Here is a 54,994-nt window from a genome sequence, read left to right on the forward strand (position 1 = left end):
TGCTGAGACTGACGCGTTGGCTGGTCAGGGCGGCAGGAGTCGCATCCACGTTACGAATGGCTTCGTTGGTCGTGCCTCTATTAGCGATTCCCCGGCCGCCAAGTCGGTTCCGGTGGCAACACCCCCCCGGATCATGGGCGACTGGGGGCAAAAACCATGCCGGAACCGACCGGCCAACACACCCATATCCTGCATCAGGAACGGGCTACGAAAAAGGTAACGGGGAGCCCCTGGCTGGGAACAACGACCCACAAGCACCCGGCAACGTCCCAGCCGTCCACTTCTTGTTTCCCGCTGAGGCCAGTGCCGATATTGGCCGGGATGCCGACGAATGCCGGAAGCCATCTCAGCCCGGGTCGGAGAATCCATTATTCCTGACATGTGAAAGGCCGGCCTTCATCTTGGCAATACGTACTAGGCACCCGTGCTCACTAGTGGAAGCAGCAGCGCTGTGAAACCAGTAATTGATGCGATTCGCAGGGGAGGGAGCTGCCGATAGGGGTGTTGCGGTGAGCGATCAGCATCCGGCCATGATCGGTCAAACAGACATTACTGTGGGACATGAGAACCAGTCGTTCATCCGGAATATAGCTCGCGCAATAAGGCTACGGCTGCGCCCTGATGGGTGTGGGCGTTTTTGAGCGGCCATGCGGCGTGGATCTCGATGGGGGGTGCGTCCCGGATCAGCCGGTAAACGAGGCCGGTTCGTCTGTACTGGTGGAATGTGGCCTCCGAAGTCACGCCCCGCGCGTGGCCCTCCCCTACGATCGTCAACCAATCATCCACATCAACCGTCGGTATGGCAGCCGGAGGCCGCTTGCTTGCGGGCCATAACTCCATGGTAGTAATTCCCGTACGCGGATTCGTGACCACAGGTTTATCGGAAATCTGGGACAACGTGACCGAGCGACGAGCAGCTAACGCATCGTCGCTGGCCATCACACAGTAGCGTTTCTCGGAACCGATCCGAGCCCATTTGTAGGCGGCTGCATCGGGAAGCCGGCGTAGTACGGCAAGGTCAACTACTTCTTCGTCAAGGCCCGCATGCGGGACGTTCACGCGCACCAGCTGGAGGGTCGTGTCAGGATGTTCGGCGGCCCACCGCCTTTGAAACTCGATCGTATGGCGTCCGAGAGCGGACCATGCATACCCGACCCTGATTGTGGTAGATCCTGTGGCGGCGTACTCCTTGAGCTCCTCCAGTATGGCTAACACCTTCCATGCACTGCCGAGCGCGTGGACACCCGCTGGTGTCAGTGTCAGTGGCCGGCTCACCCGGTCGATAAGGCGGTGTCCCAAACTCTCTTCGAACCCAGCAATGGCCCGCGAAACAGAAGCCTGAGAGAGCCCGAGCTCGATCGCTGCATCAGTGAACGTACCGGTCTCCGCGACAGCCGCCAGACAGCGTAGATGGCGAAGTTGGATGTGCATGCGTTTAGCGTATATGGCTGTCACTCCATGCATTATGGAATACCGTCAACGCCACGCAAGCTCTACCCATGGAACCAGCGAATACCTCAATTTCCCGCCGGGCGGGCATCCTCGGCTTGCTTACCAGTGCTTTGTCGAATCAGTCCGGAGCGGCCATCGGGTCGCTGGCTTTTCCCGTCATCGGCCCCTTGGGAGTCGTCGCCGTTCGCCAGTTCGTGACCGCAGCGATTCTCTTACCTGTCATCCGGCCCCGCATTAGGACGTTCAGCTGGGCCCAGTGGTGGCCGGTACTTCTTCTTAGTCTGGTTCTGGTTACGATCAACTCCTCTCTGTACTTGGCCATTGACCGGATCGGTTTGGGACTGGCGGTTACTTTGGAGTTCCTTGGCCCCTTGATTCTGGCGCTGGCCGGGACCCGCTCCTGGTCCACTTTCCTGACAGCTCTTACAGCAGGAGCAGGTATTCTCGCGGTCACGCAACCGCAACCAACCACCGACTTCCTCGGGGTAGGACTCGCACTCGTTGCCGCGGCATGCTGGGCAGCGTACATCCTGCTCAACCGAACTGTCGGACGCCAACTTTCAGGGGCACAGGGGACAGCAACAGCCACCGGTTTGGCCGCGATCATATCCCTGCCGATCGGACTAGTGATCCTGGCCAACTCACCCCCCACCAGCTACGCCTTAGTACATGCGTTGGCAGCAGGTGTCCTGGCGTCCACCATCCCGTACGTGCTAGATCTCGCGGTCCTGCGGAAAGTCCCCCCGCACCTCTACGGTGTTTTGGTCAGCGTGAACCCCGTCTTTGCTGCGCTCATCGGTGTTATGGCATTGAACGAAAACCTCAACACCCTCGCCTGGGCCGGGATCGTTCTCATCGTTGCCGCGAACATCTGCGCCGTCCTTGTCGCACCAACGCCACCCGACCAACTGCCGATCACCAAGCACCCAGAGAAGGAACGGGGGTTGCCGTGATATCCCTGCCGTGGATCTCGACACCGGCGACGTTCAATGGAATGGGTCCGCCGCAACCGACCAAACCCTGCCGTCATACCTCACGGCCAAAGGTATGCCCGCAGCGGTAAATCTGACCTCCCCTCGGCATTCACTGCGATTGGCTCGGTAACCACATCCATCAGCTGTGCACCCTTCAAATCACTGACCTGTTTGCCAACCCACCCTACTCGAACATACGTTCGGATATAGGCCGCGGTCAGTTCTATTGCAGTGTTGCACCCAATGGGGACAGCTTTGAGCTGCGCGGAGGGCTCCACCTGCCCGCCAGTGGGCACAACGCCGGATGTCCTGGTTTCCGCTGGCGCTTCAACCAGGAAACGGGCGTCCGCTCCGCGGCCGGCTCTTTGGCCCGGGCCGCACCGTCGCAGAGCTCCGGACCCCCCGAACCTGATGTGTCTACGACGTTTTTTGCTGCTGTCCTTCGGATCATACGTGCCCGCTCCAGCCCGTCTAGCCCCTCCTTCGTCGGGGCCTGCGGCCCGCAAATTTTCCTCCGGCGCTCCTGCGTCGCTTCTATCCTCCGGAAATTTTCCGACCCTTGCCCTGCGGGTAGACAGGCTTCCGTCGGGCACAGCTCCGCAAGCTTCGCCAGCAGGCAAAGAACAACGGGGGAGGGGCCAACTGCTGGACCACCACAGGCCCCGAACCACCCGCAACCACAGGAGCAAAAGACCATGACTGTTCTGGAACAGATCGACCCGGCCCAGCTGACCATCGACACCAACGTCCGCGCTGACGTTCAGCTCGACAAGACTTTCCTTGCCTCGATCAAAGAACACGGCGTGATCCAGCCCGTCGTCGCCCACCGCACCGAGGACGGCACCCTGCACATCGTCTACGGCCAGCGGCTGCTGTCTCCTCGTGGCTGCACTGACGATAGGTTAGCGCCGCAGGTGCACCTTTAGTTTTCAGCAGCACCGAAATGGGATCTGGTGACACCTACGAAGGTCCGGACCGGTTTCACGAGAGGAAGGGGTGCCCATTTGGTCGCGACGGGCGGAACCCCGGAGAGGCATCGCTTTTCGAAAGGATGCCTAGGAACGGCGAGGCACGTGACACACCGGGGGATTGACCGGATGCCACGCGCCTGGCGGAACCGGAGGAGTTCCTAACTGGCGAGTGCCGTTTTGAGGGCGGTGACGGCTTGGGCTATGGCGGCCCGGGCTGCGTTGGTCTCGTGCAGGCTGTTGACCATGACGAAGTCATGGATGATGCCCAAATAGCGGGTTGCGGTGACGTCCACGCCGGCGGCACGCAGCTTCCCGGCATAAGCCTCGCCTTCATCACGCAGGACGTCGGCTTCGGCGGTGATGATCAGCGCCGGCGGCAGGCCCTGGAGCTGTCCGGTGGTGGCACGCAGGGGAGAGGCAGTGATCCGGGCGCGGTCGACGTCGTCGGTGGTGTACTGATCCCAGAACCATTTCATGCCTTCGCGGGCAAGGAAGTAGCCTTCGGCGAACTGGTGGTAGCTGTTGGTGTCGAAGGACGCGTCGGTTACCGGGTAGAACAGGACCTGGGATTGAAAGGAAACGTCGCCGCGCTCCTTGGCCATGAGGGTCAGCGCGGCAGCCATGTTTCCGCCCACGGAGTCTCCGGCCACTGAGATCCGGGTACCATCCAGGCCCTTGGCGGTGCCGTCAGCGGTCACCCACCGGGCCACGGCGTAGGCCTGTTCAATGGCGTGAGGGTAGCGCACCTCCGGAGAGCGGTCGTATTCGGGGAAGACCACTGCCGCGCCGGTACCCGTGGCCAGGTCGCGGATCAGACGGTCGTGGGTATGTGCGTTGCCGAAAACCCATCCGGCACCGTGGAGGTAGAGGATGACCGGCAGAATCCCCGTTGCGCCGGCGGGCTTCACGATACGGATCTTCACGTTTCCGGTGGGGCCGCCGACGATCTCAGTCCATTCCTCGTCGATTCCGGGCTTGAAAATCGGTTCGTCCTGCACCCCGTCCACTGCGGCACGTCCCTCGGCCGGGGCCAGCTGATACAAGAACGGCGGCTGTGAGGTAGCTTCGACGAAGGCCTGTGCAGCCGGCTCCAGGGGGATGTTGTGCGGGTTGCCACTCATGGCCATCAATTCCTTTTCCTCAATGTGAGAACGGTCGTTCTCGCTTCTGGAAAAACTCTAGAGAACGATCGTTCTCATGTCAAGTACACTGGGAACATGAGTTCACGTGACATGGCAACGGCACAGGTGCAGGACCGGATCCTGTCGGCGGCGGAGGATCTGTATTACCGCAAGGGCTTCGCGGTCGTGGGGATGGATGAGCTGCGGACCGCCGCGGGGGTCTCGCTGCGGCGCCTGTATTCCCTGTTTCCCTCCAAGGACGGGATCATCTTGGCGGTCCTGGCCCGCAAGCACGCGGAGTGGGAGAGGGGGGTTGCGGGACAGGTGGCTGCTGCGGGCAGTGACCGGCGGCAGCGTTTGCTGGCGGTGTATGACTTTTTGCAGGATTGGTTCAGTACGGAGGATTTCCGCGGGTGCGCATTCATTAACGCGTTTGGTGAGCTCGGCGGCACGAATCCGGAAGTGGCGCGGGCGGTCCGTGAACATAAGCAGTCTTTTCAGGCCCAGATGCTTACCCTGGCACGGGAGCTGGGGGCCACGGAGCTGCTCGGTGCCCAGCTGGCGATCCTGGCTGAAGGGGCGCAGAGTACTGCCGCGATTACGCCGGATTCCGCTGCGGCTGCTACGGCGCGCGCCGCCGCAGAGATTCTCATCGATGCTGCCCTTCGGAAGCAGCCGGCAACCTGCTAACAGCAATCCGCGACGTCATGGACCGCTAAGCCGGCCGCCCGGGATCACCCCACATCTCTAAACGACCCCGCCTGGTGTTTCCCTGCGGCCGGAACCGGACGGAACGGAAACGCAGAAGCACAGGAACGCAGAAACACGGAGCCACGGAAAACCGTTTTTCCGGGGGGAAGGACCGCCGTCTTTCCGGCGCCCGGGGGAAGGACACTCTGATACTGACTCGCTCGCATCAGAGAAGCGGCCCTGCGCTGCGCTGCGGCCTGTAACCGGCAGTCTCAAGCGAGGGCTGCCCCGACCTTATGCGGCTACGAGGGGCCATAGTGTGGCAATCACGCGCTCGGCGAAGCCGGCGGGGACTTCATGCCCGTACCGGTTGAAGTCGGCGAAGTAGCTGCCGAAGGCCAGGCTCACGATCATGTCGAGATCGACATCTTCTCGGACCGCGCCCCTGCGTTGGAGCTCGGTGAGCACGGCGGCGAACTCCTCGCACCGCGGCCGGTTCCCCTGCTCCCTCATCTGCTCGTGCAGGGTCGGCTCGCGCTCCGCTTCGGCCATGAAGTTTCCGTGGAGGGTCATCGCCCGGCGGTTGTGGTACCGCGGATCCAACCGCCGTACTGCCTCTACCATTGCTTCCCGCGGGGTGAGGTCGTCGAGATTCAAGGGCGGGTAGGCCTCACGCTGCCTGCGCAACCCCTGCTGCAGGGCTTCGACAACCAGCTCATATTTACTCGGCCAGCGCCGGTACAGGGTTGGGCGGGTTACGCCGGCAGTGGTGACGATGTCCCCGATCGTCATCGATGAGTAGCCCTTGGTGGCGAGTAGCAGGCGCGTTGCATCGATGATTGCCTCTTCGATGGCCGGATCACGTGGGCGGCCGCCAGTACCGGCCTGGGCCGCTGTGTGCGTGCTTTCGTCAGACATTGCGCTCCTTTTACAATCCCGTTTCCGTTTCTTTACATGTATTGACTGTAACGCATAGGTGTGGTTATTCTTCATTCCAGCTTGTTTCGTTACCAACAGTGTCTGTAAAGAATGCGGGAACGTTATTGGTTCTTGGCCGGCACTTTTCGACCGCTGCATCTCACCTCCGACAAAAGGATTCGCGCATGACAGCTACAACCGATGGCTACGTGACCCTCCTCTGGGACGCGAAGGCCAAACCCGGCCGGGAAGGCGACCTCAAAGCGTTCCTCCCTGCCGCCGTCACGCCATCGCGCAGCGACCCCGGAAATATCGACTATGAGGCCCACGAGGTGGAAGGCCAGGTTGGCGTGTTCGTGATCTACCAACGCTGGCAGAACCGTGCTTTCCTGGACGCCCACCTCCGCGCCCCGCGGACGCGGCTCTTGTGCTGGAGATACTCGAACTGATCGAGGGCTCTGTCAAAGACGGAATCAGCCTCCTGCGTCCCTTCCGGCCGACGGCCTGAATGAAAACCCCCAAGAACCCGGAAGGGAAGAACAATGACAACAACTCTCATCACCGGAGGCAACCGCGGACTCGGCTACGAGGTCGCCCGTCGTCTCATCGGTGCGGGCCAGGCCGTCTGGATCGGCGCCCGCGACACGGCCGGCGGACAGGAAGCCGCCGCCCGCCTCGGCGCCCGGTTCGTACCGCTGGACGTGACCGACGATGCGTCCGTCAAGGCCGCCGTCGCAACCCTGGAAGAACAGGTCGGACACCTGGATGTCCTTATCAACAATGCCGGTATTCTCGGCGAGGTGGCCGCGCCGGAGGACATGACCGCCGACCAGCTGCGTCACGTCTATGACACCAACGTGTTCGGACTCGTCCGGGTCACGCGTGCCTTCCTGCCGCTGCTGCGGAAGGGCACTGACGCTTCGGTCATCAACATCACCAGTGGCATGGGCTCCTTCGCGATGACCCAGGACCCTGCGCGGGTGGAGTCGCAGTACACACTCGCCGCGTACGGTTCATCCAAAAGCGCCGTCACGATGCTCACGACGCAGTACGCCAAGACGATCCCGGACATTCGCTTCAATGCCGTCGACCCCGGCCAGACGGCGACGGAGTTCACCGGACACGTGGGTCAGAGCGTTGCAGAAGGGGCCGAGGGGGCGGTGCGCCTGGCCACGCTCGGCCCGGCGACACCTACCGGAACCTTGACCGACCGGGCCGGCGTTCTGCCGTGGTGACCGGACGGCTCCGGCGTCGAGGAGATGCCGAGACCCAGCGCGCCGCGACGCTGGAGCTGTTCTATGACCTGGTATTTGTTTTCTCGATCACCCAGGTCTCGCATCTGCTCCTGGAACACCTGACCTGGGCGGAAGCCGGCCAGGCAGCGATGATCCTGCTCGCGGTGTGGTGGTCGTGGAACTACACGACTTGGGCCACAAACGAGCTCAATCCGGAGACGAATCCCGTCCGTCTTTTGCTGATCGCCCTGATGCTCGGAAGCCTGCTAATGGCGATCGCCATACCGCACGCCTTCGGTGACCGGGGCCTGCTCTTCGCGGCCGCCTACCTTGCAATCCAGGTGGGCCGCCACGCCTTCCTCACCCTCGTCACGACCGAGCGTCACACCGTTGAGCGGGAGCAGGCAGGCCGTATTCTGGCCTGGTTCCTCATCGCCGGAATGTTCTGGGTTGCCGGAGGTCTGGCCGACGGCAATTCGAGAGTGTGGCTGTGGCTGGTTGCGCTGGCCATCGACTACGTTGCGCCGCTCCTGCTCTTCCCCCTGCCCGGCCGCCCGCGGCTCGCGGCGAACTCCTGGCGACTCGCCACCGGACATTTCGTTGAGCGGTTCGGACTCTTTGTGATCGCTGCCCTGGGCGAGACGATCATTCTGACCGGGGCCACCACCGCCAACCAGGAATTCGACGCAGGCACCGTGGTTGCGTTCGTCAGTGCCTTTGCGGGAACCGCGGCGCTCTGGTGGCTGTACTTCACCTCCACCCGGGAACTTGGCGAACGTTCCCTCGCCGGCGAAGCGAGCCGCACCGGCCGTGCGCGGGACATCTACACGTATGGGCATGTTCTCATCGTTGCCGGAATCATCTTGACGGCGGTGGGAGATGAACTCGTCATCGCCCACCCATTCGACCCATTAGGGGATCCGGAGCGGACCGTCGTCGTCGCAGGACCGGCCCTTTTCCTTCTGGCCCAACTCGCTCTGCAGCTGAGGGCGACGCGCCGCGCGGGTTACAGCAGGCTGGCTGCGATCCTCACGTGTGCGGCACTCGGCCTGTTCGGCGCCTCGCTCCCTGCCCTGCTGGTCGGAGCACTGCTTGTCGCCGTGCTCATTGCCGTGGCGCTACTGGACGAGATTGGCCTAGACGGAAAGGCGGGGCGGCGCAGGAGCCTTGGCAGAGCCTCGTAGGGGGAACCTATAACAGGGGAGCGGCGCGTTTCGTGTCCCACGCGGCCGCTCAGGACGCGGCCGGCGGCCCGGCCGGTCTCTACCCATCGCTTCGATCGCTGGCAGCTCGGCGGCAAGCGCCCCCACACGTCGCCACCAATGGCACGCGCATGGCATACACGAGTTCAACCGGTGGGACACAACAAGCAGCACGGAAACACGGAAATCCGTGCCGGCATTGGTGCGGGGCGGGGGAGGAACCCTGATACTCGCCAGCTCGCATCAGGAAGCGGATCTGCGTGGAATTTGATCGAAAGTTGGATCAGTTAACTGGTGAAAGTTGGCCCCGTGCGGTGCTTCCAGCATCTGAGGTCCCCAAGGCTTTCCGGCGAAGCTCTGGAAGTGGAGCAGGCTAGTAGCTTCGTCTACGCCAGATGCCGAAGTTGTTCCGAAGGAAGGTTGTCTCGCATCCTATGGGATGTGAGACGCCCACACGAGACAAGTGAGGCGACGCAACGTTCCCTCCCTCAGTGGTATTGCCACTATGTATTGCAAGTTCCTTTCAGGCTTCGTGACATGAACACGGGTTGCAAGACAGTTTTGGCGAGTCGTGGCAAAACAGATCGGGCATGCTCAGTTTTCCATCAAGGCGCACATGGCTGCTGACTCGGCGTTGCTGGAAGCCAACTGGCGCAGCAGATGGCCGCCACTTTACCCAAGTTCGATATCGCGGGGATCATGCCCAGGTTGGCCCCAGCGCACCCGGACGGCAACGGGTTGACGAGCTTGGCCAGAGCAAATAATTCGTCTTCCTGCCATAACCTGTCCGCTTTCATCCTCACCCTCCAGAGCCTGGTTCCAGCCCGCCGGCGCTTCGTCCGCGACATAGATCCACCCCGGTGCGCCGGGTCGCTGTCCCGCCTGAGCTGGACCATGCCATCACTCAGCGGGCCGCTCGCAACCAGGTGCGCGACACGATGTTTCAGCCCCAGCACTTCCCAGACCATGTAGGCGGCCGCCTCGCAATGCGCCAGACAAGCGTCGAGGAAGTCCCATAGCGCTTCTTGCCCGCGATCGGCTTGTGGACGAGGGCAGAGTCGCGGATGCGACCGAGCAGGTCCTCAACCCAGCAGTTCCGTTACGGCCTTATCGATGAAAGCGGTGTCAGCGGCATTCTCGCCGCCACCGGCGAAGTGCCCCCAGATGCCCGGAATGACACGCACTTCGCTGTTCGGAAGGTGCTTGGAGGCCCACACCTCGTCCTCCGGCGGGAAGTAGAGGTCCTTCTCGGCGGGCATCTGAATGGTCCGCGCCTGGATGGAGGCCAACGCCGCCGTGGTGTCGCCGCCGAAACCCGGTGTCCTGCCCACGTCCCCGTGCTGCCAGGTCCAGAGCATGGTCAGCAGGTTGTTGGCATCCCGGTTATCGAGGAAAAATCCTTCCCAGAACCCGACCAGGAAGTCCTCGAGTGAGGTGAAGCCCAGCGTCCGCCATTCCTCGTGCCAGTAGAAGGCCTGCGAAAACCCCCATCCGGCGTAGACCCTTGCCGCCGCGCGCAGTCCCGTTTTCGGCTGATCCGTGTACCAACCCTGACGCCACGCGGAGTCGGCGGTAATGGCGGCACGGACGGATTCGAGGAAAACGACATTGTGCGGCGCCGTGCGGGGAGAACCGCAGAAGGGAAGCAGCACGTCCATCATCTGCGGATAGCTGACGCCCCACTGGTAGGTCTGGCCTGCGCCCATGGACCAGCCCAGGACAAGGCGCAGGTGCTCAATGCCCAGGTGTTCAGTGACGAGCCGGTGCTGCGCAGCGACATTGTCAAACACGGTGATGTTCGGAAAGCGCGGACCATCAAAGGGTTCGGGGGAGTTGCTGGGCGAGGAGGACAGACCGTTGCCGAACATGTTCGGGACGATGATGAAGTACTTCGACGGGTCCAGTCCCATTCCCTCACCGATCAGCCACTCGTTGTCCCAATGGCGTCCCGAATACCAAGTTGGGTAGAGGATCGCGTTGCTGCGGTCAGCATTCAACGTTCCATAAGTTTTATAGGCGAGGCGTGCATTCCGCAGCGTCATTCCCGACTGCAGGGAAATGCTGCCCAAGTCATAAACTTCGTAATCGCTGTCCATGATGTCCATTTCTCAGGGGAGGGTTGCCCTGCAGTCCAGCCTGTGCCGGTGGGAGTGTCAAGAGTGGGGAGGGCGACGTCAGGCTGGGTCCATCCGCGGATCCCACGTCGGGTCCGGGTGCGACGTCGACTGCCTCCCCATTCACATGCGTCAATGTTTCCGCGGCGCCACCCAGCGAGCCGCCTCTGCCTCGGAACCGTACCGGGCGACGGCGCCCTGTAGCAGCGGTCCTGATACTCCCGAGAGCGCCGCGCGGACCGCGTCGAGCAGCACCGGATCGGGATTGGCCACTGCCGGATGGTCGTCATCGAGGCCAGGGTAGGCTGTGCGAAGTCGTACGGTCCGAAGCGCTGTACGGGTCGATGGACTTTTGTCCCGGGCTTAAGGAAGGCTCCGCTCATGCATTTGTCCCTTGTTCCGCCGCGTCACGTCGTGATCGGTGATGCGGCGTCGTTCGTCGGCACCACCCCGGAGACGATCCGCAGGTACCACGATATTGGCCTGCTCCTCGAGCCTGAACGGGGCAGCGACGGCCAGGGCCGGTACGGCTACGAATCCATGATCCGGCTGCTGTGGGTCCAAAAGATGGTCGACGGCGGGATTGCTTTGGACGACATGTGCGACGTTTTTGCCGACCCGGCTCCTGCTGGTGTGGACAGCGGCCGCGATGCCGCCGTCGTGCAGCGCCTGCGCACCGTGGGGGGCAGGATGGGTCTGCTCTCCGACTTCGTCACCGGCCGGCTCGAGGGTCTGCCCGAGGGTTTCCTGCGCCAGACGGACCTGGATGCCCTGCTGGTCATGGAGCGGATCTTCGGCTCGCTCGGTGCGGCCATAGGCGCGGGCCGTTACCTTGCGCTGGCCGCTCACCCGGGTTTGCGGGAGGAATCCGACCGTGTTGATGCCGCCGAGGAAGCGCTCGATGACACGGTGCCTGTCGACGACCCCCGCGTGGCACAGGCGGCTGCCGAACGGCACGCCTTCGAACGGAGGCTGGGCGCCGCCATCGAGGATTCCGGCCAGACGCAGAGTGACGATGCACTTTTCGACTCCTGGGATGCTCTGCACCCCGCTGTCGCCGGAACTGAGGGCGAAGCCTGTCAGGTCACCGGTGGAGGGGACAATCGCGTGACCCTCAGCGAGGCCATTGGAATGACGCCCTACGACTATTCCCCGGCCCGCCTGCGGTGCCTGGAATTGACCATTGAACTCGACGCCAAGGAGTTGTCCGCTTCCTAGACAGGGCGTAATGTCCCGGTTCGAAGGCCGGCCACACTTCTGGGGGCCACCCCGTCTCGTTCGCGGATACCTCGTGCCAGAACGCTATGGAGAAGTCCGAACCTCAAGTGCAAAGAAACGTTTGCAAATAAACCTTTGCGATGGCATGCTGGGTCCATGACCGCAGCATCATTCCCCGAGCCGACTCCAGCCCAGGACGGCGACCGCATTCTCGAAGGCCCCGTCCTCAAGGCCCTCGCCCATCCCCTCCGTGTGCAGCTGCTCCAGGTCCTCTCCCAGTACGGGCCACAAACAGCCAGCAGTATCGGCAAGCGGGTAGGGGAGTCGAGCGGTGCTACGAGCTACCATCTCCGGCAACTGGCCCGCCACGGCCTGGTCCGTGAAATCACGGACCGAGGTTCGGGGCGTGAGAGGTGGTGGGAACGCACGCGCGGCGCGCTGACCATCAACGCACCCACGCAACAGGACCCCGCCGTCCGGGAAGCGGTCCGGCAGGTCAGCCGGACCTTTGAGCGCGGACGCGCAGAACTGCTGGCCGCGTTCATGGCAAGCGACCTTTCCGCAATGCCGCCGGAGTGGGCCGAGGCCCCGGTGATCAGCACCTTCAACGCCCACTTCACCGCAGATCAGCTGGAGGCGTTCACCCGGGACATGGAAACGGTGCTGCGCGAGAAGCTCGAGACCTATCGCAGCGATCCAAAGACACCCGGGGCCCGCCCCGTTCAGCTGCATTTCAACGCATTTCCACTCATCGATACACAGGAGCCGACATGAGTTCTGCCGTCCTCGGGTATTACCAGCCCGCCCCCAGCAGCGCCCACGCAGGTTTCACCTCCCGCGCCCTGATCCGTCTGGGCACGGCTTTCATCACAGCCGGTTCTCGGCTCGCAGATCAGGAGGGCCCCGAAGCCGTGCTCCTCAAACAGCATGCTGAGCGCCGGACCGATGCATCCGCCATCGCACACAGCGGACTCCACCTGCTGCTGTAAAACACTAAAGTGGCGATATGAAAGCGCGTCCCTACAGTGCAGTTGATGTTTTCTCCGCCGACCCGTATCGAGGCAATCCACTGGCGGTGGTGCACGACGCCGACGGATTGACTGCGGAGGAAATGCAGCGGTTCGCGACCTGGACCAACCTCTCGGAGACAACGTTCCTCCTGGCCCCCAGCAGTCCGGAGGCCGACTACCGGGTAAGGATCTTCTCCGCCAAGGAGGAACTGCCCTTCGCCGGCCATCCCACGCTGGGGTCGGCCAAAGCGTGGCTCGACGCCGGCGGATCCCCCAAATCCGGTGGGACCCTCCTCCAGGAATGCGCGGCCGGGCTCATCCCGGTCCGGGTCGAGGAGGAATTGCTGGCCTTCGAGGCGCCGCCACTAACACGATACGAGTCCGTGGAGGAACCGCTCACCCGCAGGATCGCGGCGGTCCTGGGGGTTCCGAGAGAGGCCGTCCTCGCTGCATCGTGGCTGGTCAACGGCCCGCAGTGGATTGGTGTCCGGCTTTCCTCGGCGCAGCAAGTCCTGAGCCTGGAACCTGATCCGGCAAAGGCCGGCGACCTGGAAATCGGCGTGGTGGGCCCGCACGACACCACAGCCGAAACCCAGTTCGAGGTGCGTGCCTTCGTCGGAGGAGACCCCGTCTGGGAAGATGCCGTGACCGGCAGCCTGAACGCGGGCCTGGCACGGTGGCTGATCGACACAGAGTTGGCGACGGCGCCCTACACTGCGTCGCAGGGAACAGTACTCGGCCGGCAGGGCCGGGTGCACGTCAGTCTCCGCGACGGAAAGATCTGGGTTGGCGGCCACGTCACGAGCTGCATCGAGGGATCGGTCCGTCTTTAGCGACCGCCCGCCGCACGGTTCCGCAGCCGAGCAGTTCCTTCAGGGCCGGCGGCCGTCGCCCGTGTAGGCTCTGCCCCGCTCACGGTGCGTCAGGCCGGCGTGGGCTCGAGCCGATTGATGAGGGCGATCAGCTGGCCGCGGAGAAGCTGGTCCGACAATCCGGCTGATTCCACCGGCGACCCACGCAGTAGATTGATACTCTCGACTACCGCTTGGCCTCGAACGGTGATGCGGGTGCGTATTGATCGCGTGTCCAGCGTGTCGCGAACCCTGGAGACCAGCCCCTTAACCTCAAGCTTTTCGAGGACTCTTCCCATGGTCTGAGCCTGGATATGCACCAGATCGGCAAGGCGCGTCTGGCTGATCGGGCCGCTGTGGGCAAGTGCCTCCAGCGTGGTTGCGCCGGCATGGGCGACGTCCAGGCCCGTCAAACGCTGGCTCTGGTAGTGGTCGTTCAGACGTGCGGCCGTACTCAACAAGCGACTGCTCGCCCAATGTGCTGTACTCACGTACGTACTCTCTTTCTTTGACCACCATCCTCTGTTCCGAACCAGGAAGACCTGCGACCGGAACAGTAGCGGCAACCGGACAGGACCTGCCGCGAGGCCGGTGTCTGTCGGTGTACAAGCCAGCCTAGCGGCCTACAATCTCACGGATCACCACGTCGAACGTCCCTGTCACTTCTTGTGCCTGTCCCGGAAAGGGTCGGATCACGCGCATAGCAGGATTAACCAGGCGCCCGTCCCCGGCGGTCCGGCCCGCCGAACGGGCTGATTTTCGCCCCGATAACTTGCCGGGGATAGGGTCGGAGGTGTGAACCACATCCTTCGTTCTGCGACCGCAGCCGATCTTCCCCAAGCGGCCCGGACACTTGCTCTCGCCTTCGATCGCTACCCCTGGACCCGGTGGTCCATTCCGGCGGATCGTTACGAGGCGCGTCTTGAGGAACTCCAGACCCTCTATTTGAAGCACGCCCTATGCCACGGACTCGTCTTAATCGACGAGGAGGTGCGAGGGGTGGGGGCTTTCCTTCCGCCTGATACTCCTGAGCCCGGAGGCGATACACAAGCACGCATTGCGGAACTGCTGGGCAACCGACTAGAGATCCTCATGGGACTGCAGCTTCCGAGTCTCCCCTCTGACGCCTGGAACCTGGCAACTCTCGGCGTGCATCCTGGCAGTGCAGGAAAAGGCCTTGGATCCGCGATCATCTCTGAAGGGCTTCGACAGATCGACGGTATTGGTCCGGTGGGGTTGGAGACCTCCGACGAGCGAAACGTACAACTATATGAACGCCACGGATTCACCATCACTGCGACGACGCATATTCCGGGTGGCCCCTCCGTCTATTCCATGCGCCGCGATCTCACCACAAAGGACGGAAGATAGGGCACTAGATACGGGCCAAACGGGTCGCCCTTAGCGTCGACCTCTGTATCGCCCTAGATGTACTGAGACACCACGTTAATTACACGGCGATATAGGTGAAGACCTCTTAGGTTGGTGGTTACCACACCGGTCCGAACCCAAGAGGTCTTCATGTCCCACCGTAACGCCCGTCTGGCTCCTGCCGGAAGAATGATCCTGATCCAGCGCGTCACCGAGGGCCGGCCCGTCGCGCACGTAGCGAAGGAAATGGGCATATCCAGGCCCACCGCCTACCGCTGGGTGACCCGCTACCGGGATCAAGGACTACCTGGCCTGGAAGACCGATCCTCCCGACCGAAGTCCTGCCCGCACGCCACCAGCGCAGAAAAAACGGCCGAGGTCCTGGCTGCTCGCACCGAGCACCGCTCCGGGCCCTCGGACCTGGCCGCCCGGACCGGTGTCGGTGCCCGCACGGTCTCCCGGATCCTGGCCCGCGCGCACGTTCCCAAGCTCTGGGACCTGGACCCGCTGACCGGGATCCGGATCCGTGCCTCACGTGCCACGGAACGCCGCTACGAACGCGACGCACCCGGGGACATGATCCACATCGATGTGAAGAAACTCGGCCGGATCCCCGACGGAGGCGGCTGGCGGGCGGACCCGAACCAGTCCGTCCGTAACCACACCAAAGGGCATACCCGGTTGGTTTCGACTACGTTCACGTGGCTGTCGATGATCACTCCCGGCTCGCGTTCGTCGAGGTTCACCCGGATGAGAAAGGTGCCACCTGCGCCGGGTTCCTTACTCGGGCCGCAGCGTTCATGGCCGCGAACGGGGCACCGGTGAAACGGGTAATGACGGATAACGCGTTCGCTTACCGGCTCTCCAAAGACTTCCAGTCCGTGCTGGCCGGCCTGGAGGCCAAGCACATCCTGATCAAGCCAAGGCATCCGTGGCAGAACGGCAAAGCTGAACGCTTTAACCGGACCCTGCAGGAAGGCTGGGCCTACCGGCACGTCTTTACCTCGAACCAGGCCCGTACCGATGCCCTCCAGCCGTGGTTAGACTTCTACAACCACCAACGCCCGCACGGCAGCCTCGGAGGCAAAGCACCGATCACCCGGTGTAACTAACGTGCTGTCTGAGTACACCTAGAGGCGCCGGGCCTTAACCGAGATCACCGGGGCGTTGGCCTCGAGCAGGATCTGCTGCGCCGCGCTGCCGAGCAGGAACTTGCCAACCGGGCTGCGGTGCTTGACGCCGATGACCACAGCGGAGGCGTCGATCGCTTCAGCAGCGTCAAGGAGATCGCCCACGGCGTCGTGGTTGCGGGGATCCGGCATGCGGTAGGTGACCGGCACGCCGTCGAGCTCGGTGCCTTCGGGGTCGAGCTGGGTGCCTTCCAAATTGAAAACCACCAGGTCTTCCTGGCGGCGCCGGGCTTCTTCGATGGAGGCGCTGAGCGCGGCCTCGCCCTCGGGAGTGCTGGTGCGGGCAACGATGACGGTCATGAAGTCTCCGACGTGGGTGGGGGTGAAGAAGGACGATGAAAAAATTCATCTTGCGGGCGAATTTTGTTCTTCAGGTTCTCCGCACTGAGCAGAAAAAGCAAAACAGGTGGAGTTTGTTAAGAGCGGCAGCCAGGCCGACCCCGCCAATATGACAGGGATCACTTAGGATCTTTGGGTGGTTACTACGACGTTGAGTACTGACCAGCGTTCATGTCCCTTCTCCCCCCACTAAGGACAGTTGATTTCGTGAGCTCTTCACCAGATCGAGCCGGGTCCGGCACACGCCGCAAGCATCCGATCTTTTTGGCCGCCTACGGCATCGTGGCTGTCGCCACGATCGGCTTGGCCAGCTTCTTTTCCATCCAGTCCGCTTCCGGCGGCTCCGATATTCGCGCAAACCTCACCCTGATTGCTCCGGCAGGCGCTGGCGGGGGCTGGGATACGTTCATGCGCGAGCAGCAACAGGCCATGCGTGCCAACGGTTTGGTGAATAACACGCAGGTGGTCAACATCCCCGGGGCTGCCGGCACCATTGGCCTCGGCCAGCTCTCCACCATGTCCGGGCAGGCAAACAACCTGATGGTCACGGGCGCCGGGCTGGTCGCCGGTGTGGCGCAGCTGGACTCCGCCGTTACGCACGACGACGTGCGGCCCATCGCCCGTGTGGTGGAGGAGTACGACGTCGTTGTGGTTCCGGCCAGTTCCCCGTACAAGACTCTCGACGACCTGGTGCAGGCCTGGAAGGCTGACCCGGCGGCGATTGCCTGGACCGGCGGCGGCACCTTTGACCAATTGGTCATGACCGAGCTTGCTCTCGCTGCCGGTGTGGATCCCTCCGTCACAACGTACATCCCGAAATCCGGCGGAGGAGAGGCGGCTCAGGCGCTCATCACGGATACCGCCAAAGCAGCCACATCCGGGTACAAGGATGTTGCAGATCAGGTTGATTCGGGGCGCCTGCGCGCTCTCGGTTTGGCTGCCCCGCAGCGGCTCGACGGCGTCGACATCCCCACGCTGGCCGAGCAGGGCTACGACGTGGATCTGGCCAATTGGCGGGCCATCGTGGCACCTCCGGGAATTACAGATGAGGAATTCGCGGAGCTGAGGACCCTGATCGAGGAAACCATCGCGACCCCCGAGTGGAAGGACGCCGTGGAGCGCAACAAATGGGCCGATGTGTACCTCACCGGTGACGAGTTCGATGAGTTCATGATTTCGGAGCAGCAGCGCATCGGTGAACTAGTGAAGGAGATCGGCTGATGAGCACTCCAGGGCCCTCATCCGCAGGTACGGCGGAGCAGCACCCGAGCGAAAGTACTGAGACTACGGACGGACGGACCCCCGTCCGCACCTCGTGGCGGGACGGTCGCAGCGGGCTGCTCTTGTCGCTCCTTATGGTGGCGTTTAGCACTTATCTACTGTTCGGAATCCTCACGATGGACGTGGGGGAGGGCACGGACTTCCCCGGTCCGAGGTTCTTCCCCGGCATTCTGATGGTTGCCGGGTACGTCCTGGCTGTGCTGCTGGCGCTGCACTACGTGCGTTCTCCGGAACATCCCAAGGAGACTTCCACCCAGCGTTACCGCACCTTCACGGACTGGTCAGCAGTCCTGTGGGCGGCAGGAGGTTTCCTGCTTTTCGCCCTGACCCTGGAAACACTGGGCTGGATCATCGCCGCCGCCCTGTTGTTCTGGTCGGTCGCCAAGGGGTTCGGCAGCCGCCGGCCGGTCTTCGACATTTCATTCGCCCTGCTCTTCAGCAGTGCGGTTTACCTGGCATTCTCGGTCGGCCTGGGGCTCAACCTCCCCTCCGGCATCCTTGGAGGAGGTTTCTAACATGGATTCACTCAATCTCTTGATGGAGGGCTTCTCCTCAGCCCTGACGCCGATGAACCTGCTGTGGGTACTCGTCGGCTGCCTGCTGGGCACCGCCGTCGGTGTCCTGCCGGGACTGGGTTCCTCGATGGCGGTGGCTTTGCTGCTGCCCATCACCTTTGCCCTCGACCCGACTGCCGCGTTCATTATGTTCGCCGGTGTGTACTTCGGCGGCATGTTCGGCGACTCCACCATGGCCATCCTCATGAACACCCCGGGGCAGGCTTCGGCCATCGCGTCCACGTTCGAGGGGCACAAAATGGCCAAGGACGGCAGGGCCCCGCAGGCCCTGGCCACCGCAGCCATCGGCGCGTTTATCGGCGGCATGGTGGCCTCCGTTCTCGTCGTCTTCCTCGCCCCGGCCCTGGCCGATTTCTCGGCGAACTTCGGTCCGGCTGAATTCTTCGCGTTGGCCTTGTTCGCTTTTGTCGCCACGTCCTCCGTGGTCTCCGACTCAGCGGTGAAGGGCCTCGCGGCCCTCGTGATCGGCCTGGGTATCGCCACCGTGGGCATCGACCCGTTCTCAGGCGCCGAACGTTTCAGCTTCGGTGCGCCCGAGATGTTCGACGGCATCTCCCTGATTACCGTGACCGTAGCCATCTTGGCCCTGGGCGAGGTATTCCATATCGCCTCCCGGATACGCCGGGATCCGGCCGACCAGCAGGTCAGCTCCGCAGGCCGTCCCTTCCTCTCCCGCGCCGAGCTCAAAGAGGCAGCCCCGGCATGGGCCCGAGGCACCGCTATCGGCTTGCCTTTCGGCGTCATCCCGGCCGGCGGGTCCGAGATTCCGACGTTCATCTCCTACGACGTGGAACGGCGCATTGACCGCCGCCGCAAGAACCCGAAGTTCGGCAAAGGCGCCATCCGCGGCCTGGCCGCTCCCGAGGCCGCCGGCAACGCCACCACCGGCACCGCCATGGGAGCTTTGCTCGCCCTGGGCCTGCCGGTCTCGGCCACGGCAGCGATCATGCTCGCCGCATTCCAGCAGTACGGACTGCAGCCGGGCCCCCTGCTGTTTGACCGTTCCCCCGACCTGGTCTGGGCACTGCTGGCTAGCTTCTTCATCGCGATGATCGTGCTGCTCATCATCAACCTGCCCTTCGCAGGGCTTTGGTCCAAGCTGCTCCTGATCCCGGCCCCGTACCTGTACGCCGGAATTACCGTCTTCTGCGGCCTCGGCGTCTACGCCACCTCCGGGGCGGTGTTCGACCTGCTGATGCTGCTCGGGCTCGGTATGGTCGGCTTCCTCATGCGCCGCCACGGAATGCCCCTGGCTCCGCTCATGATTGGTGTGGTGCTGGGTCCGCTGGCGGAAACCAGCATGCGCGATGCGCTGCTGTCCTCCAACGGTGACTACTCCGTGTTCGTGGACGGGCCGATCCCGCTGGTGCTCTACGCGTTGCTCTTCATCGTGCTGGCGGTCACCGTGCGGTCCAAGATTGTGAACAGGACCCGCAAGGACGTGTAGTTGCCAACTCGCAGCAGCACAATCTCGAAGGGCCTCGCCGATCAGCGGGGCCCTTCGGCGTTGTAGGAGCCAGCCGGTTCCGCGACGACCGTCGGGTGGTTCTTTGCATCCGTGACGCCAGCGTAGCGCCGGTCGGCAGAGCAATCGGAGCCCTCAGCCGAAGTCCGCCTTGCGGATCAGCCCGTGGACGCCCACGGTCCGGTCGACCACCTGGGAGACGGCGAAATCAGCGGCCGCCGAAAGGTAGGCGTAGGCCACGGCCCGGTCCATGCCCTTTTCCTGCTCCAGGAAGTCCAGGGCATTGACCACCGCCCTGCGCATCGCCACGTTCAGGTCGCTGCTCACCCCGCCGCCGCCCAGACCGTCCGGGTCGGACAGGCCAATGGGAATCCAGGCCTCCGGCGTCTCCCCGAAGGGATAGAGGTGCGCCAGTTTCGGGGCGTCGCCGGCACCGGGCTTGCAGACGGTCAGCCGGAAGGTGCCGCGCAGGGACCCTTCCATTGCGGTCAGGGCCACCTCGCCGTCGCCCATGCCCATGTGCGGATCGCCCACATAGAAGAGTGCGCCGTCGGCCTTCACCGGCAGGTAAAACGTCGACCCGGGACCCAGATGGCGGATGTCGATGTTGCCGCCGCCGAGGGTGGGCGGCACCGAATTGGCCTCCGCATCCGTGAGTCCGCTGCTTTCGGCGAAGGCCACGCCCATCATGCCCATGAACGGGCGCAGCGGGAAGCGCACCTTCATGTCGCCGCTGGTCATCACGCCCTTGCCGTCCTCGATCGCGGTGAAGACGGAAACGTTGTGATAATCCGCCGGTATACCGGAGGCGCGGTTGTCCGAGGCGGCCGGCGGCATGACTTCCTCCAGCGTGATGCCCTCCGGTGCGGCCGCGCCGTTCTGCAGCGCCAGCGACCCCTTGCCGTGCCGGCTGGACACGACGCCGTACGGAACCCGGGGCACGGCGTCGATCGTTTCGATTTTCAGCACGTCGCCGGGTTCCGCGCCTTCCACCGCGACGGGGCCGGTCACCACATGCGGTCCGTCGGTATCAAAGTTCCGCGGCGTGCGGTTGTAGCCGGCCGCGATGTCGACGGCGTCCTGCAGCACGCCGTCCTCGGCCACGCCGTGGCTGCCGAAGAAGGAGAGCGGATCCCGTCCCTGGTCTTCCAGGATTCCTTCATGCGAGAGGGCGTCGATGGTGATGGTTTGCCCGGACTTGATCCGCGCGACGGGCGTGGCATGCACGGTGGGCACGTAGCCCCACAGCACGTCGTCGGGCGTGGAGGCGAGGTAGTGGTCGCCGGGAATGTCACCGGCGTGCGGCTGCAGGATCTTCCCCTGCTGGGCCGGCGACGGTCCTGAAGTGCCGGTCCCTGCGGTACCTGCGCCCGCCGTCGCCGTGCCGGACGAACCTGCGGGAGAGGGTGTCTGGGCCGCGTTGGCACTGCACCCTGTGGCGACAGCCAGAGCACCGAGACCCGCCGCGGCAGAGAGGAATTTCCTGCGGCCCAGTCCCTTGGTCAGCACCTCGGCGGCCTCGCGCCCCAACATCATTGCGTTCATCGTGTCCTCCTGTAGCTCGTGGCAACAAGTTAGTCAGTCGGAGTTTCGGTGCTGTTTCAGGCGGATGAACGGAAGGTGCGGAGGAACTACGGCGACGACGGCGGTGCCTTCCCCGCGAACGAAGGCACCGCCGTCGTCACCCAGTCAACCGTGCGTGGCTGCCCGCGCTAGTCTGCCCCCATGGACCAAAATGCCCTGTAGATTCGAGGGGCCGCCGCCGTCGGGCACCGCTTCACAGCGGCTCTCTTTGACGCAGGCTCGCCGCACAATGATTGACCGCTAGGAAAGGCAGAACGTGCAGCAAAAACCCTCCGGTACCGATCCGGCTCCGGAACAGGCATCTGACCGGGACGGAGAAACCGGTTCATCCGGCAAACCCGAGGAGAACGTGCCGTTTGTGCCACCCGAAGGATGGACACGCTCCGCTAACCGCAGCACCAGCCGCTTCGCCTTTGAAATCAGCAACACCACCCGGTATTACACCAATGACGGTCAGGGCACGGGGTACTTTGCACCCGGCTGGAACGCGGAAAGGCTGGCCCGCAAAACCGGGGTTTTCCGCCGGATTGCCCTGGTCCTGGCGTTGCTGATCGTTGCGGGGAGCGCCGTCTGGATCCAGCACGCCTACGAGACGCAGGATGACTACGCCTGGCTCGAGGCCAACGGAGCGGCCACCACGGCAGTTGTCGGAGACGTAACCGTTGAGCATGAAACCGACCGGTACCACTACGGCAACAGCAGTTCCGGCTGGGATTACATCACCACAACGACGGCACAGATCAGCTACCCCGCCCAGGATGGCGAGGCCGAGGGAACCATCGAGGAGACCCGGTCACAGAAGAAATCGTTTCCCGAACCGGAATGGACCACCGGAGAAAAGGTGCGGCTCTACGTGGATCGGCAGGATCCAGCGCACTTTGTGGTCTTTGACGAGACCCGCGAGCGGGACCTTTACCGGGAAACACCGCTGGAGGTAAAAATCGCCCTCGTGGTTACTGCCGTTTTGCTGATTCTTCCCCTCTTTCTCTACCTCGCCGGAAGAAGAAACGTCCGGGAAGCCCGCAAGCTCTGATCGGCTTTGTCCGCGTCCCGCATGTCCGCGTCGTCCTGCCGCTGACGGCGGGAGACGTACGCTGTAGAGATGCGAAACGAAACTCTCTGGGAAGCAAAAAAACGGCAGAATCCCGGCCATTCCGCCTGGTATATCTCGCGGTTTCAGCAGATGCGCGAGCAGGGCGCGGATCTGCACGGTGAAGCCCGGCTGATCGACGCACTGGTTCCGCGCGGCGCCCGGATCCTCGACGCCGGCTGCGGTCCGGGGCGAGTGGGCGGCGAGCTGGCTGTCCGCGGGCACGACGTCGTCGGCGTCGACGTCGATCCCGAACTGATCGAAGCCGCCAAGCAGGACTTCCCGGACCTGCAGTGGTTTGTCGGCGACCTGGCGGAGCTGGACCTGCCCGCCGAAGGGGTTGCCGAGCCGTTCGATGTGATTGTCTGCGCCGGCAACGTGATGACGTTTGTGGCTCCCGGAACCCAGCCCGAGGTGCTGGCCCGGATGCGGAACCACCTGGCCGACGGCGGCCGCCTGGTCACGGGGTTCGGCGCCGGCCGCGGCTATGACTTCGGCCAGTTCCTCGAAGACGCGGCGTCCGCGGGGCTGGAATGCCAGCAGAAGTTCTCCACCTGGGACCTGCGGCCGTTCGCTCCGGACTCCGACTTCCTTGTGGCAGTGTTCGGCCGGGCCTGAGCCGCGCTCAGCCTGAGCCGCGCTAAACAGTCCGGCTGATCCCGGAGGGGACGGGCTGCGAGGGCGCCTGGAAGTCCACCCGCCGCGCCGCACACTGGGAACACCTGACATAGAGGATGAGCCCGCGGGACACCCGGTGACGGGACTCGGTCAGCCAGGAATGCTCGTGGCCGGGGTTCTGCAGCTGGCGGGGAGACTCGGTTGAGGCCGGGGTGGTAGGCATGGAATCCAGCATGGTGTAATGCCCTTATGCATCTCAACCCTTACGGCGAATACGCCGTCCTGCTCGCGGCGTCGCTGGCCAATGAATGGCCGGACTCCCGGGCGGGGGTGGTGGAGCGCACCCGGGAGTTCGGCATGACAATGGAGTTTCCCGTCTGCCCGGAAGATCACCAGCGGACCCGCCGGGTGGTCGATGACTGGCTGGAAATAGTCCGCACGCCGGATCCCGGCGGCCGGGCTGCGCTGTTGAACACGCAGATGGCCGACGCCACCGCGTATCCGCGGCTCACAGACCACGACGGCGAAGGCTGGCACCTGCATTACCGCGACGACAACCAGGCGCTGCCTTCGGTGCTGCGGGCCGTGATCAGCGTGGGCACTTCGCTGCATCTCGTGACCCGCGGAATGCACCGCCTCGGAATCTGCGCGGCCGAGCCCTGCGGGCAGGTGGTTGTGGACGTCACCCGCAACGGCCGCCAGCGCTACTGTTCAGTGCGCTGCGCCAACCGGGCCGCAGTCCGCCGGCACCGCTCCCGGGGCGCTCCCGCCTGACTCCCCGCCCTGGTGCCTGGTGCCTGGTGCCTGGTGCCTGGTACCCGGTGCCCTGCCCTTCGATGCCCTATCCAATCGGGTGGGTTCCTGCCACGCTTGGACCTGAAAGCACCGGCCGAGGGGGTTTGGGCCGCCGGCAACAAACGGAGGTCACCCGATCATGCCGGAGCAAAAAGCGGAGCAAAAAACCGGGCAGAAAACCGGGCAACACCTGAGCGTCAAGGAACGGATAGCCAAGGGCAAGGCGCGCCGGGAAAAGACGCCCCTTTCCAGCCACGCAGGATGGATGCCCGCACCAAACCGGCCCGATCCGGTTGCCCTGCTGGAGGAACAGAATCTCACCAGGGAGCCGGACCTGGTGCCGGTGCGGCACGCCCGTATGCTGGCTTCCCCCTTCACCTTCTTCCGGGGTGCCGCGAAGATCATGGCCGCGGATCTGAGGGACACTCCGCGGTCGGGCCTGCGCGTGCAGCTGTGCGGAGACGCCCACCTGTCCAACTTCGGACTGTTTGCCTCACCGGAGCGTCACCTGCTCTTTGGCCTGAACGACTTTGACGAGACCCTTCCGGGACCGTTCGAGTACGACGTCGAGCGGCTGGCAGCCAGCTTCATCATCGCGGCGCGGAACAACGGGTTCACCGGCAAGGAAGCCCGGGAATCGGCCCTCGCGGCGGTGACGGCCTACCGCGAGGCAATGGCTCAGTTTGCGCAGATGCGCACCCTGGACATTTGGTACGCGCGGCTGTCCGAAGACGCACTGCAGAGCATGGTGTCGGAGGAGGCTACCCGGAAGAACAAGATGTCCAAGAAGTCCCGGCGGGTGGAAAAGGCCGTGCAAAAGACCGCAGCCAAGGCACGCACCCGCGACAGCCTGCAGGCGCTCTCCAAACTCGGAGAGTTTGTGGACGGAAAATACCGCATTGTCAGCCAACCGCCCCTCGTTGTTCCCCTGCGGGAACTGGAAGGCGCGTACGGCCTGTCCGGGGACGAGGTGCAGCAGGCGCTCCATGAACAGCTCCGGTCCTACCGGGCCACACTGCCGGCCGACCGGCGAACCCTGCTGGAGCGTTTCGAGATCATTGATGCCGCACGCAAGGTCGTTGGGGTCGGCAGCGTCGGCACCCGGGCCTTCATTGTGTTGCTTCAAGGCCGCGACCAGCAGGATCCCCTGTTTCTCCAGGTCAAGGAGGCCACCGGATCCGTACTGGAGGACCACCTGCCCAAGAGCAAGTACCGGCAGCCCGGCGAGCGTGTTGTGCAGGGCCAGCGGCTGCTGCAGGCTGCGAGCGACATCTTTCTGGGCTGGACCAAGGGCGTGCAGGACAACCGGTACCTGTACTGGCGGCAGCTGCGGGATATGAAGGGCTCCGCGGCGGTGGAGGCGATGCGCCCGGCCGGGATGGCATTTTATGCGCGGGCCTGCGGCTGGACCCTGGCCCGGGCCCATGCCCGCTCCGGTGATCCGGTAGCCATCGCCGCATACCTCGGCAAGAGCGGGAAGTTCGATGCGGCGATCACCGATTTCGCCCAGCGCTATGCCGATCAGAACGAGAGGGACTATCAGGCTTTCGCGGCGGCGGTGGGCTCGAGCCGCCTGAAAGCCGCCGAGGAGACCTAAGCGAGCAGAATCTGCCGGCAATTACTGCGGCAGAACGGCCGCGGCTGGTGCATCATGTACCCCAGCCGTCCAGCTTCAGGCACACACGGCCTGGATGAAGCTTCCCAGTACAGGAGAAACCTGATGAATCCAGATGCTGAGATCGAACGGCGCGCCCGCGCCATCGTCATAGCCCGCACCGTCTACAAGGCCGTAATGGTGGTGTGGGTCCTGGCCGCCGCCGCAATGCTGCTGATCTGGTGGTTGACCACGCCGGACGGCTACTTCTGGCCTGTCTGGCCGATCCTGGGACTGGCAGTTGCCGCGATCGCCTGGGGGCTGGCGCTGTACGGCAAATTTGCCTTCAAGATACGGGAGGACAAAGTAGCCCGCGAGGTGAAGCGGCTGCGTGAAGCGGGCTAGCAGGTTCGGTGACCGGGACCACGTCCCGGGAATAGAACGCGGAACCTGCTTCTTTTAGTGCTCATGAAAGCAATTGTGTATTCCTCCGCTGGTGATTCCTCCGTCCTCAATCTGGTTGACCGCGAGGTCGCCGCTCCCGGCCCGGGCGAAGTGCGGGTCCGCATCGTCGCCTCCGGCGTGAACCCCACCGACTGGAAGGCCCGCGCCGGCGGCGCGCCCTTTCCCGAAGTGGTGCCGAACCAGGACGGTGCCGGAGTTGTCGACGCGGTCGGCGACGGCGTCACTCATCCCCAGGTAGGCGACCGCGTCTGGGTCTACCTCGCGGCCCACGGCCGCCCGACCGGGACCGCCCAGGAATTCGCGGTCCTTCCCTCGGACCGTGTGGTGCCGCTTCCGGAAGGCATCGGGTTCGACGTCGCCGCCAGCCTCGGCGTGCCCGCGATGACGGCGCACCGGGCCCTGACTGTCCACGAATTCGGGCCGTCCCGTCTTGCCCCGGACGCACTGAGCGGACGCATGGTCCTCGTCCAGGGCGGTGCCGGCGCCGTCGGCCATGCCGCGATCCAGCTCGCCGCCTGGGCGGGCGCAACCGTCATCGCCACGGTCAGCAGCGACGCCAAGGCCGAACTCGCCCGCGCGGCCGGCGCCCACCACATAGTCCGTTATCCCGACGACGCGGAAGCCGACCGGATCCGCGAGATCGCGCCCGACGGCGTCGACCACATCGTTGAGGTGTCCCCGGCGCAGAACGCGGCCCTCGACGTCGACGTGATCGCCAACCACGGCAGCATTGCCTACTACGCGAACAACAACGGCGACGAATTCACCGTCCCGGTCATCCCGAGCTTCGCGAAGAACGTCCGCTGGCAGGGTGTACTCGTCTACACCGTTGGTTCGGAAGCCCACTACGCGGCGGCGGAGGACATTACCGCTGCGCTGCGCGACGGCGCCCTGCCGGTGGGGGAGCAGGCCGGGCTTCCCCTGACCTGGTTCTCCCTTGAGGACACCGCCGCCGCGCACGACGCCGTCGAGAACGGCACCACCGGCAAGGTCCTCATCCGGGTGGGAAACGAGACCGCCTAGCGTCTTACTCCGCACCGGGCGCGGTCCTGCGCCCGGTGCGTTGCTAGGCTCGTGCCATGAATTCCGCGGCATACCTGAAGCAACTTTTTGGCCTGGACGGTCGCGTGGCGCTCGTCACCGGCGGAAGCTCAGGGATTGGCCGTGCCATCGCGCTGGCACTGGGACAGGCAGGCGCCCATGTTGTTATTGCTTCCCGCACAGCGTCAGCCGTCGACGCCGCGGCGGAGGACATCCGGCAGTCCGGCGGCTCCGCGGCCGGCGTCGCCGCGGATCTGTCCACCCGTGACGGTGCACATGCACTTGCCGACGCTGTCGGCGCCGTCGACATCCTCGTGAACTCGGCCGGAATCAATCTCCGCCCGCCGATGCCAGAGCTGGACGAGGCCGTCTGGGACGCCACGATGCGGGTGAACCTCGACGCACCGTTCATCCTTGGCCAGCGGCTTGCGCCGGGCATGGCCGAACGTGGATTTGGACGGATCATCCACATCAGCTCCCAGCAGGCGCACCGGCCCTTCGCCGCCAGCGGGGCCTACGGCGTCTCGAAAGCGGCACTGGAAGCGCTGGCGCGGTCGCAGTCTGAAGCATGGGCCCCGCTCGGTGTTACCGCGAACGTCCTGGTGCCCGGGTTCGTGCGGACGCCGCTGAACGAGCGGCTCAGCTCGAACCCCGACGCCGTCCGCTCCCTGTCCGCCCGGACCCTGATCGGGCGCAACGGCACTGCGGAGGACTTCGCCGGCGCCGCACTGTTCCTGGCCGGCGCGGGCTCAGCGTACGTTGTTGGCCAGTCACTCGCCGTCGACGGCGGCTTTTCCGTTCACTGACGCTGTGCCGGCCTCCGTGCTCAACTCGGTGCAACCGGTCCTGAAAAAAACATCACACTAGGTTGCTTTACCAATTAGGTGGGTTCATGATCTAGTCATGGAAATTTCGCAGTGGCCGTCCGAGTGGCTGAGGGGTGTCCTCGCCGCAGCGGTCCTGTCGATCGTCAGCGAGGAGGAAACCTACGGCTACCTCATCGGACAGCGGCTGGCTGAAGGCGGGCTCGGAGTCGTTAAGGGCGGCACGCTCTACCCGCTGTTGACCCGCCTTGAGCAGGACGGGGTCCTCACGGCAACCTGGCGCGGCGGCGACGGCGGTCCGGGCCGGAAATACTACGCAATTACGCCCGCCGGGCAGGAACGGCTTCAATCCCTGCGGGCGGACTGGGGAGTCTTTTCCGCCCACGCGACGTCGATCATTTCCGGAAAGAAGGCAGGCAATGACTGAGCAGCCCTATGCGGAATACTCCGAAGACCTGCGGGATGCACTCGAATTCCGCGGCGTTCCCGACGAAGCGGTCACTCAGATAGTCCGCGAAGTGGAAAGCCATGTGGCGGAGTCCGGCGAGGATCCTGCCATGGCGTTCGGGCAGCCCGGCGACTACGCAGGCAACTTCGCGCCGCGCTCACGGCTGGTGCGGTTTCGGGCACTGCTCATTTCGTCCGTGATTCTTGCCGGCGGAGGAGCGTATGTACTGATTTCGGGTGTTTTTGGACTGCTCTCGCCCTCCGCCACGCTCTGGGGCCTGCCTCCCTGGGCTCGGATAGTTTTGGGGGCTGCCGGGATCACAGCGTTCTTTGCGCTTCTGCTCGTGGCGGGTGCGCGGTCCAGACGCAGCGCGTCGACATGGCGGCTTCCCTCAGGCGGGGGATAGCAGGGCATCCGGGCTGCCGGGTATCTGCCGGCCACCTGGCCGGGGGTGCCGCGGGAAGGCGCTGTCCCCGTACTGGCCGCCCAACCGGCTACAATATGTGCGTAAGCATGCACATATGCACTCAAAGGCGGCGTCATGTGGTCAGTTTTACGGAACCGGGTCTATCGGCGGCTGTATGCCGCTCAGGTGATCGCGCTGGTTGGAACCGGGTTATTGACGGTGGCCCTGGGCCTTTTGGCCTACGATCTCGCCGGGAGCAACGCCGGTGCGGTTCTCGGCACCGCGCTCACGATCAAGATGGCGGCCTACGTGGGGCTGGCTCCGCTGATCAACGCACTGCTGGCGGGGCGGCCCACAAAACGGATCCTGATTGGTGCTGATCTTGTGCGGGCGGGGATGGCCCTGAGCCTCCCCTTCATCAGCGAGGTTTGGCAGATCTATGTGGTGATCTTTTTGCTGCAGGCGGCATCAGCAACGTTCACTCCTGCCTTTCAATCCGTGATCCCGGAGGTCCTTCCTGACCGGGGCGAGTACACGAAGGCCCTGTCTCTTTCACGGCTGGCGTATGACCTGGAGGCGCTGGTCAGCCCAGCTCTGGCAGCCCTGCTGCTGACCATGCTCAGTTACGGCAACCTCTTCCTCGGAACCGTTGCGGGTTTCCTGTGCTCGGCACTGATGGTTGCCGTGACAGCTCTGCCTCCGGTCCGCCAAACCGGCGGCGAGCAGACGTCCGTGTGGCACCGCACCACGCTCGGAACCAGGATCTTCTGGCGGAACCGCAGGCTGCGCGCCTTGCTGGCCCTGAACCTGGTGGTTGCCGCACCAACAGCCATGGTTCTGGTCAACACCGTGGTTTTTGTCCGGGATGTGCTGCAGCGCTCGGACAGTGATCTGGCCCTGGCTCTTGCCAGCTTCGGCATCGGATCCATGGTTGTTGCCTTGGCTGCACCGCCGGTCCTGGAAAAATTCGGTGACAGGACGGTGATGCTCTGCGGAGCCGCCGTCATTCCGGTTGCTTTGGCTGCCGCCGCCGCGGTGGTAGCCGTTGTTCCGGACTCAGGATGGGGACTGCTGCTCGGGCTCTGGCTCCTGCTCGGAGCGGCCAACTCCACGATCCTGACACCGTCGGCGCGGCTGCTGCGGGAAGCCTCCACTGAAGCCACCCGGCCCTACGTCTTCACCGCCCAGTTCTCACTTTCACATGCCTGCTACATTCTGACGTACCCGCTGGCCGGCTGGTTCGGGGCAACTGCCGGCCTGGGCTGGGCCGCAGCAGCGCTGACGCTTGTTGCAATAATGGGCAGCGCGGGAGCCTTCCTGTCCTGGCCCCGGTCTATGCCGGCGGAAGCGCCCGCAGCTGTAGAAAAGGAGGATGGCGCTTGAGCAGCGAACATCCCGGCCCGCCCGTTCCCGAATCAGGGGCGCCCTCACTGGTCCACGCCGTGGAGCCTGGCCCTGAACTCCTGGAGGCGGCGGCGGCCACACTGCGCCTGCTCGCTGAACCAACCCGCCTGGCTCTGCTGTGGAAACTGCTGCAGGGTCCTAAGACGGTTACTGAGCTGACCGCGGGTGCGGGAGTTTCACGCACCGTCGTCAGCCAGCACCTGGCCAAGCTTCGGTTGAGCGGACTGGTCGAGACCCGCAAGGACGGCCGGCATGTCATTTACTCCCTGCGCGACGGGCATCTCGAGCGGCTGATTCGTGAAACCATCAACCATGCCGACCACCGGGTCACCGGTGAACCCAGCCACGGGTGAACCGGGCCGCGGGCAAGCAGCCGTTCCGCGGTTCTGCGGCGGCCGCAGGGCAGTTTCCCGGGTTCACCAGCCACCGCGGGTGGGCGTGTGCCCCTTCCTCGCGTCGTCGGGCATGGCCATTTCGGCCCGCAGGCCCAGGAGGCGGATGGGGCGGCCGGGTTCGATCGCGCCGGCCAGGTCCATGGCCCTGGCTTGGACATCTTTCCGGTCGAACGTCTCCGGGATCTTGCGGGCATGGGTCTTGGTGGTGAACGGCGCGTACCGGACCTTGAGGGTCAGCCCGATCACCGGCCGGCCCTCGGCTTCCACGTCCTTCAGGACCTGCGCGGTTAACTCCCGCACGGCGTCGTGCACCTGGTCCGGCTCGGTGAGGTCCTGCTGGAAGGTGGTTTCACGGCTGTGTCCGCGGGCCACCCACGGGGTGTCATCCACAACGCTCGTACCGCCTCCGCGTCCGAGCTCCGCGTACCAGGGCCCCATTTTGGGGCCGAACTCCGGAACCAGCGTCGACGGATCGGTCGCAGCGAGCTCCGCGACGGTGGCGATGCCCAGCTTCGCCAGCCGGCCCGAGATCTTGTTGCCGATGCCCCACAGATCCTTGGTGGGCCGCTCGCCCATCACGTCGAGCCAGTTCCCGGCGGTCAGGCGGAAGACGCCGGCGGGCTTGCCGAAGTCGGTGGCGTTCTTGGCCCGGATCAGGGTGTCGCCGATGCCCACGCTGCAGTGCAGCTGCGTTTGCTCCAGGACGTCGGCCTGGATCTGCCGGGCGTAGGCTTCCGGATCTCCGGTCTCCGTTCCCACAAAGGCTTCGTCCCACCCCAGAACCTGCACGACGGCGCCGGGCTGGGCCCGCAGGGCGGCCATCACCAGATCCGAAGCGGCAAGGTAGGCCTCGGCATCGACCGGGAGGATCACGGCGTCGGGCACTTTCCGGGCCGCGATGCGCAGCGGCATGCCGGACCCCACGCCGAAGGCCCGCGCTTCATAGGAGGCGGTGGAGACCACCGCCCGTTCCGTCGGGTCTCCGCGGCCGCCGACGATGACCGGCTTGCCTGCGAGTTCCGGGCGCCGGAGCACCTCGACCGCCGCGATGAACTGGTCGAGGTCAACGTGCAGAACCCAGGGGTTTCCCTTCACGGGACCAGTGTGCCTCTGCCGCAAGCCTCCGATCCAGACCTGGCCGCCGGGACTTCCCGGCCGGGTGCCGGATTCACCATTGCCCAACCATATTCAAGGAGCTATTTTTGCCGGTTCATGATCGCAATGTATGTGATGAGTGCGGCGATCGTAACGAAACAGAATGGAATAGTCCAGAGCGCCACCCCTTGACTTATGACGCCATTTGATAATAGCCAGAAGAGGGTGGCGCCGCAGACGATGAGAATGAAGATGGCCGCACTCTGCCATTTCCACTTGATCTCAGATTTTCGCGAATTACTCAATTCTTTCCCTTGCATGCTCACCTTACTGCTGGTATTGTCATTTACGTTATTTCGCCACATTCAAAAAAAGTTAAGAACCAATCTACATTGGAGATTGTAACTTATGAAAAATGCAGGCTTTAGAAAAATAACATCAACGGCCGACGCCACTGCGCTGCTTGCCACGGCGCTTGCATCGGCCTCAGGGCTGATTGGAGCGGGTCCTGCCAGTGCAGGAGTATGCGGACACTATGAGAAGACCGAGTACTACGACTCGACTATCAGCCTTCCAAAACCCTTCACTTGGAGTCCTTTCTCGGGGGGAGAGGCGAGTCGCTCACTATACCCACTGCACCAGCAATGGTTCGACGGTGAAAATCAGAGTCGATTACACTTATGCGTCCGAGGAGTTCTGCGTAACTGCAGGCGAAACGGAACTATATGCAAACCCCAGCCTTGGCGCACTGCGTTACGCGGTCGCAATCGGCGGCTGCTAGGTATTCACCTGCGCTAAGCATCCGAAACGACGTTGGCGGGATGTCGCTACTGGGGCTGTGGAACTTGTGTCTGACCGTTCCTCGGCCCCAGTTTTCGACTGTCGTCGTCGTGGTTCTCGCCGCGCTGAACACGCGCGTGCAGTTCTTCGCGAGCCTTGTGGCGATCTGCGTGAGAGTCTGGGCCAGGCCCAGCCTGTGCATCCCAACCGGCGGCGGCCAGTCCAGTTTGGCCGGCCGGCCCGCCGGTTGCGCTCCGGGCGTTACTTGGAGGTGAGCAGCTCCGGGTGGTGCAGCTTGGCCACCTGGGGGTGCGCCCGGAGCCAGCCCTTGAGGACATTGGAACCGTAGGACGCCAGCATGGGGTTTTCCGGGTCATCGGAAATTCCGCGTGACTGCGCCGCGAGTTCGGCGGGCAGCTCCACCGGATCAATGACGGCGTCCAGGCGCGGCGACCAGAAGAACGGAATGGCGTAGCGGTCCACGCCGGGGGCCGGAGCCGTCACGCGGTGGATGGTGGCGGAGAGGTAGCCCTGCGTGGCCACTTCGAGCATTTCGCCGAGGTTGACGACAAGTGCCCCGGGGATCGGCTCCACCGGAAGCCAGGTCTCCGACTCGTGCGGGCGGACTTCGAGGCCGCCCACGGAATCCTGCAGCAGGAGCGTCACGAAGCCGTAGTCGGCGTGCAGGCCCACACCCTGGGTGCCGGCTTCCTGAACCTCGCCGCCCACGTAGTGGGCCAGCTTGGCCATCCAGGCCGGGGAGCCTTCAAACGGTTCGGCGAAGTGGTCTTCGGGCAGCTCGAGGGAGACCGCGATGGCGCTGAGCAGTTCCGCGCCCACCTCAGACATAAGCTCCGCCCACTCCATGGACTTCTCCCGCAGCTCGGGAAGGACCTCGTCAGGGAAAAGGTTGGGGCCCTGGACCAGCCAGAACGGCTGATCGGACGGGTAATCCGCCACGGGTTCGCGTTCCGGACCGAAGTCGATCTGCTCGCGTGAATCCGGGCGGCCCTGGGTCAGCTCGGTCCCCAGCCGGGTGTAACCGCGGAAGTGCGGCGACTTGCGGTTGTCCAGCTCCAGCCGGTTCTCCAGCGGCAGGTCGAAAAAGCGCTTGGTGACGTCGAACAGGCCCTCCCATTTGGACTCACCGGCACCGTAGCCAACCAGCTGGAAAAACCCGATCCGGTGGGTTGCTTCGCGCAGCGCAGCAATGAAGTCGGTATTGAAGGAACCGTCGGCATTGCGGGCGGTGCTCAGGTCCAAAACAGGGATGGAATCGGGGATCGCAGTCATGGTTGCGAAGCTACCACCAGCTGCTGTCAAGTGAGTAGCAATTGTTACGTCGTCAGATGTCGTATCCACTCTGACCTGCGCGTTCTTTAAGTGCCGGGAGAGTCATGGCGTAACGATACGTCTTTCAGCGACATGTTTGCGGCGGCGCCGGCCGGAAATCACTGCGTAGTTCCGACGGGTTCCCAGTCGCCGCGGGGCCGGTGCTCGGGTTCGCCGGAGCCAACGGTCCCCGCCCGGGGAGAGGACGCCACGGCATGGCTGCGGGCCGGAATGCGGCCGGCGCGGAAAGCCAGACGGCCGCCGGCTACGGCATGCCGCATTGCCGCCGCCATTGCCACCGGATCCTGGGCGCGGGTGACGGCGCTGGCCAGCAGTACGGCGTCGCAGCCCAGTTCCATGGCCAGAGCAGCTTCGGAAGCGGTGCCGATGCCGGCGTCCAGGATCACCGGTACGGACGCCCGGGAGGTGATGAGCTCGATGTTGTGGGGATTGAGTATGCCGAGGCCGGTGCCGATCGGGGCACCCAGGGGCATGACGGCGGCAGCACCCAGGTCTTCCAGGCGCTGCGCGGTGACCGGGTCATCAGAGGTGTAAGCGAACACTTTGAATCCCCGGGCCGCGAGCTGCTCCGTGGCGTCCAGCAGCTCCACGACGTCGGGGAGCAGTGTCTCGTCATCGGCGATCACCTCCAGCTTCACCCAGTTAGTTTCCAGTGCCTCGCGTCCAAGCTCCGCTGTCAGCAGGGCGTCGCGCGCGGTGTAGCAACCGGCCGTATTGGGCAGGATCCGGATGCCGTTGCGCTCCAGCACCGCAAAAAGGGAATCGCCCTGCTGCGGGGTGAAGCGCCGCATTGCCACGGTGGTCAGTTCGGTCCCGGAGGCAAGCAGTGCCTGCTCGAGGGTGTGAAGGGAGGTCAGGCCTCCCGTGCCCATGATGAGCCGGGACGACAGTTCTGTGCCGTCAAGTTCCAAGTGGTCGGCTGTGAGAACGCTGGCCATGATTAGCCTCCCTGGATGGCGGTGACGATTTCAACGGTCTGTCCCTCGGCGACTGTCGTGCGGGACCAGGAGCTGCGCGGCACGACGGCGGCGTCCACCGCCACCGCTACGCCTAGGCGCCCGCCGTCGGCCGGACGGCCGTCCGGCAGCAGCGGGCGCCGGGTGGCGCCGGCGACGAGATCGGTGATCGTGGTCTCCCGCGGAACGTTCCTGGGGGTGCCGTTGAAGGTTATGGCGGGCATTACATGCTCCTGTTCGAGGTGGCGGGCGGCGGTGTGCTGAGCGGAGGTGTGGTGGGCGGCGCAGCGGCGGGAGCGGCGGCGGGCGGGTTAGGGCTGCTGTGGTCGAAACGGTGCGGGTCGGCAGCGGCCAGGAACCGGGCATCGGCTGCCGGGTTGCTGCCGCGCATGCCGGTGAGAAGCTGGGCTGCGAGGCGGGCAGCCAGCGGAGCCAGCAGCACCCCGTGCCGCGAAAATCCGGTGGACACCGCCACGCCGGGTACGGGCGTCCCGTCCGGCCTGCGCAGGGCGCCGAGGTACGGGCGGTCATCGGGGGTAGCGGGGCGGGCCCGGGCCATGACTTCGACCAGATCCAGGTCCGCAACTGCCGGTACGAGGGTCTGTGCGTCCCGCAGCAGGGCAAAAACACCTCCGGCGCTGGCCCCGTTCCGTCCGTCCTCGCGGGACGTGGCGCCAATGACGATCGTGCCGTCGCTGCGCGGCACCAGATAGACCGGTACGCCGTGAACCAGGCCGCGGACGGTGTGCTCGAGCAGGGGAGGCGCTCCCGCGGGCAGCCGAGTGCGCAGGATGTCCCCGTGCACGGGGCGCAGCGGCGGAGCATAGCCGGACGGCAGGCCGTGCAGCCGGCTTAGTCCGGTGCCCGCTGCCAATAGCGTCTGTGCGGCGGCAAGTTCCCTCCCGTCCTCCAGTACGACGCCGCTAACGGCTCCGCCTCCCCACAGCAGGCCGGTGGCGGAAGCTCCAATGAGCACGGCAGGGCCGCCGTCTGTCCGGCCGGAAGGACAACCCTCCGTCCCGCCGGGTGCCACCAGGGCACCGAGAAGGGCTGCGGTGAGCCGGCGGGGGTCCACCTGATGGTCGGAGGGAATGCGGAAGACGGACGAAAGGCGGGGACTGAGCGCAGGCTCCAGCGTGCGTGCGGTTCGTAGGGATACCTGCTCAACCGTTGTCCCGTAACTCATCTGCAGCAGGCGCAAATCTGCCAGCGCCTGCCGGTCGGCGGCATCGGCTCCGCAGACCAGGGTCTCGGTGCGCCGGTAACCAACGGACGCGCCCGCCGCTGCTTCCAGTGCCGAAACGAACGTCGGATATTCGGCCGCGGAGGCAGCCATCAGCGGATACAGGGGCTCTTGGCTGTACTGCACCTCGGAGGCCGGAGCCAGCATTCCCGCCGCGGCCAGAGATGCGCCGCCCCCGGGATCCGGGTCAACCACGGCAACTGTGCGGCCGCGCCGCCGCAGCTCCCAGGCTGCTGCCAAACCGATCACTCCGGCGCCGACCACTACGACGTCGACGGCGGGTGTTCCGGGGACGGAACGGGAGGGCTGGGGTGCAGGATTCACCGGGATGTCCTTTTCCTACGGCGGCATGACCCGCATCAGGTGTGGCGGTCGGCGCTTAAGCCCTCTCAGTCCCCAGAGGGACTCCCGCAGAACCGCTGCTTTACCAGCGTGTCAGGGAGCCTACCACGCCGGGAGCGGTCATCCACCGTCGCTTCGCGTCCCCGGGCGGGCTGGAAGGGCCGCCCTGCAGGGGCGAATCAGCGAATTACGATACACAAATATGCGCTAATCGCTTCGATGTGGTCTGATATCTACGTCAGTCTTAGGTAAGCCTTACCTTCCGTTAGCGATAGGAATGCAGTTGTCTCCCTCCCATCCTCCTCATGGAACCTCCCGCAGAACCCTTCTGGGCGGCGCCGGCCTGGGCTTTCTGGCCCTTGCCCTGGGCGCCTGTTCCTCCCGCGAAACGGTGGCCACCGCCGGCGGATCAGCCGGTTCACAGGGCTTCACCGTGACTGACATGCGCGGCGTGCAGGTCTCCTTTGACGCTCCCGTGCAGCGGATTGCGACGACGGTGATCCCCTCGCCTTCCATGCTCGCCGCGGTGGACGGCGGTTACGGCAAGATTGTCGGCATCAACGAGTCCACCGTCCAGGCCAACCGGCAGGGCCTGTTCGGGGAGATGTACCCGGAGTCGAAGACGACCACCACGGTTTCCCCGTCCAGCTTCACGCCGAACATTGAAACGCTCACCTCCCTGGACCCCGACGTCGTGTTCCAGTGGGCGGACCAGGGCGACGGCCTGGTGGAGCCGCTGGAAACGGCGGGCTTCAAGACCGTCTGCCTGCTCTACGGCACGCAGGAATACCTGGAAACCTGGGTCTCGCTGTTCTCGACGATCCTGGGCAAGCCGGAACGCGGCACCGAGATTGTGGACTGGATGCACGCCGAGATCGAGCGCCTCCGGCAGGAACTTTCCTCCGTGACGACCCCGGTGCGCGTGGTCCACCTGGGCCAGTCCGGAGACGGCTACTCCGCGTCGAACAAATCCTCCTACATGCACTACTGGATGGAACTGGCCGGGGGCCGGAACATGGCCGCGGACAACATCAGTGCCGAGAACGTGGTCAGCGCCGAGCAGCTCATCGAATGGGACCCCGAGGTCATCACGCTGGGAGGCTTCGACACCCGCACCCCGGCGGACGTGTACGCCGACAAGTCCCTGGCCTCCGTGTCCGCAGTGCGCAACCGCCGCGTCTACAAGGCTCCGCTGGGCGGCTACCGCTGGGAAGTCCCGTGCGCCGAATCTCCGCTGATGTGGCAGTGGGCCGCCGAGATCTTCCATCCCGGGCTCACCCGGCACAACCTCCGCGCAGCCATGCGCGAGAAGATCAGCTACCTCTACGGCTACGACATTTCAGAGACCCAGATCGACGCCGCCCTCCGCCTGGACCTGAACAGCGCAAGCACCGGCTACGAGGTCTTCAGTGCCTGAGACAAGGACGGGCACGACGACGGCGGCTGCCGCGGGTATGGCACCGGCGGCCCCGGCGGCGGCAGTCGAGGCTGCCGGCCTGCCCGTGCCGCCGTCGGCCTCTTCCCGGCCGGCCCCGCCCGAATCATCCCGCCCGCCGGCCCGCAGCCACCGGCTGCCGCTGCTGCTGTGTGTCCTGATCCTGTGCGCGGTGGCCCTGGTGTCCATGGCCGCCGGCCGGTACTGGGTGCCGCCGAACGAGATCCTGCGCATCCTCGCCAACGAGGCAACGGCACTCTTCGGCGCCGGCGGGGGAGAGGGCGCGCTGCGGCGGACCTGGACCGATCAGGAAGCCACCGTGGTGCTGGACGTACGCCTGCCGCGCGTCCTGCTGGCATTCCTGGTGGGCGGGGCGCTGTCCCTGGGCGGTGCCTGCCTGCAGGCCCTGTTCCGCAATCCGCTGGTTAGCCCGGACATCATCGGCGTCACCGCCGGAGCGTCCTTCGGCGGCGTGCTGGTGCTGACCCTTGGCCTCTCCGGCGGCTGGATGGTGGGCGGTGCGTTCGGCTTCGGCCTGGCCGCGCTCGCCGTCGTGCTGGCGCTGGGGCGGATGGGCGGAGCCGGCGGCCCGATGCTGATGATCGTGCTCGGCGGAATCGTGGTGGCCGCGTTTTTCAACGCGATGGTCTCCTTCATCACCTACACCGCCGATCCATACTCCGAACTGCCCTCGATTGTGCACTGGCTGCTCGGCTCCATTGCCGCCGCCAGCTACACCAAGGTCCTCACCGCCCTGGTCCCCGTGGCGATCGGTGCCGCCGTGGTGCTGGCGATGCGCTGGCGCTTGAACGTGCTTTCACTGGGCGACGACGACGCCGCCGCCCTGGGCGTGAACCCGCACCGCTCCCGCGTGGTCCTGCTGTGTGCAGTGGCCCTGATGACGGCCGGCACCGTGGCTGTGGCCGGCGCCGTCGGGTGGGTGGGCCTGGTGGTTCCGCATCTGGCCCGCCTTTGGATGGGACCGGATCACCGGGTGCTGCTGCCGGCGTCGCTGCTGCTCGGCGGCACCTATCTGATGCTGATCGACACCCTCAGCCGTTCCCTGTCCAGCAGCGAACTGCCGCTGGGCATCCTTACCGCCATTATCGGCGCCCCCGTTTTTGTGGTGCTGCTGGCCCGTTCCCAGAAGAAAGGCGCGCTGTCATGACCGTCGTGTCAGCCCTGACAACACCCCTGAGCGCAGCTCCGGCAACCGCGCCGGCCGCCGCTGAACCTGCGGCAGGCAGGTCAGCCGCACCGGCCGCCGCAGCCGGCCCCTTGATGTCCGTGACCGGGCTGGGCTTCCGCTACTCGCGGCTGCGCCCCTGGCTGTTCCGCGGCCTGGGCTTCGAGCTGGAACGCGGTGAAATCCTGTCCATCCTCGGCCCCAACGCACGCGGCAAAACCACCCTGCTCAAGTGCCTCTCCGGGCTGCTGACGCCCCGCGAGGGACAGATCAGCTGCGGCCCCGCCGTCGGCTACGTACCCCAGGACCACGGCGCCGGCGGCACCTCCTTCACCGTGGCCGAGATGGTGCTCATGGGCCGCAGCCGGCACCTGCGCGCCTACCAGGCCCCGCGCCGCGAAGACCACGACGCCGCTGACGCCGCCATGGAACGGGTGGGCGTCGCCGCCTGGGCCAACCGCAGCTACGCCGAACTCTCCGGCGGCCAGCGGCAGCTCGTGCTCATTGCCCGGGCGCTGGCCTCCGGATCCGAACTGCTGATCCTGGACGAGCCCGCCTCGGCCCTGGACCTGCACAACCAGTCCCGCGTGCTGACCGTACTCTCCGGCCTCGCCGCCGACGGGATGGGCGTCATCATGACCACGCACCACCCCGACCACGCCCTGCACGTCTCCCGCAATGCGCTGCTCTTTGTCGGCAGTGACGACACCCGGTGGGGGCCCACCGAAGAGCTGCTCACCGGCTCCGCACTCTCGGCGGTCTACGGATTGCCCATCTGCACCCCCACCGTGGGCACCGTCTCCGGCGACCGCGTGATTGCCGTGCCGGACTTCGGCCCCTCCTGCCGCCAGGACTGCCCCGTGACGTCCCGTTCCGGAGCCGCACAGCCTCCCCAGTCCGCAGCCGCACTGCCCTTCCGAAAGGACCTTCCGTGATTTACCGCCTGATCGGCGAAACCCCGATGCGCGGCCAGCGAGCCCCCTCGTGGCGCGGCGCACTGGACGACGTGGACGCCTACTACCTGAACGACGACGCAGCCCGCGCCCGGATCCTTTCCGCCGGCGGGCTGATCATCGGCGGCGGCGCTGACCATCTGCTCCTGGCTAAACACCGTGACGCGCTGAACGGCTTTGTCCGCGGCGGCGGCCGGGTGCTGGTAAACGGGCAGGTCGTGCAGCCGTTCATCGACGGACTGGCGCCGTGGCGGAAGCTGGAATTCCGCGGCCCGCAGGATGTGCGGCCACACTCCGTGGAGCCGCATCCGGTCTGGGACGGCGTCGACTACCGGGACCTTCACTACCGCACGGGCGTCCCCGGGACGCACAGCTACGAGCGGCTGGAGGAAATCGGCGTCGCCGGCTTCTACGGCCGCGGTTACCACCTGAACCTGCCCGACGGCGCCCGGACCGTCACCGGAATCGGCCAGTACCGGCTGCCCCTGGACTACAGCTACCGGCTCGGAGCGGGCGAAGTGCTCGTGCACGGCGGCAACGATCTGGAGAGCTTCTCCGACGAAAAGTACTCCACCCGGAAGCTCGGTCCCAACCTGGTGGCCTGGCTGGACGGCGGTTCCGGGAACGGGTCCGTTTCTGCTTCCGGGGTCCGGTCCCGCCACGACGCTGAAGGAGTCCGCGCATGAGCGTCGCAACCGCTACCGCCGCTGCGACGACCGCCGCAACCACTACCCCCGTCGCATCGACCGCCGGTGCCGCGGCTGCTGCCGGGCCCGGAAGTGCCCCGCGCATCGGTCTGCTGCACTGCGGCACCTTCCCGGCGCTGCGCACCGTGGCCGATCCGGCGCTGGCACCCTATCGCCTCGAGTCGGTCTACCTGCCCGACGCAGATCCGGCCGATCTTGCCGCCCTGGACGTGATTCTGGTGGGAGACCGCCTGCATCAGGGCCAGCTGGCCCGTTTCGCTCCCGCGGTCCGGGCGGCGCTGCAGGATCCGGCCAAGACGGTGATCGTGCTTGGCGAAAACAAGGTGGAGAACTGGCTGCCCGGTGTCGGCTACACCTTCCGCCCCACCGTGTTCTGGACCTGGCGCACCGGAGAGGACAACGGCACCCGGCTGCGGCTGCCCGGGGATCCGCTGTGGGAGTACTTCACGCCGCGCTCGGTCTCCTGGCACCACCACGGCCTGCTGCATCCGCCGGCCGGAGCACGTTCCCTGGTTGTCATGGAGGAGGACGGCACCGACTCCGGCGCCCTGCTCTACGTGGACGAGGTGAACCAGCCGGCCCGCCTGCTGGTGACCACCATGGACCCGGTCTACCACCACGGGTCCGGGTTTATGCCCGGTGCGTCCCAGTTGCTGTACTCGCTGCTGCGCTGGGTCACCGCAACGCACGGTCCGGCCTAGGAGCGGGCGCCGGAATCTTCCGGAGCTCGCGGCTAGGTCCTGGTCGCCGTCGTGCCCGGCGCCGAACCCTGCACCTTGCCGAAGTAATAGGCGAGGAAGATGCTCATGGAGACGGCTCCGGCCAGGACCGCGGCCCGCTCGCGGGCGCCGGTGGCGGTACGGCCCAGCAGGGCGGTGCCGCCGGCGGCGTTCAGCGAGCTCCACACGGCGTTGGCCACGGGGCTGGAGAGCCCGACGCCGGGCGGCGCGGCAAACGGCGTCGGAAACTCCTTCCCCTGGACCGCGCTGACCCCGTGCGGCACCGCATTGGCCAGGAGCACTCCGGCGAAGAACCTGGAAACGAGAGGCATGGGCGGTGATCCTGTCAGTGGTGGCGGGGTGCACGGGATGAAGGCAGTTGGGCCAGTGTAGGAGCCGCCTCCCAGCCTGTACAGCAGCTGCCGCAGCGTCAGCCCAGGACCAGTTTGACCGCCAGGGCAAGCATCACGATGCCGATGAGCAGATCCAGCACCTGCCAGGTGCGCGGCCTGCTGAGGGCTCCGGACAGGGCACGGGCGCCGAAACCGAGACCGGAGAACCAGAGGATGCTGCCGAGGACGGCCCCCGCGGCGAAGACCCACCGCAGGGCCTCGCCATACTGGTTGGCCAGGCTGCCCAGCAACACCACGGTGTCCAGGTAGACGTGCGGGTTCAGGAAGGTCAGCGCCAGCGTGGTGGTGATGACCGATCCGCGGGAGCGCGGCGCCTGACCGGTCAGCACGGCAGGTTTCAATGCGGACCTGAAGGACCGGACCGCGAACCAGGTTAGGTAAACCGCGCCGCCCCAGCGCAGGATGCGCAGAACCTGCGGGAAGTTTTCCACCAGAGCGCCGATACCCGCAGTTCCCGCAAGGATCAGAACGGCATCGCTCACCGCGCAGAGCACCACCACCGCAGCGACGTGCTCGCGGCGGATGCCCTGCCGCAGGACAAAGGCATTCTGCGCCCCGATGGCGACGATCAGTCCCAATCCGGTCAACAGTCCGGTACCCCAAATGCTCCACATACCTTTGACGGTAGTTCTGCACGGCGATGCAGACAAACGAAAGATTCTGAACCTGCATTAGATTTACTTCATGAACTTTGAGCATCTGCGGGCCCTGGCAGCGGTCATTGACGAGGGCACCTTCGAGGCGGCAGCGGACCGGCTGCACATCAGTCCGTCCGCGGTCAGCCAGCGGATCAAGGCGCTCGAGAAGTCGGCGGGCCAGGTGGTGGTGCGCCGGGCCGTGCCCTGCACCGCGACCGACGCCGGGTCGGCACTGCTGCGCCTGGCCCGGCAGGTGCAGCTGCTGGAAGCCGAGGCCCGGGAAGCCCTGGGGTCCGGGAGCTCGGCAGTGACCGCCACGCCCGTGGCCGTGAACGCTGATTCCCTGGCCACCTGGTTCCTGGCTGTATTTGAGGACGCCGCCGGCTGGGCGGACACCACGCTGGATCTGCATGTGGAGGACCAGGACCACAGCAGCCGGCTGCTGCGGCAGGGCGACGTGCTGGGCGCAGTGACGTCCGATCCGGCACCGGTGAACGGCTGCCGGGCCGTGCGGCTGGGGGCCATGCGTTACGTTCCCGCGGCGGCGCCCGGTCTTCGGGAGCGGTTCACCGGAGCAGCCGGCGTGGACTGGGAAGCGATGCCGGTGCTGCACTTCAATACCAAGGACGACCTGCAGCGCGGCTTCCTTGCCTCCCGCAACGTCTCCGGCTCGCCGCCAATGCACACCGTGCCGTCATCGGAGGCCTTTGTGGCCGCCGTGCGGGCCGGGCTGGGCTGGGGCATGGTGCCGGAACTGCAGGTAGGTTCCGACTTCGACGACGGCCGGCTGGTGCTGCTCGACGCCCGGGCCCACCACGACGTCGTGCTGTACTGGCAGTCCTGGACCCTTCAGTCCGAGCGGCTGGACCGGCTCACGGAGGCAGTGCGCCGAGCCAGCCGCCGGCTGAGAAGTTAGGCCGTGTTGATTGGGTTGATTCGGGTTCGCGTGTGTGAGTCTTTAGCGGTAACGCGACATGAGCCGCCCAGAAGGAGAAGATGAGTGCGATCTGCATTGCCGGGTAAGTCGTCCCCAAACACTACTGTCGCGCTGACGAAGGTTGCTCTTCGGCTTTTTCGACTTTCCGACCTTGCCGATGCGATTGGCGACCTGACGGGGTTGGGGCAGGCGAGTATCGAATCGTTGGTGCGAACGGCAGAGCAGGGCCTCGCGAATCGGCCCTCGGCAGAGTTCACCGCCGTTGCTACTGCGGACCGAGAATGGGTCGAAGGTGTGCTCACGCGCACATACATTGGGCTAGCGGCGGACCCCGCGCGTCCAATCATGGGCGAGAGCCTCATTGGCGCGGGCGCAGTCGTGCGGCTAGCGGATGAAGCGATGACCGCTGATGACCGTCGCGAGGTCGACGCCGCCTCCGACGATGTCCGGGCGTACCTGACTGCAGTATCCGAGTCCATCGCATACCTCATCTCCAAGTGGTACTCGACGAACGAGGAGCCGAATCGCGCCGCGATGTCCCAGGTGGCCGGCGAGACCCTGCAGACTGTTCGAGCGATTCCGGATCTGATTGAGGAGCTCAAAGCACACCTCGATTCATCCCTTGCCCCGGTCCTTGTCCGGCTCGAGCAATCGACGCTGGAGGATCCCAGTTCGCAGCCCGAGCCAGAGCCGGAGCGGATCGTGTTCCAGCTTGATTTCGGCTTCGCGCCCCTAGCAACTGACGCAGAACTCGCTGATCTCGTGAGCGCAGCGGTCGTGGCGGTACTTGAGGAAAGACCTGTATGCATTGAGGTTTCCTTGCCCACCCTCGACGAAGACTTGAAGGGGTTCGGCGACGCCGTGCGCGTGGCTCGGATGAAGCGGGAGCACCAGAACAAGGCGCGACGACTTCGACTCGCACTTTTGACGTTCTTCTCCCCTCAGGTTGAAGCTATGTGGGCCACTTACCTGCAGGGAGTGCCTGCCCGCGTCACGGTGGTTCGCGCACTTCTCAGGGAGCCGGAGACGACACGCGCGAAGCTGGACGTCTGGCGAACGACGCCCCCGCGTGCTTCGGCACCCATCTGGTTGACCCCCGACGAGGTACACGCAGTTGTTGAGAGCGTGCGCCTCGGTCAATGGGACCACCTCAGAGGTGGTGCTGGGTGGCGCGCTGCTGACGAGCTGCCGCGGTCCGTCATCGTCGAGAAGGTGATGGCCAGCATTCTCACCGAACTCGTCCGTGAGGAAGTAACAAGTGAGGAGGGCTGGGCAGCAGATGTGCTGTTCCTGCCGTCCTGGCACATTGGCCAGGGGTAGATATCACCGCGGTCCTAACCGAGTTTGCGGCAAGGACATGTTGATCAATTCTGAGCTGACCCAGATCAGCTGGCGGCGAGGTGACAGCGGTTCGGTAACTGCGGAGGAGCTTGTCCGCGGTCGCGCGGCCACGCTTATGCGATTCGGCATAGCCCCCTGTGTCCCGGGCGAGGGTGGCGCCGTGCTGATGCACACGCGCGATGGTCGAATCGACCCAGTCAATCGTGCCGGCGGGGCCGGCCTGCTTCTGCACCCCGACGAGCCGGTGATCAGCCCATGACCGCGACCTGAATGACGTGGGCTGGCATCAATGGCTCATCAGAGACCACAGGTCGTCAGAGATCTCCTGTCGCGTCACCACTTAAGGCTCGCCCAGGCGAACGCGAATCAACTTGATTAACGCGGCCTAGCTCACGCCGTCGTCGTCGGGTGCCTGGCCCGCAGCCATGGCCGCCCAGCGCTCAAAAAAGGCTCCGCCGGCGTCTTCATGGATCCGGTCGCCTGCAGTCAGCACAGGATAGGGCTTGGCCGGGACGCCGTCGGCTGGGCGCACGTCCACGTGCGCAACGTCGTACCCGAGTGCGTGCAGCTCATCGGCCATGGCGTAGTCCGTGCGGGAATCCCCGACGGTCCGCCAGACGTGCGGGACCTCGGTGCCGGCATCCGCGAGCAGGGCAAGGGCGCGGCGGGCGCCGAGGTCCTTGCCCACCCCCAGTGCCTCAATGTCGGTGGAGATGATCGTGGGATCGATCCGGTAATCGATGGAGTCGTCACTGTCCGGTGCGTGATGATCCAGCCGGCAGACGCCCAGATCGAACTTCCGCATCAGGGCCAGGGCGTCAGTGTCGAATTCCTGCTGCTCCCGGAGGTAGTCCGCGTTGGCTACGTCCACGTGCTGCTCCACCGACACCATGGCGCGCTTGGTCTCGTCGTAGAACATGTGGCCGCGGTACTTGGACGCCACGAGCTGGCGGACGGCGTCGGCATAGGTTTCGGGTAGGGCGAGGGCCGCATCGACCTGCGGTTCGGTGGGACCGGCCCCGGTGAAGGAGAACCACACGGCGCCCTTCTCGCAGATGGCATGCAGGGTGGTGCTGGCAGACAGACCGGCGGCGATCATCGGTTCCATTACCTGTTTGCGGATGAAGTCATCGGAGCGGCCGGTGTTGAAAATGACGGGCCAGCCCGCCGCCGCCAGCTGCACGAGGCGGGCGATAATGCCCGGCGGAACCGTCCGGGAAACCGGACTGGCCACGGGGCCGTCGACGTCGAGCAGCAGGCCAAAGCGAGGAGTTGTCACCGTCCCAGTATTCCACTGCGGCCGGTGTGCGGCGAAAACCGCCCGGCCGGGCGCCGGACGTGTTTGTACTGGTGAGAGCCGTATTTAAGGCCCGAAAGACCGCTGTGGCCGTAATGTAACACCGAATGGGCGCGCCCCGCCGGGCCCCGCTGTTTCAAAGCCTGCACTTCTTCTTTAGTCTGTATTAGTGATCTTCAAAGCTGTTGGCGACGGACGCCCCTACCCTGACCATGGATACGTGACACCCAAGGATTGGGCAGCGGTACCTCCCCGGCAGGTGCGGCTCGATGAGCTGGTAACCACCAAGAGCACCCTCGATCTGGGGGCGCTGCTTGCTGAGGACTCCACTTTCTTCGGAGATCTTTTCCCGCACGTCGTGTTATGGAGGGACACCATGTATTTGGAAGACGGACTGCACCGCGCCGTTCGGACCGCGCTGCACCAGCGGACCATCCTGCATGCACGCGTCCTCGTCATCGATGACTGACAAGACCTCCGGGGCGCCGCACCGGGACCGGACGGCGAAAGCCGACCCCACCGAGTGGCACGGACACCGGATTGTCACTGAAGATGATCTGGGAGCCGTTTTTGATCCCGAAGCTGATGAGGCCCAGCGGGTGCGTCTGGCCCGGCGGCGGCGCCTGCGGCACCGGATTGTCATCGGTGTCCTGGTGTTTGTTCTGCTGCTCGCGGCAATCTTTGCCCAGGCGGTCCTGCGCGGTTGGATAGTGCTGTCCGAGCCGGAGGCGGCACCGACGGCGTCCGCCGAGTGCCCTGCGGGACCGTTCACCTATCAGTCGCCGGACACCGTGACCGTGAACGTCTTCAATACGACGCCGACGCCGGGCCTGGCCACCCAGGTGTCCGATGCGCTAACCGAGCGCGGGTTTGTCCGCGGAACCGTCGGCAACAGCACGGTCAACCGCGCAGGCATGAGCGCCATCATCATCTCCGGCCCGGAGGGCGAAGCAGCGGCGTTCACGCTGCAGCAGCAGATCCCCGGAACCCAGTACGTCCAGGACGACCGGGAGGGCTCCGCCGTAGACGTTGTCCTGGGCTCCGGCTACACCACCCTGGTGCCGCCGGAGAATGTTGCGGCCACCGCCACCGGCCCGATGAGCTGCCCCTGGATGACTGAAACGCCGCCGCCAGCCCCGGCACCCGCAGGCTGACCTGCCGCGGGCCGGGGTGCCTGCCGGTGCCGGGCTGACCTGCCGCGGGCCGGGGTGCCCGCCGGTGTGCGGATCCGGATGAGCTCCGGACACGGCGCCTTCTGGTGCAGCCCTAAACGTCGTCGACGGGAACCAGAACGCTCCGGGCGGCAGCACTTTCTTCCACAGCCGCGAGCACGCGCTGCACAGCCAGGCCGTCCTCAAACGAGGGTGACGGTGTCCGTCCGTACCTGATGCAGGCCAGGAAATCGGCAACCTCATGCACAAAGCTGTGTTCCCAGCCCAGGACGTGCCCCTGCGGCCACCAGGACGACAGGTAGGGGTGTTCCGGTTCGGTGGCGAGAATCCGGGTGAAACCCTGACGGCGGACGGGCAGGGTTCCGTCGAAGAACTGCAGTTCGTTGAGGTTCTCCAGGTCAAAGGACAGGCTGCCCAGATCCCCGAACACCTCGATCTGAAGGGAATTCTTGCGGCCCAGGGCCATTCGGGAAACCTCCACGCTGGCCACGGCTCCGCCGGCCAGATCCAGGGTGGCCCAGGCTGCGTCGTCAACAGTTACCGGCAGCGTCCTTGCCGGTTCCCCCGCCGCGGCTCCCGCAGCCTCGGCTTCGGGCCGTTCGGTGACGTAGGTGTGCAGCCGTCCGGACACGCCGATGATGCGGTCCTGAAGCAGGAAGCGGATCTGGTCCACCAGATGCGAGGCGATGTCCCCGAGCGCCCCCGAGCCGGCGCGCTCCTTGTCCAGCCGCCAGGTCATGGGCGATTCGGCGTCGGCGAGCCAGTCCTGCAGATAGGCGCTGCGGACGGAGCGGATGGAGCCGAGCCGCCCTTCGGCGATGAGTTCCCGGGCCAGGGCCAGTGCCGGAACCCTCCGGTAGTTGAACCCCACCATGGAGGTGATGCCGCGTTCTGCGGCGCGGCGTGCGGCGTCGGCCATGGCTTCCGCCTCGGCCACGGTGTTGGCCAGCGGCTTCTCCACCAGGACATGCTTGCCGGCGTCCAGGGCAGCGATCGCCATTTCGGCATGCAGGTAGCCGGGGGAGCAGATGTCGACGACGTCGATGTCATCCCGGGTGAGCACGTCCCGCCAGTTGGTGGTGGATTCCTGCCACCCGTACCGCTCCGCGGCCGCCGCAGCCTGTTCCGCATCCCTGCCGACCAGCAGCTTCTGTTCGTAGGCCGGAGTGTCAAAAAGCGCCCGCGCGTTACGCCACGCCTGTGAGTGCGCCTTGCCCATAAAGGCATAGCCGATGACGGCGACCCCCAGCGGGCGGTCGGAGGAGGGGAGAGGCATGCGGGACATCCCTTGAACTGGTTGGAAGAAGCGGGTCTGGTTTGGTGGAAGGCTGCGGCGCTGCCGGGCTGCGTGATTCCGGGCTGCCGTGCTGCCAGCCGGAAGGCGGCCGGCAGCCCGGAATCAGGCCCGGCTCAGGCGAGCGTCAGGGCCGTCGGATCCCAGTCCTCGGGCAGGGCCGGTACCCGGGCGGCGGAGCTCTCCACCGTCACGAAGCTTCCGGTTTCCACTGACTCCGAGATTGCGGCCATGGCGTCCAGCACGTGGTAGGCCAGCTCGCCCTGCGCCCGGTGCGGGCGCCCTTCGCGGATGGCCCGCGCCATGTCCAGCACTCCCGTGCCGCGCGTGCCGGGAACTGACGGCGCGGGGATGGTCGTCCAATCGGTCGAGCCCGTGGCACAGATGCGGATATCGCCGTCGAACATGTTGGGGTCCGGAAACGCGATGGTGGCCTCGCTGCCCGTGATCTCGACAAAGCCCGGCCGCGGGTAGGGCGACTCAAAGCTGAAGATGCTCTGCGAGGAGGCGCCCCCCTCAAACTGTGCAATCGCACTGACGTGGGTGGGTACCGTGACGGCGAATTCCTCGCCGGCGCGCGGGCCGGAGCCGATGGTGCGGACTTCCTTGGCGCGGGATCCAAAGGCTCCGACCTTGCGGATGGAACCGAAGGTCTGCACCAGGGCAGTGAGGTAGTAGGGGCCAATGTCGAAGAGCGGACCGGCACCCTCCTGGAAGAGGAAGGCGGGGTTCGGGTGCCACGATTCGGGCCCCGGGGACTGCATCAGCGTGAGGGCGGTCAACGGAGTTCCGATGTCGCCGCGTTCGATCATGCGGCGCGCGGTCTGCAGGCCCGACCCCAGGAACGTGTCCGGAGCGCAGCCCAGCCGCAGCCCGGCGGCATCTGCGGTCTTCAGCAGCCCGAGCCCGGATTCGCGGTCCAGCGAGAACGGTTTTTCGCTCCAGACATGCTTGCCGGCATTGACCGCGGCGGTGGCGATTTCCACATGCGCTGCGGGAATGGTGAGGTTGACGATGATCTCGACGTCGGGGTGGTTCAGGGCGGCGTCGACGCCGCCGGACTCGGCGATGCCAAACTCCGCCGCACGTGCGGCGGCCACCTCCTCGAACAGGTCCGCCACGATGTGCACCTTCACATCGGGGAAGGACGTGAGGTTCGTGAGGTATTCCTTGCTGATGACTCCGGCGCCGATGATTCCGACGCCGACAGGTCCCTGCTTGCTCATGCTGCCGGCCTTCCCGCGGTGAGGTAGTTGAAGCTCGCCTGAACGGCGTCCATCATGTTTCCGGCGTAGTCATCGAGTTCGACGACGCCGGTCTCCAGTGCCGCTGCTGCGGCTATAACGTCCCAGACGGGCATGACGCCGTCGCCCACCGGCAGCTGCGCCGCGGGGTCGGACGTTACCGGGCCGTCCTTGATGTGGATAAACCGGACCCGGTCGCCGAGGCGGGCCAGCAGGGCTGCGGCGTCCTGCCCGCCCACTGCGGCCCAGTAGGTGTCCACTTCCAAAACCACTTCGGGGTCCAGGTGCGCGGCGAGGACCTCCAATCCGGTGCGGCCGTCCGGAAGGGTTTCGAGTTCCCACCAGTGGTTGTGGTAACCCACCTTCACCCCGTAGCCGGCACCCTTGGCGGCGGCGTCGTTGAGGGCCGCAGCGGTGGCGGCTATGTCCTCCTCGGTTTTCCACCGGTCCTCGGGGACATGCGGGTCAATCACGGTGCCGATTCCGAGCATCTTGGCCGCGGCGAAGATGGCGTCCTGGTCGCTGCGGAGCAGCGGGGCGTGGCCAGAGGGGGCGCTCAACCCGTTCTCGTCCAGGGCCGCGGCGAGCTCTTTGGGGTTTTCGTGGAAGTTGTACGGTTCCACCTGCTGAAAACCTACAGCGGCCAACGCCTTGAGCGTTCCGGGGAAGTCCGCCTCCAGTTCTCGGCGGACGGTGTACAGCTGAAGGGAAAGTCTCACTCTGCGCTCCTCGGAAAAGTGCTGGCCTGATCTGGTGAATCGACTGCTGATGCAAAGGTGTCTTTCGCGGCAACGGTGCCGGGCGGAACCTGGCCGCACGCCATCAATGTGACGTGCAACACCTTCAACCTAGGGAGACTTATGCCGACAGTCAAGCAAAAGTTGAACCACTCGTTAAACTTCTGCCGGATGACTTTCATATGGGGGCGTGCTATTCGTTGGTCATGACATATACACAGGCCCCGGCCGTTGCCGGCAGCGCACTCGCCGGCAGGGACGGAACCGCCGGCAGGAGCGTGGCCAACGGCAGGAGCGGGATCACCGGGGGAGGATCTGCCGGCGCCGGGGCTCCGCCGGTCGGAAACCCGGCGGGGGATATGTTCCAGCTGCTGCGCGACGGGCATGCCCGCACACGGTCCGAGCTTGCGGCAGCAACCGGACTGGCGCGGTCAACGGTGGCAGCACGGGTGGACCTGCTTCTTGCCTCGGGACTGGTGGGCCCGGCCGGCGAAGCGGTGTCCTCCGGCGGCCGGCCGCCGTCGCGCGTTGCCTTCAATCCCGACGCGAAGATGGTCCTGGCAGTGGATGTGGGCGCCACCCATATCCGGGCAGCCGGGACAAACCTGGTGGGAACCGAGTTTTTCCGGTCCGCGGCGGCCATGCCGGTGTCGGCGGGTCCCGAAGCCATTCTGGACTGGGTGGTTGCGGCAGGGCGGGACATGCTCGCCGCTGCCGCCCGCCCGGAAGCGGATTTGGCCGGAGTCGGCATCGGGCTGCCCGGACCCGTGGAGCATCTCAGCGGACGTCCGGTGAAGCCGCCCATCATGCCCGGCTGGGACGGGTTCGACGTCGTCGGCTACATTCAGCGCAGCCTCCGGGTTCCGGTGCTGGTGGACAACGACGTCAACATTATGGCGCTGGGCGAGCGTGCGGCGTACTGGCCGGGCCACGACGATCTGCTGTTCATCAAGGTGGCTACCGGCGTCGGTGCCGGCCTGATCAGCAGCGGCCAGCTGCAGCGCGGCGCCAACGGAACCGCGGGGGACCTGGGGCACGTGCGGGTGGCGCGGGGCGACGGCATGGTGTGCCGCTGCGGCAACACCGGTTGCCTGGAAGCGCTCGCCTCGGGGCCGGCGCTGGCCCGGGCCCTGCGGGAGTCAGGCCTGGCGGCGGAAACAGGCGACGATGTCCTGGAGCTGGCCCGGCACGGGGAGCTGCAGGCCATCCGTGCGCTGCGCCAGGCCGGACGCGATGTGGGGGACGTGCTGGCCACCTGCGTGAACCTGCTCAATCCCTCGGTGATCGTGATCGGCGGGGGAATGGCTGCCGCCGGCGAGCAGCTGCTCGCCGGCGTGAAAGAAGTGATTTACTCACGCTCGCTGCCGCTGGCCACCTCCAGCCTGCAGGTGGTGGCCTCTGCGGCCGGAGACCGCGCCGCACTGCTCGGCGCAAGCCTGATGGTGACCGAACATCTGCTCTCGCCCGAGGGCGTGGAGCGGGAGCTGGCCGCGGCAGCCGGGTAGGTTCGAAAGCTGGCTGCTAGCAGCCGTCCGGTCCGCAGGCGGGGCCGTCTGCCGATCCTGAAGCCGGAGGCGTGACCATCTGCAGCGGACGCGATTCCTCCCAGGCAGTTTCCAGCGCCTGGGTGAACAGTTCCGGGGGCTGGGCGCCGGAGATGCCGTACTTGCGGTCGATCACGAAGAACGGCACCCCGCTGACGCCGAGCTGCCCGGCTTCAGCAATGTCCGCGTTGACCTCTTCCGTGAACTCGCCGCCGGCCAGCATTGCCTGCACCCGGGCCGGAGCCACTCCGGCACGGGCGCCGATCTCGGCGAGGACTTCCGGGCTGCCGATGTCGCGGCCCTGCTCAAAGTGGGCCGACAGCAGCGCTTCCTTGACGGCGTCGGCCGCCGCGGGGCCTGCTTCGGTGCGGGCCAGATGGATCAGCCGGTGCGCGGAGAAGCTGTTCGCCACCACCAGGGAATCGAAGTCATAGTTCAGGCCGACTCCCGCCGCCTGGGCCGTGACCTGTTCCAGCATGCCGGCCAGCTGCACCGGTTCGATACCCTTGCGCTCGCTCAGGTACTGCACCTCGGTGCCGTCGTAATGCTCGGGCAGGGACGGGTCCAGCTGGTAGCTGCGCCACGAGACCTCCACGTCGTCACGGTGCTCAAAACCGGCGAGTGCGGCTTCGAAACGGCGCTTTCCGATGTAGCACCAGGGGCAGGCAATGTCAGACCAGATTTCAACCTTCATGCCGGGTGCAACCTAGGAAACCACTCCGGCATTCCCGCTGCTGCGCGGAGCATCTTCGGCGTTGACCCACTCGATGCCCGTCTCGTCGACCAGCTCGGCGCGCATCCGGCCGTCACCGCGCACCCACAGCCGGTAGGCGACAAAGAGCAGCCCGATCCAGACGACGCCCACAATCAGGGCCACCCGGGTATCCGGCATAACGCCCAGCAGCACCACAATAAACACCATGAAGGCCAGTGCCGCGTAGGACGCGACCGGCCAGAACGGCACGCCGAACTCCGACGCCGGTAGCCCCCGGCGCTTCATCTCGCGCTTCATGGCGATGTGCGAAAGCAGGATCATCAGCCACACCCACACGGTTGCGAAGGTGGCGATCGAGGCGATGATCTTGAACAGGTCCTCGGGCAGTAGGGCGTTGAGGACCACGCCGGCGAGCAGCACCGCGGCCATGGTGGCCACCGTCATCCACGGCACGCCGTGCCGGGAAATTTTGGCGAACGACGCCGGTGCCTGGCCCTGCCTGGCCAGTCCGTACAGCATGCGGCCGGCACCGAAAATATCGGCGTTGATGGCGGAGAGTGCCGCGGTGATCACCACGGCATTGAGGATATGCGCTGCCGCGGGGATGCCCAGGGAATCGAAAATCTGCACAAACGGGCTGGTGGCGCCGTCGATGTCCTGCCACGGGAAGATCATCATCAGCACGGCCAGGGCGCAGACGTAGAAGAGCAGGATGCGCACCGGCACGGTGTTGACCGCGGCGGGGATGGCCTTTTTGGGGTTGTCCGCCTCGCCGGCGGTGATGCCGACCGTTTCGATGCCGCCGAAGGCGAACATCACGATGGCGAAGGACGCCAGCAGGCCCCAGAATCCGTTGGCGAAGAAGCCGCCGGAACCGAGCATGGTCTCCAGCCCGGGGTTTGCCGTGTCCGGCAGTCCGAAGCCGAACACCACGATGGCCGCGCCGCCGACGATCATCGCCAGGATGGCCGTGACCTTGATGATGGAGAGCCAGAATTCCGTCTCTCCGAAAACCTTCACCCGCATCAGGTTCAGCGCCGAGATCAGCAGGACCGCGGCAAGGATCCAGATCCAGCGCGGGACGTCGGGGAACCAGAAGCCCATGTAGATTCCCAGTGCGGTGACGTCGGCGATGGCCACAATGGCCATTTCAAAGGCGAAGGTCCAGCCGGTGATGAAGCCTGCGAACGGGCCGAGGTAACGGCTGGCGTACTGGCCGAAGGACCCTGACACCGGATGCCGGACAGCCATTTCGCCGAGTGCCCGCATGACCAGGAACACGGCTGCGCCGCCGATGATGTAGGCCAGCAGGACGGCCGGGCCGGCCGACTGGATCGCTGACGCGGAACCGTAAAAGAGGCCGGTGCCGATCGCGGAACCAAGCGCCATGAACCGGATATGCCGGATATTCAGACCACGGGCCAAGGCCTGGGTAAAGGAGGACATTGAAGCAAACACACCTTGGGATTGGGGAGGTACGCCCAAACTAGGGGCCTATCCATGGTACGCCGGTGCGGGAGGGGCTGCCGTTCGCGGGGTCACGGCGGGCCCTGCGGGGGTGGCGACGGCGGGCTCCGGTAACTTCAACAGGGCGTCGGAAACTTCAATAGGTCCCGGACAGCAGCAGGGTCCGGAGCCGCACCCGGCTCCGGACCCTGCTGGTATTTCTGTGCTGGTATTTCTTTGCTGCGTTGTCCTCGCTGCGCTAACCGGAGCGCAGCTGCCGCCGCTAGACCGCAGCGAGCTCCTGCGCTTCATGCAGGAACCGTGCGTAGGCCGGCACCGTCAGGAAGGTCGGGAAGTGCTCGCCGCAGGCCACTTCCTCGAAGAGCTCCCGGGCGTCGTCGAAGCGGTCGCCGTCAAACCGCTGCAGGGCCTCGAATTCCTCGTCCACGAGTTCCTCCACCCACTGGTGCGTGATGATCTCGCCCTCGTCGGTGACGGCTGAGGCATGGATCCACTGCCAGATCTGTGAGCGGGAGATTTCGGCGGTGGCGGCATCCTCCATCAGGTTGTTGATCGCGGCCGCTCCGTTGCCGCGCAGCCAGGACTCGATGTAGCGGATGCCCACCTCGATGTTGCTGCGGATCCCGGTTTCGGTGATGACCCCGGGGGTTCCCGCGATGTCCAGCAGCGACTTGGCATTGGGAACCACGTCTTCCCGGCTGCGCCCGAGCTGGTTCGGGTTCTCGCCGAGCACGCCGTCGAACACCTCCATGGCCACCGGAACCAAATCCGGGTGGGCCACCCAG

At 65.4% G+C, this 54,994-nt stretch carries 59 protein-coding genes, 1 pseudogene and 1 riboswitch (1 of these 61 cut by a window edge); of the genes and pseudogenes, 37 read left to right on the forward strand and 23 right to left on the reverse strand.

The window, feature by feature from the left end:
- Positions 1-576: 576 nt before the first annotated feature.
- The gene (locus WKB88_RS14800; RefSeq protein ID WP_341395320.1) at positions 577-1,431 is read right to left on the reverse strand and encodes a LysR family transcriptional regulator; all 855 of its coding nucleotides are present in this window, start codon (positions 1,429-1,431) and stop codon (positions 577-579) included.
- A 68-nt stretch (positions 1,432-1,499) separates the two neighbouring features.
- Here WKB88_RS14800 and WKB88_RS14805 point away from each other — a divergent pair, with 68 nt between their 5' ends.
- Positions 1,500-2,405: an EamA family transporter gene (locus tag WKB88_RS14805; protein ID WP_341395321.1), complete on the forward strand. Its 906-nt coding sequence runs from the start codon at positions 1,500-1,502 to the stop codon at positions 2,403-2,405.
- A gap of 716 nt (positions 2,406-3,121) precedes the next feature.
- Positions 3,122-3,352 (forward strand): ParB/Srx family N-terminal domain-containing protein, encoded by a 231-nt coding sequence (locus WKB88_RS14810; RefSeq protein WP_341395322.1) that lies wholly within the window; start codon positions 3,122-3,124, stop codon positions 3,350-3,352.
- A gap of 203 nt (positions 3,353-3,555) precedes the next feature.
- Here WKB88_RS14810 and WKB88_RS14815 read toward each other — a convergent pair whose 3' ends face one another.
- Complete coding sequence (locus WKB88_RS14815) at positions 3,556-4,518, reverse strand: alpha/beta hydrolase (RefSeq protein WP_341395323.1); 963 nt, start codon at positions 4,516-4,518, stop codon at positions 3,556-3,558.
- A gap of 96 nt (positions 4,519-4,614) precedes the next feature.
- Here WKB88_RS14815 and WKB88_RS14820 point away from each other — a divergent pair, with 96 nt between their 5' ends.
- Entirely contained in the window at positions 4,615-5,208 is a 594-nt protein-coding gene (locus WKB88_RS14820) for a TetR/AcrR family transcriptional regulator (protein ID WP_341395324.1), read from the forward strand.
- Positions 5,209-5,502: 294 nt separating this feature from the next.
- Here the strand turns inward: WKB88_RS14820 and WKB88_RS14825 are convergent, their stop codons facing one another.
- The gene (locus WKB88_RS14825) at positions 5,503-6,126 is read right to left on the reverse strand and encodes a TetR/AcrR family transcriptional regulator (protein WP_341395325.1); all 624 of its coding nucleotides are present in this window, start codon (positions 6,124-6,126) and stop codon (positions 5,503-5,505) included.
- Positions 6,127-6,311: 185 nt separating this feature from the next.
- Here WKB88_RS14825 and WKB88_RS14830 point away from each other — a divergent pair, with 185 nt between their 5' ends.
- The 3 genes from WKB88_RS14830 to WKB88_RS14840 all read left to right on the forward strand — a co-directional run bounded on the left by WKB88_RS14830 (position 6,312) and on the right by WKB88_RS14840 (position 8,545).
- Complete coding sequence (locus WKB88_RS14830) at positions 6,312-6,575, forward strand: putative quinol monooxygenase (RefSeq protein ID WP_341395326.1); 264 nt, start codon at positions 6,312-6,314, stop codon at positions 6,573-6,575.
- Between the two features lie 93 nt (positions 6,576-6,668).
- On the forward strand, positions 6,669-7,361 hold the full coding sequence (locus WKB88_RS14835; RefSeq protein ID WP_341395327.1) for an SDR family NAD(P)-dependent oxidoreductase: 693 nt from the start codon (positions 6,669-6,671) through the stop codon (positions 7,359-7,361).
- Entirely contained in the window at positions 7,358-8,545 is a 1,188-nt protein-coding gene (locus WKB88_RS14840; RefSeq protein ID WP_341395328.1) for a low temperature requirement protein A, read from the forward strand. The genes WKB88_RS14835 and WKB88_RS14840 overlap by 4 nt, the downstream gene beginning before the upstream one ends.
- Before the next feature lie 1,100 nt (positions 8,546-9,645).
- Here WKB88_RS14840 and WKB88_RS14845 read toward each other — a convergent pair.
- Together WKB88_RS14845 and WKB88_RS14850 are read right to left on the reverse strand one after the other, a co-directional pair.
- Positions 9,646-10,659: an alpha/beta fold hydrolase gene (locus tag WKB88_RS14845; protein WP_341395329.1), complete on the reverse strand. Its 1,014-nt coding sequence runs from the start codon at positions 10,657-10,659 to the stop codon at positions 9,646-9,648.
- Between the two features lie 150 nt (positions 10,660-10,809).
- Positions 10,810-10,950, reverse strand: a complete 141-nt coding sequence (locus tag WKB88_RS14850; protein ID WP_341395330.1) for a hypothetical protein — start codon at positions 10,948-10,950, stop codon at positions 10,810-10,812.
- Between the two features lie 108 nt (positions 10,951-11,058).
- Between WKB88_RS14850 and WKB88_RS14855 the strand changes: the two genes are divergently transcribed.
- The 4 genes from WKB88_RS14855 to WKB88_RS14870 all read left to right on the forward strand — a co-directional run bounded on the left by WKB88_RS14855 (position 11,059) and on the right by WKB88_RS14870 (position 13,738).
- Positions 11,059-11,895 (forward strand): MerR family transcriptional regulator, encoded by an 837-nt coding sequence (locus WKB88_RS14855; RefSeq protein ID WP_341395331.1) that lies wholly within the window; start codon positions 11,059-11,061, stop codon positions 11,893-11,895.
- Between the two features lie 156 nt (positions 11,896-12,051).
- A complete protein-coding gene (locus WKB88_RS14860; protein ID WP_341395332.1) occupies positions 12,052-12,669 on the forward strand; it encodes an ArsR/SmtB family transcription factor in 618 nt (205 codons plus the stop codon).
- Positions 12,666-12,884 carry a hypothetical protein gene (locus tag WKB88_RS14865; protein ID WP_341395333.1) on the forward strand — a complete coding sequence of 73 codons (219 nt, stop codon included), beginning with the start codon at positions 12,666-12,668 and terminating at the stop codon, positions 12,882-12,884. Before WKB88_RS14860 ends, WKB88_RS14865 begins: the two co-directional genes overlap by 4 nt.
- Positions 12,885-12,901: 17 nt before the next feature.
- Positions 12,902-13,738: a PhzF family phenazine biosynthesis protein gene (locus tag WKB88_RS14870; RefSeq protein ID WP_341395334.1), complete on the forward strand. Its 837-nt coding sequence runs from the start codon at positions 12,902-12,904 to the stop codon at positions 13,736-13,738.
- Positions 13,739-13,827: 89 nt separating this feature from the next.
- Here WKB88_RS14870 and WKB88_RS14875 read toward each other — a convergent pair whose 3' ends face one another.
- The gene (locus WKB88_RS14875; protein WP_341395335.1) at positions 13,828-14,247 is read right to left on the reverse strand and encodes a MarR family winged helix-turn-helix transcriptional regulator; all 420 of its coding nucleotides are present in this window, start codon (positions 14,245-14,247) and stop codon (positions 13,828-13,830) included.
- Between the two features lie 304 nt (positions 14,248-14,551).
- Between WKB88_RS14875 and WKB88_RS14880 the strand changes: the two genes are divergently transcribed.
- Together WKB88_RS14880 and WKB88_RS14885 are read left to right on the forward strand one after the other, a co-directional pair.
- Entirely contained in the window at positions 14,552-15,127 is a 576-nt protein-coding gene (locus WKB88_RS14880) for a GNAT family N-acetyltransferase (protein ID WP_341395336.1), read from the forward strand.
- Positions 15,128-15,277: 150 nt separating this feature from the next.
- Positions 15,278-16,239, forward strand: a pseudogene (locus WKB88_RS14885) (IS481 family transposase).
- 18 nt (positions 16,240-16,257) lie between these two features.
- Here the strand turns inward: WKB88_RS14885 and WKB88_RS14890 are convergent.
- Entirely contained in the window at positions 16,258-16,617 is a 360-nt protein-coding gene (locus WKB88_RS14890) for a universal stress protein (protein WP_341395337.1), read from the reverse strand.
- 303 nt (positions 16,618-16,920) lie between these two features.
- Here WKB88_RS14890 and WKB88_RS14895 point away from each other — a divergent pair, with 303 nt between their 5' ends.
- From WKB88_RS14895 to WKB88_RS14905, 3 genes are read left to right on the forward strand one after another with little or no spacing between them, the layout of a single operon-like run.
- The gene (locus WKB88_RS14895) at positions 16,921-17,877 is read left to right on the forward strand and encodes a tripartite tricarboxylate transporter substrate binding protein (protein WP_341395465.1); all 957 of its coding nucleotides are present in this window, start codon (positions 16,921-16,923) and stop codon (positions 17,875-17,877) included.
- Positions 17,877-18,452: a tripartite tricarboxylate transporter TctB family protein gene (locus tag WKB88_RS14900; protein WP_341395338.1), complete on the forward strand. Its 576-nt coding sequence runs from the start codon at positions 17,877-17,879 to the stop codon at positions 18,450-18,452. Before WKB88_RS14895 ends, WKB88_RS14900 begins: the two co-directional genes overlap by 1 nt.
- A 1-nt stretch (position 18,453) precedes the next feature.
- Entirely contained in the window at positions 18,454-19,959 is a 1,506-nt protein-coding gene (locus WKB88_RS14905; RefSeq protein WP_341395339.1) for a tripartite tricarboxylate transporter permease, read from the forward strand.
- A gap of 153 nt (positions 19,960-20,112) precedes the next feature.
- Here WKB88_RS14905 and WKB88_RS14910 read toward each other — a convergent pair whose 3' ends face one another.
- Complete coding sequence (locus WKB88_RS14910; protein ID WP_341395340.1) at positions 20,113-21,522, reverse strand: acetamidase/formamidase family protein; 1,410 nt, start codon at positions 21,520-21,522, stop codon at positions 20,113-20,115.
- A gap of 295 nt (positions 21,523-21,817) precedes the next feature.
- Here WKB88_RS14910 and WKB88_RS14915 point away from each other — a divergent pair, with 295 nt between their 5' ends.
- Positions 21,818-22,594, forward strand: coding sequence for a DUF3592 domain-containing protein (locus tag WKB88_RS14915; protein ID WP_341395341.1), 777 nt, complete (start codon positions 21,818-21,820; stop codon positions 22,592-22,594).
- A 69-nt stretch (positions 22,595-22,663) separates the two neighbouring features.
- The gene (locus tag WKB88_RS14920; protein WP_341395342.1) at positions 22,664-23,269 is read left to right on the forward strand and encodes a class I SAM-dependent methyltransferase; all 606 of its coding nucleotides are present in this window, start codon (positions 22,664-22,666) and stop codon (positions 23,267-23,269) included.
- 22 nt (positions 23,270-23,291) lie between these two features.
- Here WKB88_RS14920 and WKB88_RS14925 read toward each other — a convergent pair whose 3' ends face one another.
- Positions 23,292-23,492, reverse strand: a complete 201-nt coding sequence (locus WKB88_RS14925; RefSeq protein WP_341395343.1) for a hypothetical protein — start codon at positions 23,490-23,492, stop codon at positions 23,292-23,294.
- Between the two features lie 26 nt (positions 23,493-23,518).
- Here WKB88_RS14925 and WKB88_RS14930 point away from each other — a divergent pair, with 26 nt between their 5' ends.
- The 9 genes from WKB88_RS14930 to WKB88_RS14970 all read left to right on the forward strand — a co-directional run bounded on the left by WKB88_RS14930 (position 23,519) and on the right by WKB88_RS14970 (position 30,599).
- A complete protein-coding gene (locus WKB88_RS14930; RefSeq protein WP_341395344.1) occupies positions 23,519-24,043 on the forward strand; it encodes a CGNR zinc finger domain-containing protein in 525 nt (174 codons plus the stop codon).
- A gap of 160 nt (positions 24,044-24,203) precedes the next feature.
- Positions 24,204-25,661, forward strand: coding sequence for a DUF2252 domain-containing protein (locus WKB88_RS14935; RefSeq protein ID WP_341395345.1), 1,458 nt, complete (start codon positions 24,204-24,206; stop codon positions 25,659-25,661).
- Between the two features lie 123 nt (positions 25,662-25,784).
- The gene (locus WKB88_RS14940) at positions 25,785-26,063 is read left to right on the forward strand and encodes a hypothetical protein (protein ID WP_341395346.1); all 279 of its coding nucleotides are present in this window, start codon (positions 25,785-25,787) and stop codon (positions 26,061-26,063) included.
- A 63-nt stretch (positions 26,064-26,126) separates the two neighbouring features.
- Positions 26,127-27,146, forward strand: coding sequence for an NADPH:quinone reductase (locus tag WKB88_RS14945; RefSeq protein ID WP_341395347.1), 1,020 nt, complete (start codon positions 26,127-26,129; stop codon positions 27,144-27,146).
- Positions 27,147-27,202: 56 nt separating this feature from the next.
- A complete protein-coding gene (locus WKB88_RS14950; protein ID WP_341395348.1) occupies positions 27,203-27,970 on the forward strand; it encodes an SDR family NAD(P)-dependent oxidoreductase in 768 nt (255 codons plus the stop codon).
- A 97-nt stretch (positions 27,971-28,067) separates the two neighbouring features.
- Positions 28,068-28,415 carry a PadR family transcriptional regulator gene (locus WKB88_RS14955; RefSeq protein ID WP_341395349.1) on the forward strand — a complete coding sequence of 116 codons (348 nt, stop codon included), beginning with the start codon at positions 28,068-28,070 and terminating at the stop codon, positions 28,413-28,415.
- Complete coding sequence (locus WKB88_RS14960) at positions 28,408-28,842, forward strand: hypothetical protein (protein ID WP_341395350.1); 435 nt, start codon at positions 28,408-28,410, stop codon at positions 28,840-28,842. Before WKB88_RS14955 ends, WKB88_RS14960 begins: the two co-directional genes overlap by 8 nt.
- 135 nt (positions 28,843-28,977) lie before the next feature.
- The gene (locus tag WKB88_RS14965; protein WP_341395351.1) at positions 28,978-30,225 is read left to right on the forward strand and encodes an MFS transporter; all 1,248 of its coding nucleotides are present in this window, start codon (positions 28,978-28,980) and stop codon (positions 30,223-30,225) included.
- Complete coding sequence (locus WKB88_RS14970) at positions 30,222-30,599, forward strand: ArsR/SmtB family transcription factor (protein ID WP_341395352.1); 378 nt, start codon at positions 30,222-30,224, stop codon at positions 30,597-30,599. The genes WKB88_RS14965 and WKB88_RS14970 overlap by 4 nt, the downstream gene beginning before the upstream one ends.
- 63 nt (positions 30,600-30,662) lie before the next feature.
- Here the strand turns inward: WKB88_RS14970 and WKB88_RS14975 are convergent, their stop codons facing one another.
- Positions 30,663-31,736: a DNA polymerase IV gene (locus tag WKB88_RS14975; protein ID WP_341395353.1), complete on the reverse strand. Its 1,074-nt coding sequence runs from the start codon at positions 31,734-31,736 to the stop codon at positions 30,663-30,665.
- Between the two features lie 535 nt (positions 31,737-32,271).
- Here WKB88_RS14975 and WKB88_RS18250 point away from each other — a divergent pair.
- On the forward strand, positions 32,272-32,517 hold the full coding sequence (locus WKB88_RS18250; RefSeq protein ID WP_445818937.1) for a DUF6355 family natural product biosynthesis protein: 246 nt from the start codon (positions 32,272-32,274) through the stop codon (positions 32,515-32,517).
- A gap of 260 nt (positions 32,518-32,777) precedes the next feature.
- Here WKB88_RS18250 and WKB88_RS14980 read toward each other — a convergent pair whose 3' ends face one another.
- From WKB88_RS14980 to WKB88_RS14995, 4 genes are all read right to left on the reverse strand, one after another.
- The gene (locus WKB88_RS14980) at positions 32,778-33,809 is read right to left on the reverse strand and encodes an isopenicillin N synthase family dioxygenase (protein WP_341395354.1); all 1,032 of its coding nucleotides are present in this window, start codon (positions 33,807-33,809) and stop codon (positions 32,778-32,780) included.
- A 158-nt stretch (positions 33,810-33,967) separates the two neighbouring features.
- Complete coding sequence (locus tag WKB88_RS14985) at positions 33,968-34,807, reverse strand: thiazole synthase (protein WP_341395355.1); 840 nt, start codon at positions 34,805-34,807, stop codon at positions 33,968-33,970.
- A 2-nt stretch (positions 34,808-34,809) separates the two neighbouring features.
- Positions 34,810-35,049 (reverse strand): sulfur carrier protein ThiS, encoded by a 240-nt coding sequence (gene thiS / locus WKB88_RS14990; protein ID WP_341395356.1) that lies wholly within the window; start codon positions 35,047-35,049, stop codon positions 34,810-34,812.
- Positions 35,049-36,392, reverse strand: a complete 1,344-nt coding sequence (locus tag WKB88_RS14995; protein ID WP_341395357.1) for an FAD-dependent oxidoreductase — start codon at positions 36,390-36,392, stop codon at positions 35,049-35,051. Before WKB88_RS14995 ends, thiS begins: the two co-directional genes overlap by 1 nt.
- Positions 36,387-36,490, reverse strand: a riboswitch (TPP riboswitch). Its footprint overlaps the gene before it by 6 nt.
- A 197-nt stretch (positions 36,491-36,687) precedes the next feature.
- Between WKB88_RS14995 and WKB88_RS15000 the strand changes: the two genes are divergently transcribed.
- From WKB88_RS15000 to WKB88_RS15020, 5 genes are read left to right on the forward strand one after another with little or no spacing between them, the layout of a single operon-like run.
- Entirely contained in the window at positions 36,688-37,827 is a 1,140-nt protein-coding gene (locus WKB88_RS15000) for an ABC transporter substrate-binding protein (RefSeq protein ID WP_341395358.1), read from the forward strand.
- Positions 37,820-39,013, forward strand: a complete 1,194-nt coding sequence (locus WKB88_RS15005; protein ID WP_341395359.1) for a FecCD family ABC transporter permease — start codon at positions 37,820-37,822, stop codon at positions 39,011-39,013. The genes WKB88_RS15000 and WKB88_RS15005 overlap by 8 nt, the downstream gene beginning before the upstream one ends.
- Positions 39,010-39,966: an ABC transporter ATP-binding protein gene (locus WKB88_RS15010; protein WP_341395360.1), complete on the forward strand. Its 957-nt coding sequence runs from the start codon at positions 39,010-39,012 to the stop codon at positions 39,964-39,966. The genes WKB88_RS15005 and WKB88_RS15010 overlap by 4 nt, the downstream gene beginning before the upstream one ends.
- Positions 39,963-40,670, forward strand: coding sequence for a hypothetical protein (locus tag WKB88_RS15015; protein WP_341395361.1), 708 nt, complete (start codon positions 39,963-39,965; stop codon positions 40,668-40,670). The genes WKB88_RS15010 and WKB88_RS15015 overlap by 4 nt, the downstream gene beginning before the upstream one ends.
- The gene (locus tag WKB88_RS15020; RefSeq protein WP_341395362.1) at positions 40,667-41,392 is read left to right on the forward strand and encodes a hypothetical protein; all 726 of its coding nucleotides are present in this window, start codon (positions 40,667-40,669) and stop codon (positions 41,390-41,392) included. Before WKB88_RS15015 ends, WKB88_RS15020 begins: the two co-directional genes overlap by 4 nt.
- A gap of 32 nt (positions 41,393-41,424) precedes the next feature.
- Here WKB88_RS15020 and WKB88_RS15025 read toward each other — a convergent pair whose 3' ends face one another.
- Positions 41,425-41,742 carry a hypothetical protein gene (locus WKB88_RS15025; RefSeq protein ID WP_341395363.1) on the reverse strand — a complete coding sequence of 106 codons (318 nt, stop codon included), beginning with the start codon at positions 41,740-41,742 and terminating at the stop codon, positions 41,425-41,427.
- Positions 41,743-41,840: 98 nt separating this feature from the next.
- Complete coding sequence (locus tag WKB88_RS15030) at positions 41,841-42,437, reverse strand: LysE/ArgO family amino acid transporter (RefSeq protein WP_341395364.1); 597 nt, start codon at positions 42,435-42,437, stop codon at positions 41,841-41,843.
- A 70-nt stretch (positions 42,438-42,507) separates the two neighbouring features.
- Between WKB88_RS15030 and WKB88_RS15035 the strand changes: the two genes are divergently transcribed.
- Both WKB88_RS15035 and WKB88_RS15040 read left to right on the forward strand, forming a co-directional pair.
- Entirely contained in the window at positions 42,508-43,377 is an 870-nt protein-coding gene (locus WKB88_RS15035; RefSeq protein WP_341395365.1) for a LysR family transcriptional regulator ArgP, read from the forward strand.
- A 420-nt stretch (positions 43,378-43,797) separates the two neighbouring features.
- Entirely contained in the window at positions 43,798-44,718 is a 921-nt protein-coding gene (locus WKB88_RS15040) for a hypothetical protein (RefSeq protein ID WP_341395366.1), read from the forward strand.
- 406 nt (positions 44,719-45,124) lie between these two features.
- Here the strand turns inward: WKB88_RS15040 and WKB88_RS15045 are convergent, their stop codons facing one another.
- A complete protein-coding gene (locus WKB88_RS15045; RefSeq protein ID WP_341395367.1) occupies positions 45,125-46,018 on the reverse strand; it encodes a hypothetical protein in 894 nt (297 codons plus the stop codon).
- Between the two features lie 187 nt (positions 46,019-46,205).
- Between WKB88_RS15045 and WKB88_RS15050 the strand changes: the two genes are divergently transcribed.
- Both WKB88_RS15050 and WKB88_RS15055 read left to right on the forward strand, forming a co-directional pair.
- Complete coding sequence (locus WKB88_RS15050; protein WP_152222701.1) at positions 46,206-46,505, forward strand: type II toxin-antitoxin system VapB family antitoxin; 300 nt, start codon at positions 46,206-46,208, stop codon at positions 46,503-46,505.
- Positions 46,498-47,190 (forward strand): LytR C-terminal domain-containing protein, encoded by a 693-nt coding sequence (locus tag WKB88_RS15055; protein ID WP_341395368.1) that lies wholly within the window; start codon positions 46,498-46,500, stop codon positions 47,188-47,190. The genes WKB88_RS15050 and WKB88_RS15055 overlap by 8 nt, the downstream gene beginning before the upstream one ends.
- Positions 47,191-47,302: 112 nt before the next feature.
- Here the strand turns inward: WKB88_RS15055 and WKB88_RS15060 are convergent, their stop codons facing one another.
- The 3 genes from WKB88_RS15060 to WKB88_RS15070 form a co-directional block, all read right to left on the reverse strand.
- A complete protein-coding gene (locus tag WKB88_RS15060) occupies positions 47,303-48,484 on the reverse strand; it encodes a Gfo/Idh/MocA family protein (RefSeq protein ID WP_341395369.1) in 1,182 nt (393 codons plus the stop codon).
- A 134-nt stretch (positions 48,485-48,618) separates the two neighbouring features.
- Positions 48,619-49,728 carry a Gfo/Idh/MocA family protein gene (locus WKB88_RS15065; protein ID WP_341395370.1) on the reverse strand — a complete coding sequence of 370 codons (1,110 nt, stop codon included), beginning with the start codon at positions 49,726-49,728 and terminating at the stop codon, positions 48,619-48,621.
- Positions 49,725-50,465 (reverse strand): sugar phosphate isomerase/epimerase family protein, encoded by a 741-nt coding sequence (locus WKB88_RS15070; RefSeq protein ID WP_341395371.1) that lies wholly within the window; start codon positions 50,463-50,465, stop codon positions 49,725-49,727. Before WKB88_RS15070 ends, WKB88_RS15065 begins: the two co-directional genes overlap by 4 nt.
- A 224-nt stretch (positions 50,466-50,689) precedes the next feature.
- On the opposite strand from WKB88_RS15070, the gene WKB88_RS15075 reads away from it, so the two are divergent.
- Positions 50,690-51,988 (forward strand): ROK family transcriptional regulator, encoded by a 1,299-nt coding sequence (locus tag WKB88_RS15075; RefSeq protein ID WP_341395372.1) that lies wholly within the window; start codon positions 50,690-50,692, stop codon positions 51,986-51,988.
- A 16-nt stretch (positions 51,989-52,004) separates the two neighbouring features.
- Here WKB88_RS15075 and WKB88_RS15080 read toward each other — a convergent pair whose 3' ends face one another.
- From WKB88_RS15080 to aceB, 3 genes are all read right to left on the reverse strand, one after another.
- The gene (locus tag WKB88_RS15080) at positions 52,005-52,721 is read right to left on the reverse strand and encodes a DsbA family oxidoreductase (protein ID WP_341395373.1); all 717 of its coding nucleotides are present in this window, start codon (positions 52,719-52,721) and stop codon (positions 52,005-52,007) included.
- A gap of 12 nt (positions 52,722-52,733) precedes the next feature.
- Entirely contained in the window at positions 52,734-54,188 is a 1,455-nt protein-coding gene (locus WKB88_RS15085) for an amino acid permease (RefSeq protein ID WP_341395374.1), read from the reverse strand.
- 283 nt (positions 54,189-54,471) lie between these two features.
- Positions 54,472-54,994 carry the 3' portion of a malate synthase A gene (gene aceB / locus WKB88_RS15090; RefSeq protein WP_341395375.1) on the reverse strand. The gene runs 1,109 nt beyond the window's last position, so the window shows 523 of its 1,632 coding nt (coding positions 1,110-1,632); the start codon falls outside the window, past its right edge; the stop codon is at positions 54,472-54,474.

Origin of the sequence: Arthrobacter sp. G119Y2 (assembly GCF_038069765.1) — a bacterium.
In the GTDB taxonomy this organism is placed as follows: Bacteria; Actinomycetota; Actinomycetes; order Actinomycetales; family Micrococcaceae; genus Arthrobacter_B.

Bases quoted from the DNA above. Each gene is read 5' to 3' on its own strand.
- WKB88_RS14800 (WP_341395320.1), bottom strand. From the start codon at position 1,431: ATGCACATCCAACTTCGCCATCTACGCTGTCTGGCGGCTGTCGCGGAG.
- WKB88_RS14805 (WP_341395321.1), top strand. From the start codon at position 1,500: ATGGAACCAGCGAATACCTCAATTTCCCGCCGGGCGGGCATCCTCGGC.
- WKB88_RS14810 (WP_341395322.1), top strand. From the start codon at position 3,122: ATGACTGTTCTGGAACAGATCGACCCGGCCCAGCTGACCATCGACACC.
- WKB88_RS14815 (WP_341395323.1), bottom strand. From the start codon at position 4,518: ATGAGTGGCAACCCGCACAACATCCCCCTGGAGCCGGCTGCACAGGCC.
- WKB88_RS14820 (WP_341395324.1), top strand. From the start codon at position 4,615: ATGAGTTCACGTGACATGGCAACGGCACAGGTGCAGGACCGGATCCTG.
- WKB88_RS14825 (WP_341395325.1), bottom strand. From the start codon at position 6,126: ATGTCTGACGAAAGCACGCACACAGCGGCCCAGGCCGGTACTGGCGGC.
- WKB88_RS14830 (WP_341395326.1), top strand. From the start codon at position 6,312: ATGACAGCTACAACCGATGGCTACGTGACCCTCCTCTGGGACGCGAAG.
- WKB88_RS14835 (WP_341395327.1), top strand. From the start codon at position 6,669: ATGACAACAACTCTCATCACCGGAGGCAACCGCGGACTCGGCTACGAG.
- WKB88_RS14845 (WP_341395329.1), bottom strand. From the start codon at position 10,659: ATGGACAGCGATTACGAAGTTTATGACTTGGGCAGCATTTCCCTGCAG.
- WKB88_RS14855 (WP_341395331.1), top strand. From the start codon at position 11,059: ATGCATTTGTCCCTTGTTCCGCCGCGTCACGTCGTGATCGGTGATGCG.
- WKB88_RS14860 (WP_341395332.1), top strand. From the start codon at position 12,052: ATGACCGCAGCATCATTCCCCGAGCCGACTCCAGCCCAGGACGGCGAC.
- WKB88_RS14865 (WP_341395333.1), top strand. From the start codon at position 12,666: ATGAGTTCTGCCGTCCTCGGGTATTACCAGCCCGCCCCCAGCAGCGCC.
- WKB88_RS14870 (WP_341395334.1), top strand. From the start codon at position 12,902: ATGAAAGCGCGTCCCTACAGTGCAGTTGATGTTTTCTCCGCCGACCCG.
- WKB88_RS14890 (WP_341395337.1), bottom strand. From the start codon at position 16,617: ATGACCGTCATCGTTGCCCGCACCAGCACTCCCGAGGGCGAGGCCGCG.
- WKB88_RS14900 (WP_341395338.1), top strand. From the start codon at position 17,877: ATGAGCACTCCAGGGCCCTCATCCGCAGGTACGGCGGAGCAGCACCCG.
- WKB88_RS14905 (WP_341395339.1), top strand. From the start codon at position 18,454: ATGGATTCACTCAATCTCTTGATGGAGGGCTTCTCCTCAGCCCTGACG.
- WKB88_RS14910 (WP_341395340.1), bottom strand. From the start codon at position 21,522: ATGAACGCAATGATGTTGGGGCGCGAGGCCGCCGAGGTGCTGACCAAG.
- WKB88_RS14920 (WP_341395342.1), top strand. From the start codon at position 22,664: ATGCGAAACGAAACTCTCTGGGAAGCAAAAAAACGGCAGAATCCCGGC.
- WKB88_RS14925 (WP_341395343.1), bottom strand. From the start codon at position 23,492: ATGCCTACCACCCCGGCCTCAACCGAGTCTCCCCGCCAGCTGCAGAAC.
- WKB88_RS14930 (WP_341395344.1), top strand. From the start codon at position 23,519: ATGCATCTCAACCCTTACGGCGAATACGCCGTCCTGCTCGCGGCGTCG.
- WKB88_RS14935 (WP_341395345.1), top strand. From the start codon at position 24,204: ATGCCGGAGCAAAAAGCGGAGCAAAAAACCGGGCAGAAAACCGGGCAA.
- WKB88_RS14940 (WP_341395346.1), top strand. From the start codon at position 25,785: ATGAATCCAGATGCTGAGATCGAACGGCGCGCCCGCGCCATCGTCATA.
- WKB88_RS14945 (WP_341395347.1), top strand. From the start codon at position 26,127: ATGAAAGCAATTGTGTATTCCTCCGCTGGTGATTCCTCCGTCCTCAAT.
- WKB88_RS14950 (WP_341395348.1), top strand. From the start codon at position 27,203: ATGAATTCCGCGGCATACCTGAAGCAACTTTTTGGCCTGGACGGTCGC.
- WKB88_RS14955 (WP_341395349.1), top strand. From the start codon at position 28,068: ATGGAAATTTCGCAGTGGCCGTCCGAGTGGCTGAGGGGTGTCCTCGCC.
- WKB88_RS14960 (WP_341395350.1), top strand. From the start codon at position 28,408: ATGACTGAGCAGCCCTATGCGGAATACTCCGAAGACCTGCGGGATGCA.
- WKB88_RS14965 (WP_341395351.1), top strand. From the start codon at position 28,978: ATGTGGTCAGTTTTACGGAACCGGGTCTATCGGCGGCTGTATGCCGCT.
- WKB88_RS18250 (WP_445818937.1), top strand. From the start codon at position 32,272: ATGAGAAGACCGAGTACTACGACTCGACTATCAGCCTTCCAAAACCCT.
- WKB88_RS14980 (WP_341395354.1), bottom strand. From the start codon at position 33,809: ATGACTGCGATCCCCGATTCCATCCCTGTTTTGGACCTGAGCACCGCC.
- WKB88_RS14985 (WP_341395355.1), bottom strand. From the start codon at position 34,807: ATGGCCAGCGTTCTCACAGCCGACCACTTGGAACTTGACGGCACAGAA.
- thiS (WP_341395356.1), bottom strand. From the start codon at position 35,049: ATGCCCGCCATAACCTTCAACGGCACCCCCAGGAACGTTCCGCGGGAG.
- WKB88_RS15000 (WP_341395358.1), top strand. From the start codon at position 36,688: ATGCAGTTGTCTCCCTCCCATCCTCCTCATGGAACCTCCCGCAGAACC.
- WKB88_RS15010 (WP_341395360.1), top strand. From the start codon at position 39,010: ATGACCGTCGTGTCAGCCCTGACAACACCCCTGAGCGCAGCTCCGGCA.
- WKB88_RS15020 (WP_341395362.1), top strand. From the start codon at position 40,667: ATGAGCGTCGCAACCGCTACCGCCGCTGCGACGACCGCCGCAACCACT.
- WKB88_RS15025 (WP_341395363.1), bottom strand. From the start codon at position 41,742: ATGCCTCTCGTTTCCAGGTTCTTCGCCGGAGTGCTCCTGGCCAATGCG.
- WKB88_RS15030 (WP_341395364.1), bottom strand. From the start codon at position 42,437: ATGTGGAGCATTTGGGGTACCGGACTGTTGACCGGATTGGGACTGATC.
- WKB88_RS15035 (WP_341395365.1), top strand. From the start codon at position 42,508: ATGAACTTTGAGCATCTGCGGGCCCTGGCAGCGGTCATTGACGAGGGC.
- WKB88_RS15040 (WP_341395366.1), top strand. From the start codon at position 43,798: ATGACCGCTGATGACCGTCGCGAGGTCGACGCCGCCTCCGACGATGTC.
- WKB88_RS15055 (WP_341395368.1), top strand. From the start codon at position 46,498: ATGACTGACAAGACCTCCGGGGCGCCGCACCGGGACCGGACGGCGAAA.
- WKB88_RS15060 (WP_341395369.1), bottom strand. From the start codon at position 48,484: ATGCCTCTCCCCTCCTCCGACCGCCCGCTGGGGGTCGCCGTCATCGGC.
- WKB88_RS15065 (WP_341395370.1), bottom strand. From the start codon at position 49,728: ATGAGCAAGCAGGGACCTGTCGGCGTCGGAATCATCGGCGCCGGAGTC.
- WKB88_RS15075 (WP_341395372.1), top strand. From the start codon at position 50,690: ATGACATATACACAGGCCCCGGCCGTTGCCGGCAGCGCACTCGCCGGC.
- WKB88_RS15080 (WP_341395373.1), bottom strand. From the start codon at position 52,721: ATGAAGGTTGAAATCTGGTCTGACATTGCCTGCCCCTGGTGCTACATC.
- WKB88_RS15085 (WP_341395374.1), bottom strand. From the start codon at position 54,188: ATGTCCTCCTTTACCCAGGCCTTGGCCCGTGGTCTGAATATCCGGCAT.